General features: G+C 60.2%; 55 protein-coding genes, 2 tRNA genes and 1 riboswitch (1 of these 58 running past the window's edge). Of the genes, 44 read left to right on the forward strand and 13 right to left on the reverse strand.

Going from position 1 to position 56,150, the window contains the following annotated elements; genetic code table 11:
• Positions 1-618 precede the first annotated feature (618 nt).
• From GOB86_RS02045 to GOB86_RS02090, 11 genes are all read left to right on the forward strand, one after another.
• Entirely contained in the window at positions 619-2,889 is a 2,271-nt protein-coding gene (locus GOB86_RS02045; protein WP_165990737.1) for a TonB-dependent receptor, read from the forward strand.
• Between the two features lie 233 nt (positions 2,890-3,122).
• Positions 3,123-3,668 (forward strand): RcnB family protein, encoded by a 546-nt coding sequence (locus tag GOB86_RS02050; protein ID WP_242012420.1) that lies wholly within the window; start codon positions 3,123-3,125, stop codon positions 3,666-3,668.
• Positions 3,669-3,818: 150 nt separating this feature from the next.
• Positions 3,819-3,923, forward strand: a riboswitch (yybP-ykoY riboswitch).
• Positions 3,924-4,010: 87 nt separating this feature from the next.
• Positions 4,011-4,379 carry a manganese efflux pump MntP gene (locus tag GOB86_RS16690; protein ID WP_456304161.1) on the forward strand — a complete coding sequence of 123 codons (369 nt, stop codon included), beginning with the start codon at positions 4,011-4,013 and terminating at the stop codon, positions 4,377-4,379.
• The gene (locus GOB86_RS16695; protein WP_456304162.1) at positions 4,340-4,597 is read left to right on the forward strand and encodes a manganese efflux pump; all 258 of its coding nucleotides are present in this window, start codon (positions 4,340-4,342) and stop codon (positions 4,595-4,597) included. The genes GOB86_RS16690 and GOB86_RS16695 overlap by 40 nt, the downstream gene beginning before the upstream one ends.
• A 153-nt stretch (positions 4,598-4,750) precedes the next feature.
• Positions 4,751-5,968: a zinc metallochaperone GTPase ZigA gene (gene zigA / locus GOB86_RS02060; protein WP_165990738.1), complete on the forward strand. Its 1,218-nt coding sequence runs from the start codon at positions 4,751-4,753 to the stop codon at positions 5,966-5,968.
• Entirely contained in the window at positions 5,941-6,300 is a 360-nt protein-coding gene (locus tag GOB86_RS02065) for a DUF6525 family protein (protein ID WP_242012422.1), read from the forward strand. The genes zigA and GOB86_RS02065 overlap by 28 nt, the downstream gene beginning before the upstream one ends.
• Before the next feature lie 80 nt (positions 6,301-6,380).
• Positions 6,381-6,647, forward strand: coding sequence for a hypothetical protein (locus tag GOB86_RS02070; RefSeq protein ID WP_242012424.1), 267 nt, complete (start codon positions 6,381-6,383; stop codon positions 6,645-6,647).
• Between the two features lie 182 nt (positions 6,648-6,829).
• Positions 6,830-7,315: a xanthine phosphoribosyltransferase gene (gene gpt / locus GOB86_RS02075; RefSeq protein ID WP_165990739.1), complete on the forward strand. Its 486-nt coding sequence runs from the start codon at positions 6,830-6,832 to the stop codon at positions 7,313-7,315.
• A gap of 58 nt (positions 7,316-7,373) precedes the next feature.
• Positions 7,374-7,450 (forward strand) — tRNA-Pro (locus tag GOB86_RS02080).
• A gap of 22 nt (positions 7,451-7,472) precedes the next feature.
• Positions 7,473-7,778, forward strand: coding sequence for an ETC complex I subunit (locus GOB86_RS02085; RefSeq protein ID WP_165990740.1), 306 nt, complete (start codon positions 7,473-7,475; stop codon positions 7,776-7,778).
• Positions 7,779-7,817: 39 nt separating this feature from the next.
• A tRNA-Arg gene (locus GOB86_RS02090) sits at positions 7,818-7,894 on the forward strand.
• Between the two features lie 189 nt (positions 7,895-8,083).
• Here the strand turns inward: GOB86_RS02090 and cysE are convergent.
• Both cysE and GOB86_RS02100 read right to left on the reverse strand, forming a co-directional pair.
• Positions 8,084-8,884, reverse strand: a complete 801-nt coding sequence (gene cysE / locus GOB86_RS02095) for a serine O-acetyltransferase (RefSeq protein ID WP_242012447.1) — start codon at positions 8,882-8,884, stop codon at positions 8,084-8,086.
• 70 nt (positions 8,885-8,954) lie between these two features.
• Positions 8,955-10,208, reverse strand: a complete 1,254-nt coding sequence (locus tag GOB86_RS02100) for a UbiH/UbiF/VisC/COQ6 family ubiquinone biosynthesis hydroxylase (RefSeq protein WP_165990742.1) — start codon at positions 10,206-10,208, stop codon at positions 8,955-8,957.
• Positions 10,209-10,421: 213 nt separating this feature from the next.
• On the opposite strand from GOB86_RS02100, the gene GOB86_RS02105 reads away from it, so the two are divergent.
• The 9 genes from GOB86_RS02105 to hflX all read left to right on the forward strand — a co-directional run bounded on the left by GOB86_RS02105 (position 10,422) and on the right by hflX (position 21,261).
• Positions 10,422-10,760, forward strand: coding sequence for a P-II family nitrogen regulator (locus tag GOB86_RS02105; protein WP_086638005.1), 339 nt, complete (start codon positions 10,422-10,424; stop codon positions 10,758-10,760).
• A 258-nt stretch (positions 10,761-11,018) separates the two neighbouring features.
• The gene (gene ispF / locus GOB86_RS02110) at positions 11,019-12,173 is read left to right on the forward strand and encodes a 2-C-methyl-D-erythritol 2,4-cyclodiphosphate synthase (protein WP_165990743.1); all 1,155 of its coding nucleotides are present in this window, start codon (positions 11,019-11,021) and stop codon (positions 12,171-12,173) included.
• An 89-nt stretch (positions 12,174-12,262) separates the two neighbouring features.
• Positions 12,263-13,333: a tRNA dihydrouridine synthase DusB gene (gene dusB / locus GOB86_RS02115; protein WP_253543683.1), complete on the forward strand. Its 1,071-nt coding sequence runs from the start codon at positions 12,263-12,265 to the stop codon at positions 13,331-13,333.
• On the forward strand, positions 13,330-14,436 hold the full coding sequence (locus GOB86_RS02120; protein ID WP_165990745.1) for an ATP-binding protein: 1,107 nt from the start codon (positions 13,330-13,332) through the stop codon (positions 14,434-14,436). The genes dusB and GOB86_RS02120 overlap by 4 nt, the downstream gene beginning before the upstream one ends.
• Before the next feature lie 61 nt (positions 14,437-14,497).
• Positions 14,498-15,940 (forward strand): nitrogen regulation protein NR(I), encoded by a 1,443-nt coding sequence (ntrC, locus tag GOB86_RS02125; protein ID WP_165990746.1) that lies wholly within the window; start codon positions 14,498-14,500, stop codon positions 15,938-15,940.
• An 8-nt stretch (positions 15,941-15,948) separates the two neighbouring features.
• Positions 15,949-18,216, forward strand: a complete 2,268-nt coding sequence (locus GOB86_RS02130) for a sensor histidine kinase NtrY-like (RefSeq protein WP_165990747.1) — start codon at positions 15,949-15,951, stop codon at positions 18,214-18,216.
• A complete protein-coding gene (ntrX, locus tag GOB86_RS02135; RefSeq protein ID WP_165990748.1) occupies positions 18,206-19,597 on the forward strand; it encodes a nitrogen assimilation response regulator NtrX in 1,392 nt (463 codons plus the stop codon). Before GOB86_RS02130 ends, ntrX begins: the two co-directional genes overlap by 11 nt.
• Before the next feature lie 79 nt (positions 19,598-19,676).
• A complete protein-coding gene (gene hfq, locus GOB86_RS02140) occupies positions 19,677-19,961 on the forward strand; it encodes an RNA chaperone Hfq (protein ID WP_059024200.1) in 285 nt (94 codons plus the stop codon).
• Positions 19,942-21,261: a GTPase HflX gene (gene hflX / locus GOB86_RS02145; RefSeq protein ID WP_165990749.1), complete on the forward strand. Its 1,320-nt coding sequence runs from the start codon at positions 19,942-19,944 to the stop codon at positions 21,259-21,261. The genes hfq and hflX overlap by 20 nt, the downstream gene beginning before the upstream one ends.
• Here hflX and GOB86_RS16325 read toward each other — a convergent pair.
• The 4 genes from GOB86_RS16325 to GOB86_RS02160 form a co-directional block, all read right to left on the reverse strand.
• Complete coding sequence (locus tag GOB86_RS16325) at positions 21,258-21,383, reverse strand: hypothetical protein (protein ID WP_277875430.1); 126 nt, start codon at positions 21,381-21,383, stop codon at positions 21,258-21,260. The two genes, hflX and GOB86_RS16325, sit on opposite strands and share 4 nt — an antisense overlap.
• Positions 21,384-21,390: 7 nt before the next feature.
• Positions 21,391-22,023, reverse strand: coding sequence for an NUDIX hydrolase (locus GOB86_RS02150; RefSeq protein WP_165990750.1), 633 nt, complete (start codon positions 22,021-22,023; stop codon positions 21,391-21,393).
• An 84-nt stretch (positions 22,024-22,107) separates the two neighbouring features.
• Positions 22,108-24,723, reverse strand: a complete 2,616-nt coding sequence (clpB, locus tag GOB86_RS02155) for an ATP-dependent chaperone ClpB (protein ID WP_165990751.1) — start codon at positions 24,721-24,723, stop codon at positions 22,108-22,110.
• Between the two features lie 243 nt (positions 24,724-24,966).
• Positions 24,967-25,575 carry a superoxide dismutase gene (locus tag GOB86_RS02160; protein ID WP_165990752.1) on the reverse strand — a complete coding sequence of 203 codons (609 nt, stop codon included), beginning with the start codon at positions 25,573-25,575 and terminating at the stop codon, positions 24,967-24,969.
• Positions 25,576-25,817: 242 nt separating this feature from the next.
• On the opposite strand from GOB86_RS02160, the gene GOB86_RS02165 reads away from it, so the two are divergent.
• The gene (locus GOB86_RS02165) at positions 25,818-26,588 is read left to right on the forward strand and encodes a squalene/phytoene synthase family protein (RefSeq protein WP_165990753.1); all 771 of its coding nucleotides are present in this window, start codon (positions 25,818-25,820) and stop codon (positions 26,586-26,588) included.
• Positions 26,589-26,611: 23 nt separating this feature from the next.
• On the opposite strand, the gene GOB86_RS02170 is transcribed toward GOB86_RS02165, so the two are convergent.
• Complete coding sequence (locus GOB86_RS02170) at positions 26,612-27,487, reverse strand: NAD(P)-binding domain-containing protein (protein WP_165990754.1); 876 nt, start codon at positions 27,485-27,487, stop codon at positions 26,612-26,614.
• A gap of 128 nt (positions 27,488-27,615) precedes the next feature.
• Here GOB86_RS02170 and GOB86_RS02175 point away from each other — a divergent pair, with 128 nt between their 5' ends.
• Entirely contained in the window at positions 27,616-28,245 is a 630-nt protein-coding gene (locus tag GOB86_RS02175) for a ferric reductase-like transmembrane domain-containing protein (RefSeq protein ID WP_165990859.1), read from the forward strand.
• 71 nt (positions 28,246-28,316) lie between these two features.
• Here the strand turns inward: GOB86_RS02175 and GOB86_RS02180 are convergent, their stop codons facing one another.
• Positions 28,317-29,756 (reverse strand): SulP family inorganic anion transporter, encoded by a 1,440-nt coding sequence (locus GOB86_RS02180; protein WP_194301041.1) that lies wholly within the window; start codon positions 29,754-29,756, stop codon positions 28,317-28,319.
• A 182-nt stretch (positions 29,757-29,938) separates the two neighbouring features.
• Between GOB86_RS02180 and lpxB the strand changes: the two genes are divergently transcribed.
• Positions 29,939-31,117, forward strand: coding sequence for a lipid-A-disaccharide synthase (gene lpxB / locus GOB86_RS02185; RefSeq protein WP_165990756.1), 1,179 nt, complete (start codon positions 29,939-29,941; stop codon positions 31,115-31,117).
• Between the two features lie 9 nt (positions 31,118-31,126).
• On the opposite strand, the gene hisI is transcribed toward lpxB, so the two are convergent.
• The 3 genes from hisI to GOB86_RS02200 form a co-directional block, all read right to left on the reverse strand.
• Complete coding sequence (gene hisI / locus GOB86_RS02190; RefSeq protein WP_165990757.1) at positions 31,127-31,558, reverse strand: phosphoribosyl-AMP cyclohydrolase; 432 nt, start codon at positions 31,556-31,558, stop codon at positions 31,127-31,129.
• Complete coding sequence (gene ygfZ / locus GOB86_RS02195) at positions 31,555-32,430, reverse strand: CAF17-like 4Fe-4S cluster assembly/insertion protein YgfZ (protein ID WP_165990860.1); 876 nt, start codon at positions 32,428-32,430, stop codon at positions 31,555-31,557. Before ygfZ ends, hisI begins: the two co-directional genes overlap by 4 nt.
• Positions 32,431-32,517: 87 nt before the next feature.
• Positions 32,518-33,432, reverse strand: a complete 915-nt coding sequence (locus GOB86_RS02200; RefSeq protein ID WP_165990758.1) for a glycosyltransferase family 9 protein — start codon at positions 33,430-33,432, stop codon at positions 32,518-32,520.
• A gap of 166 nt (positions 33,433-33,598) precedes the next feature.
• Between GOB86_RS02200 and GOB86_RS02205 the strand changes: the two genes are divergently transcribed.
• The 6 genes from GOB86_RS02205 to GOB86_RS02230 all read left to right on the forward strand — a co-directional run bounded on the left by GOB86_RS02205 (position 33,599) and on the right by GOB86_RS02230 (position 40,302).
• On the forward strand, positions 33,599-33,988 hold the full coding sequence (locus tag GOB86_RS02205; RefSeq protein WP_165990861.1) for a hypothetical protein: 390 nt from the start codon (positions 33,599-33,601) through the stop codon (positions 33,986-33,988).
• Between the two features lie 157 nt (positions 33,989-34,145).
• The gene (locus GOB86_RS02210) at positions 34,146-34,841 is read left to right on the forward strand and encodes a tetratricopeptide repeat protein (protein WP_165990759.1); all 696 of its coding nucleotides are present in this window, start codon (positions 34,146-34,148) and stop codon (positions 34,839-34,841) included.
• A gap of 4 nt (positions 34,842-34,845) precedes the next feature.
• Positions 34,846-36,243, forward strand: a complete 1,398-nt coding sequence (locus GOB86_RS02215) for an outer membrane protein assembly factor BamB family protein (RefSeq protein ID WP_165990760.1) — start codon at positions 34,846-34,848, stop codon at positions 36,241-36,243.
• Between the two features lie 13 nt (positions 36,244-36,256).
• Entirely contained in the window at positions 36,257-37,669 is a 1,413-nt protein-coding gene (gene der / locus GOB86_RS02220; protein WP_165990862.1) for a ribosome biogenesis GTPase Der, read from the forward strand.
• A gap of 112 nt (positions 37,670-37,781) precedes the next feature.
• Positions 37,782-39,173 carry an MFS transporter gene (locus GOB86_RS02225; protein WP_165990761.1) on the forward strand — a complete coding sequence of 464 codons (1,392 nt, stop codon included), beginning with the start codon at positions 37,782-37,784 and terminating at the stop codon, positions 39,171-39,173.
• 37 nt (positions 39,174-39,210) lie between these two features.
• Positions 39,211-40,302, forward strand: a complete 1,092-nt coding sequence (locus GOB86_RS02230; RefSeq protein WP_165990762.1) for a glycosyltransferase — start codon at positions 39,211-39,213, stop codon at positions 40,300-40,302.
• Here GOB86_RS02230 and GOB86_RS02235 read toward each other — a convergent pair whose 3' ends face one another.
• On the reverse strand, positions 40,303-41,733 hold the full coding sequence (locus tag GOB86_RS02235; protein WP_165990763.1) for a glutamate--cysteine ligase: 1,431 nt from the start codon (positions 41,731-41,733) through the stop codon (positions 40,303-40,305). It lies immediately after the preceding gene.
• A gap of 60 nt (positions 41,734-41,793) precedes the next feature.
• Positions 41,794-42,567, reverse strand: a complete 774-nt coding sequence (locus tag GOB86_RS02240) for a 16S rRNA (uracil(1498)-N(3))-methyltransferase (RefSeq protein WP_408737281.1) — start codon at positions 42,565-42,567, stop codon at positions 41,794-41,796.
• Here GOB86_RS02240 and GOB86_RS16330 point away from each other — a divergent pair.
• From GOB86_RS16330 to leuD, 15 genes are all read left to right on the forward strand, one after another.
• Entirely contained in the window at positions 42,557-42,682 is a 126-nt protein-coding gene (locus tag GOB86_RS16330) for a hypothetical protein (RefSeq protein ID WP_277875431.1), read from the forward strand. The two genes, GOB86_RS02240 and GOB86_RS16330, sit on opposite strands and share 11 nt — an antisense overlap.
• Positions 42,683-42,734: 52 nt before the next feature.
• Positions 42,735-43,655, forward strand: coding sequence for a 4-hydroxybenzoate octaprenyltransferase (gene ubiA, locus GOB86_RS02245; RefSeq protein WP_253543668.1), 921 nt, complete (start codon positions 42,735-42,737; stop codon positions 43,653-43,655).
• A gap of 59 nt (positions 43,656-43,714) precedes the next feature.
• Entirely contained in the window at positions 43,715-44,380 is a 666-nt protein-coding gene (locus GOB86_RS02250) for a LolA family protein (RefSeq protein WP_165990765.1), read from the forward strand.
• Positions 44,381-44,496: 116 nt separating this feature from the next.
• The gene (locus GOB86_RS02255; RefSeq protein ID WP_165990766.1) at positions 44,497-45,849 is read left to right on the forward strand and encodes a replication-associated recombination protein A; all 1,353 of its coding nucleotides are present in this window, start codon (positions 44,497-44,499) and stop codon (positions 45,847-45,849) included.
• A 10-nt stretch (positions 45,850-45,859) separates the two neighbouring features.
• On the forward strand, positions 45,860-46,843 hold the full coding sequence (locus GOB86_RS02260; protein WP_165990767.1) for an RluA family pseudouridine synthase: 984 nt from the start codon (positions 45,860-45,862) through the stop codon (positions 46,841-46,843).
• A gap of 35 nt (positions 46,844-46,878) precedes the next feature.
• The gene (locus GOB86_RS02265; RefSeq protein ID WP_165990864.1) at positions 46,879-49,029 is read left to right on the forward strand and encodes an AsmA family protein; all 2,151 of its coding nucleotides are present in this window, start codon (positions 46,879-46,881) and stop codon (positions 49,027-49,029) included.
• Between the two features lie 17 nt (positions 49,030-49,046).
• Positions 49,047-49,778, forward strand: coding sequence for an ATP12 family protein (locus GOB86_RS02270; protein ID WP_165990768.1), 732 nt, complete (start codon positions 49,047-49,049; stop codon positions 49,776-49,778).
• A 123-nt stretch (positions 49,779-49,901) separates the two neighbouring features.
• The gene (locus GOB86_RS02275; RefSeq protein ID WP_165990769.1) at positions 49,902-50,438 is read left to right on the forward strand and encodes a Spy/CpxP family protein refolding chaperone; all 537 of its coding nucleotides are present in this window, start codon (positions 49,902-49,904) and stop codon (positions 50,436-50,438) included.
• Positions 50,439-50,554: 116 nt separating this feature from the next.
• A complete protein-coding gene (gene ffh / locus GOB86_RS02280; RefSeq protein ID WP_165990770.1) occupies positions 50,555-51,955 on the forward strand; it encodes a signal recognition particle protein in 1,401 nt (466 codons plus the stop codon).
• 58 nt (positions 51,956-52,013) lie between these two features.
• Entirely contained in the window at positions 52,014-52,364 is a 351-nt protein-coding gene (rpsP, locus tag GOB86_RS02285; RefSeq protein WP_165990771.1) for a 30S ribosomal protein S16, read from the forward strand.
• Between the two features lie 17 nt (positions 52,365-52,381).
• Entirely contained in the window at positions 52,382-52,921 is a 540-nt protein-coding gene (gene rimM, locus GOB86_RS02290; protein ID WP_165990772.1) for a ribosome maturation factor RimM, read from the forward strand.
• Positions 52,918-53,667 (forward strand): tRNA (guanosine(37)-N1)-methyltransferase TrmD, encoded by a 750-nt coding sequence (trmD, locus tag GOB86_RS02295; RefSeq protein ID WP_165990773.1) that lies wholly within the window; start codon positions 52,918-52,920, stop codon positions 53,665-53,667. Before rimM ends, trmD begins: the two co-directional genes overlap by 4 nt.
• 13 nt (positions 53,668-53,680) lie before the next feature.
• Complete coding sequence (rplS, locus tag GOB86_RS02300) at positions 53,681-54,067, forward strand: 50S ribosomal protein L19 (RefSeq protein WP_086645479.1); 387 nt, start codon at positions 53,681-53,683, stop codon at positions 54,065-54,067.
• Between the two features lie 147 nt (positions 54,068-54,214).
• Positions 54,215-55,618: a 3-isopropylmalate dehydratase large subunit gene (leuC, locus tag GOB86_RS02305; protein WP_165990774.1), complete on the forward strand. Its 1,404-nt coding sequence runs from the start codon at positions 54,215-54,217 to the stop codon at positions 55,616-55,618.
• Positions 55,618-56,150: the 5' portion of a 3-isopropylmalate dehydratase small subunit gene (gene leuD / locus GOB86_RS02310; RefSeq protein ID WP_165990775.1), read on the forward strand. 91 nt of this gene lie beyond the right edge of the window; the window shows 533 of its 624 coding nt (coding positions 1-533); its start codon is at positions 55,618-55,620; its stop codon lies off the right edge, out of view. The genes leuC and leuD overlap by 1 nt, the downstream gene beginning before the upstream one ends.

Here is a 56,150-nt window from a genome sequence, read left to right on the forward strand (position 1 = left end):
GCGCCGCATCTGTCTGTCTCCCCAAAAAAACGGGAAAACAGTCAGCACACGCAGACACAAAGTACAACCCTCACGTGCCACTCTCAGGGCTTAACTGACGACACGCCGTAGCGAGTTTGCAGGAATGTCATGTGAATAGAGGGTATGATTTAAGTAATTATTAAAGAACAGATAAAACGTATGCGTATATATGCGCGCGTATATGCTCCACTATGCCCATGGTTGGGCAATGGCACCACCTGTTATGCCTGCCGCCTTATGAGGGGGGGGGGGCAGGCTTGAGAGGGCTTGAGGGGGCTGGCGTTCGGGCAACTCGCGGGTCTCTTCCCATCATTTCTGAGGGTGTCATGGTCCTGGTCGTTAACTGGCGCTGAGTAAAGCCCGGACCAGACTTGATATGGCCCCACAATACATCGTGATTATGGGGTGAGGCGTAGAATAAAAATATCATTAAATAATAGAAGGTTTTTTCTTATTAAACGGCAGTTTTTTTGCGCTTCTCATGTCTGGTGCGGGTTTTGGGGAAGTGCGTGTCTGTAATGCGGATACGTATGCTATTGCAAATTAATCTCATTTGCGGAATAAGGTGCCCGAAATATCGTTGTATAGGTTTTGATAATGAATCTTCGTGCATTTTGCCTGAGCACTACCCTGACATCCGTCCTGTTGGTGAGCGTGGATGGTCCGGTGGTAGCTGCTGCTGCTGCGACTAATGTGTCTGAGCCGGTCAAGGGGAAAGTCAAACCTTCTGCCGCCTCCAATATGCAGCCAGCGAGTGCCGGGGAGAAAGGCGCGAAGGCAAAGGCAGAAAAGACTCATGATCCCGCATCGGGGCAGCGTGAAGACATTGTTGTCGTTGCGGCTCGCCAAAACCGTATGTACGTCAGCAGTGGGGGTGATCTGGGTGCGTTGGGGAAGAAGAAAGGCCTTGATGTGCCTTTTAATATCCGTAGCTATAACTCCAGTCTGATCCTGAATCAGCAGTCACAGACGCTGGGTGATGTGCTCCTGAATGACCCTACGGTGCGTACCGCCATGGGTTACGGGAATTACGCACAGTTATTCCAGATCCGTGGTTTTACGTTGTACGGGGATGACGTGGCCATTGACGGCCTGTACGGTGTTACTCCGCGCCAGCTTGTTTCTCCCCAGCTTTATGATTCCGTGCAGGTGCTTAATGGTGCCAGTGCGTTCCTTAATGGTGCGGCACCCGGCGGGTCGGCTGTTGGCGGGAATGTCAACCTTATTCCCAAACACGCAGCGGAAACAGATATCACCCGTATCACGGGTGATTACACCAGTAGCGGGCAGGGCGGTGGCGCGTTTGATATTAGCCGCCGGTTTGGCAAAGACCGTGCTTTTGGCTTTCGTTTCAATGCTGCCGGTATGGATGGTGAAACCGCGATCAAGGGTGAGCGGCGTGATGACGTGGCGCTTGGAGGAGCCTTTGACTGGCATGATGATGCGACGCGCATCAATATGAACATGAATTACCAGAAACAGCAGGTTTATGGCGGGCGCAGCGCAATCATCGTTTCCAGTCTGGCAGATGGGATGCCGACGCCCAAAGCAACCGCTCCTTCGGCAAACTGGGGCCAGCGCTGGGCCTATACTGACCTGAGCTATTTGTTTGGCACGCTGAACATTGAACATGATCTTGGTAGCCACATTACTGCATACGGCAAATTTGGTGCCCAGAGCGGTAACGAAATGGGCAATTACGCTACGACCACGCTCACAAACTCCGCGACCGGCGCCGGGACCGTGGGCGCTATGGCCGATGCATATAATGTCATGAACGAAGCCACTCAGGCTGGTATTCGTGCGCATTTTGATACCGGGCCGATCAAACATGAGATCAACGCCGGTGGGTCCGCAATATGGGAAGAAGCAAACGCCGCCTATTCCATGAGCCTGAGCCCGCAGGCAGGCAATATTTACCACCCCGTGCAGTTCTCGCCGTCGGAAACTTATAGTGGCGGCAGCCTGAGTAATCCGGGACGGGTGGCATGGAACAAGCTGTACAGCCTGTTCCTCTCAGATACGATGACCTTCTGGCACGACCGCATCGCACTGACGGGAGGTTTCCGTTATCAGGATATCCTGTCGAACTCCTATGATTATAACACTTCAAGTCTGAATTCGCATTACGATGCTGCGGCGTTTTCGCCGGTCATTGGCCTTGTCATTCATCCGATCAAACATGCGTCGCTGTATTTCAACCGTATTCAGGGGCTGTCGGCGGGGCAGACGGTGGGTGCCACCTACGTTAATGCCGGGCAGGTGTTCGCCCCCTACCAGAGCACACAGTACGAGGTGGGGGCTAAGTATGATGTTGGCCGTTTTGCAGCCGGTGTTGCATTTTTCCAGACCTCCATGCCGCAGGGTATGACCGAAGCCGACGGGACGACCGGACAGGAAATTTATACGCAGGACGGCAAGCAGCGGAACCGGGGCATGGAGTTGACCTTTAATGGTGAGATCCTGCGCGGTCTGCGTTTTAACGGCGGTTTAACACTGATTGACGCCAAACAGATGCGTACAACAGGTGGCGCATATGACGGAAAAACCGTGATCGGTGTGCCGAATTACACCATCAACGGGAACCTTGAATATGATGTGCCTTTTGTAAAGGGCTTGACGTTGGTTGGCCGTGTGATCAGCACCGGTAAGCAGCAGTTCAACAACATGAACACGACGCACCTGCCCGCATGGTCACGCTTTGATGTGGGCGCACGCTATACCTTCCTTGTGGCGAAAAAGGCGCTAACTGCCCGTTTTGAAGTCGATAACATTGGCAATCAGCGGTACTGGGCGTCAGTTTACCAGAGCGATTTGGTCATGGGAGATCCGGAAACTTTCAAATTCTCCGTTAGCGCCGATCTTTGAGCCTGCGCATAATCTTGCCTGAATCCAGTTGCGTGGGAGGAGTGCTGCCGTCTGGGAGATAGTCAGGAGCGGCGCAACGCGCAGGCCAGCATAAGTTACATCTGGTCAGCTCCGGGCTGATGGCCGGAACTTAAAAAACCACCAGAATGCTGGTGGTTTTTTTGTAGCCTCATGGCAAGGGGCGCGGAGGGCATGCTGGTGGAACCTCAGGCTGGTGTGTGGAGTTTAATGCCATGCTCAGGTGCCATAATGGTGCCGCAAAGGTAACCAAAATTCAGGCGCCAGAACCGCGCGTGGTTCTGGCGCAAAAGGAATACATTCAGGTGAACACAAAGCTCCTTCTTGCCGTTATGATGAACGGTTTTTTACTGGTGGGGTCTGCAGCCAATGCGCAGGGCATGGGGCCGGGTGGTCCTGGCGGTGGTCCCGGTGGCGGGCAAGGGGGGCAGGGGCCGCGTGGCAACGCGGGCATGCACAAGTCGCCTCCGCCCGCGCAGGGTGGGCCGGGCCGTAATGGTGGTCGCAATGGCCCCGGTGGACCGGGCTTTGACGCTGATCATTATGACATGAACCGCCACTGGCAGCGTGGCGAACGATATGACGGCCCATCAAACAGCCGCTGGTATGTTGATGACTGGCGCAGTCACCGTGGGCTGTATGCCCCCCCGCAGGGCTACCGCTGGATGCAGTATGGCAACCAGTTCCTGCTGACCAGTATTGCTAGCGGAGTGATTGCTGGTGTGGTCAGTGGCGTTATCTCCTCCGGCATGGCGCGCTGAACTTTGGCCCGTTCTGGAGGCAGCTCAAGCCTCCAGAACGCTGGGGCTTCCGTGTTATCCACAGATTCTGAGGATGCTTGCGTGGGTAAGCCTGTGGATGAAAAGCGGATAAACAAAGGGTTGCAATCTTGTTCCGTGCTTGGTAGGCATCGCTCCGTCCTTGGGGAGTAGTTACCCTCAGTTTTGAGGGGCCTTCATCAACACACTTGGCCTTTGGGCCATGGTGGAGGCAGCGTTTTTTGCATAAAAAACGCCAGGCAAGACCAACGGCAGTGGATACCCCAAATGCGGCCGGGGGACTTCCATCTGCTGTTTGTGTTTCTTGCGGCCCTTGGAATTCTCATGACCGGTTTTTTCACGCTGGGTATTCTGGGTCTCAGCCTGTCGGTGGACGCGTTTGCCGCGGCTGTTGGCAAAGGTGCAACCGAGCAACATGCCCGTCTGAATGATGCCGTGCGCATTGGCGCTGTCTTTGGTTTTTTTGAAGCCATAACCCCCGTTATCGGCTGGGTTCTGGGGTTGGCTCTCAGCACATGGATTGCAGCGGTAGACCACTGGATTGCTTTTGGTCTGCTGCTGGCCATTGGCGGCAACATGATCCGCCTTGCCCTAAAAAATGATGACCAGCCCCCCCCGAGCAGGCTGCGGTGGAACCCCGTCAGGGGCGTGGCGTGCTGGGTCTGGTCACAACAGCATTGGCTACCAGCATAGATGCAACGGCTGTTGGGGTTAGCCTTGGTGTTATGCGTGTGAACATTCTGGCTGCCTGTCTGGTTATTGGCGGTATTACCACTGTTGTGGCCACGCTGGGGGTCATTATCGGGCGGCATGCCAGTGTGTGGATTGGTCGTTACGCGGAAATTCTGGGCGGTGTCGCGTTGATCGGCATTGGCTGCTTCATTCTTTACACACATCTGAGCGCACCATAACTGTTGGTGTCGGGGTGGAGCATGCTCCACCCTTTTGCATGGAATATCGACCAGAATGGGCGGCCTAGCCGCTTTAGTTTTAAGCTAGAATTGTTATGTTATACCATAACGTATATAGCGGAGGGAGTGTTGTCGCAACAGTAAGGCTCTCCCATGCCCAGCAGATTACCCGTTACCGTTCTGTCCGGTTTTCTTGGTGCCGGAAAAACAACGCTGCTCAACCATATTCTCAATAACCGCACAGGCCGCAAGGTGGCGGTCATTGTGAATGATATGAGCGACGTGAACATAGACGCGGATCTTGTGCGCGATGGAAGTGACCTGTCCCGCACGGACGAAAAACTGGTGGAAATGAGCAATGGCTGCATCTGCTGCACCTTGCGTGATGATCTGTTGCAGGAGGTGCGCAGGCTGGCCCAGACCGGGAAGTTTGATTACCTTCTTATAGAATCAACAGGTATTGCAGAACCGCTCCCTATTGCCGCAACTTTTGAGTTCAGGGATGAGGACGGCGCCAGCCTTGCGGACATCGCGCGGCTGGATACCATGGTGACCGTGGTGGACGCGGTCAATCTGCTCCACGATTACAGCTCAACCGATTTTCTCAAGGATCGGGGGGAAATCGCGGGGGATGAGGACGACCGCGCACTGGTCTCCCTACTGGTGGAACAGATCGAATTTGCAGATGTTGTGGTGCTGAATAAGGTTTCCAGCGCCACGGCGGAGCAGCGTACGGCGGCCCGCCAGATTATTATGAGCCTGAACCCCGATGCAGATATTGTGGAAACAGACAACGCCGTGGTGCCCCGTGGCAGGGTGCTCAACACCCACCGCTTCGATTATGAAAAAGCACATAAAAACCCCTTATGGTACAAAGAGCTTTATGGGTTTGCAGATCATGTTCCCGAAACAGAGGAATATGGCATCCGTAGTTTTGTTTTTCGGGCGAGGAGACCTTTTGTTCCTGAAAAATTCAAGGATTTTATAGATCACGCATGGTCCGGCGTTGTGCGCAGTAAAGGGTATTTCTGGCTGGCTACCCGGCCTATGTGGGTGGGGGAACTCGGGCAGGCGGGCGCTCTGGTGCGCACGGAAGCCGCCGGGCATTGGTGGGTTACAATACCCCCTGAACATTGGCCGGAAGATACGCAATGGCAGGACACACTGGTCTCCAGATGGGATCGTGTCTATGGGGATCGCAGGCAGGAAATGGTGTTCATTGGCACTGCTGATATGGACGAGGCTGCCATTCGCGCAGCCCTGAACGCATGCCTTGTGCCGGATACTGAGAAAACCCTTTTTGATGCAAGTGAGTTTGCCAATCTTCCAGACCCGTTCCCCGCATGGCAGATGGAGCCCGCGGCACAATGACCGGGGCTGGCACCCGCACCAACGAGCGCACACTCCGCCATGAAGTCTGGCGCAGATATGATGGAAATGACTGGCAGGCGTTTGATGCCCTGCCCCCCAGTATACGGCAGCGCGTTAGCCAGCATAGTTACGATGCATGGTCGGTTAATGTGCTTATGCTCTGGCGGCATTACAAACGGAGCTATGGCCCGACCGTGCGGGCGGAAAAAGCGCTGATCCGGTATCTGGACTATTGTGAGCGGTTGGAGCGCGATGTGTTCGCCACACGTTATGGGGAGCAGTATGGTATGCCGCTCCCCCATATGGCAGCGGGTGTTAGCGTGCAAAGGTAAAGGCGCTTGTGCTCAGGCGAGTGCACTATTGCCTTTGTATCGCACTGCGATTAGGATAGAACAAAAATAGAACGTATTGCATGTGTGAGGTTGTTATGGCGGTAGCGGAGCGGATCGTGTTTCAGCCATTTGTGCGGCAGGGAGCCACGTTACGGGCAGGTGCGCCTATTGTATGCCCCAATGTGGAGGATGCGCGCAGGCGGGTGGAAAAAATTCGTGCTGGTATCCTGCACGTTGCCGGTGCCGTTGTTGTGCGCATGGAAGTGGATGAAGACATAGGCGATTATGGTGAGCCGGAATATCTGGAGCGGATTGGCGAGACCCCCGGCGGGGATGATGAGGACTAAAACCCATCTGCGTCGCCTGCATGTTGTTGCTCGTATGCCTGCAAACCACAGAGCTGTGACAAAGGGGTGATTGCGGGTACGCAACACTCTGTAGGAACTGGCGCATCTTCCTGCTAAAGAGGGCGCATAAAGGCAAGGGGGTAAGGCCCGGCCTGCTGCTTGATTATATAAGGATGGTGTTTATGGCTGTGCATTATGCCACGGTGACATGGGAGCAACTGCATCGGGATGCCCGGGCACTGGCTGCGGCCCTTGTGCCCAAAATGCCTTTTAAAGGTATTGTCGCCGTCACCCGTGGTGGGTTGATCCCCGCAGCTATTGCGGCAAGGGAGCTGGGTTGCCGGTTGATCGAGACCATTTCCGTCGTAACCTACGATGAAGAGGAAATGGGACAGCCCCAGATTATCAAGGCTCCCGAAGCGGCAGGTGATGGGGAAGGGTTCCTGATCATTGATGATCTGGTCGATTCCGGTGTTACGGCCCGGTTTGTGCGCGAATGTCTGCCCAAAGCCTATTTTGCCTGCCTGTATGCCAAGCCTGCGGGTAAGGCTTTGACGGACCTGTTTATTACGGAAGTCCCGCAGGATACGTGGGTTCTTTTTCCGTGGGATACGGCTCCGTTGTTTGTGCCGCCACTCGTCAGCAACAAAAAAGAGTGTGCGGAGTAATTTTTTTAGCGCGGCAGGGTTGCCAGTTTATAATTAGGCGCCTAGTTTCCCGCTTGTTCGGGGCGTGGCGCAGCCTGGTAGCGCGCGTGTTTTGGGTACACGAGGCCCCCGGTTCGAGTCCGGGCGCCCCGACCATAAATAAAGCGGGAGGCACACCATGCCAGCGCGTATTTATCAGCAGTCCAAGCCAGCCGGTCAGTCCGGTCTGGTCGGCACCCGCCAGTGGGTGTTTGAGTACGGGCAAGGTGCCCCACGTAGGCAGGACGCTCTTATGGGGTGGACTGGTAGCGTGGATACCCGGTCCCAGCTCCGCCTTCTGTTCGACACATGCGAAGCAGCCGAGGCCTATGCACAGCGTGAGCAGATTGCTTACGAGGTGGAACAGCCCATTCAGCGGCATCGTCGTCCCAAGGTTTATGCCGATAATTTTGGCTATAAACGGATCCAGAACTGGACGCATTGATTTTTAGCCTCTTTCCCTCTATGCGGAAGGGGCTATTTCGCGCCCTTAGCTCAGTTGGATAGAGCAACAGCCTTCTAAGCTGTGGGTCATTGGTTCGAATCCAATAGGGCGCGCCAGTTTTTTCAAAATTGTCTGTTATTGTCAGGGTGGGGTCATGCTCCGCCCTTTTTTGCGTGGCATAGGGGGGGGCTCTGTGGCCTGCAAACTTTCGCCCCCTGTGGTCTGGGCTGAAAAAAACCAGATAGTTTGCATGTCATGGTGGACCGTGTGGGGCCGCGCCGCCGCCCCACACGCATCATTGTGCGTCAGATAATGTAATCAATAGGCGGGAGTGTCTGGTCCATGTTCAGGGCGGGCATGCCTTTGTGGCGCACGCCGACCTTGCGGGCGGGGTTGCCGACCACGGTGGTAAAGGGGGGAACGGGTTCGAGCACAATGGAACCTGCGCCAATTTTGGCCCCTTCGCCAATTTCAATATTACCAAGCACTTTGGCTCCGGCACCAATCAGCACACCCCGGCGTACCTTGGGGTGGCGGTCTCCGCAATGTTTGCCCGTGCCCCCCAGAGTGACATTCTGCAAAATGGAAACATCGTCCTCAATAATGGATGTTTCGCCCACCACAATGCCGGTGCCGTGGTCAAACAGAATGCGGCGGCCAAGGCGTGCGGCGGGGTGAATGTCCACCCCAAACAGTTCCGATGCCCGGCTTTGCATGTGCAGGGCCAAGTGCCGCCGTTCGGACAGCCATAGCCAGCGTGCCACCCGATAGGTCTGCACGGCATGGTAGCCCTTGAAGAACAGGAACGGGGTTACAAAATCCGGGCAGGCCGGGTCCCGCTCCCGAATGGCCAGCAGGTCGGCTGCTGCTGCGCATACAATGTCCGGCTCTGCATCAAAGCTCTCCTTTACCAGTTCGGACAGCGCGTCTGCGGCAACGGAGCGGTCGCCCAGTTTGCGGCCAATCAGGGCGGCAAGGGCGGAGGCAAAGCTGGAATGGCTGCGTACGCCAGTGGCCAGTAACCCGCGTACCAGCGGGTCATGGCAACTGCATGCTTCCTGCGTCATTTTTTGCCACAGCACTGTGAGCTGTGGCGCGCACATCATGCTGCTCTCTCCAAAATGGCTGGAACTGACTGAGGCAACAAGACCGTCCTGCATCCCGGCTACTCCGCAATTACAAACCCATGGCGTGCTTTACAAAGGCTTTCCGCAGGGCGGGAAAGCGGTGCACGCCTGCAATGCCCAGATCACGCGCCAGACGAAGGATGGGGTTGTCGTTACTGAACAACCGGTCCAGCGCATCTGTTGCGGCCAGCATGAGCATATTGGCCGGACGACACAAGGCCTGATAGCGCGCAACAACGGCAGGAGCACCGGGGTCCTTGCCCTGTGCGTGTATGTCCAGCAGTAGCGGGCTGAGGTGGATGATGTCCCGGTATCCAAGGTTCAGTCCCTGACCGGCAATGGGGTGAATGCCGTGTGCGGCATCCCCCACCAGTATAAGTCGTGTATCCGTGTAACGCGCGGCGTACTGGGCGGAGAGCGGGTAAGTCCAGCGCCGCCCCACGGGGGTTACGCGGCCAAGGCGGGTATTGCCCATGCGGCGTTCGACCTGCCGGGCAAAGGCATCGTCCGGCAGGGCGGCAAAGCGTTCGGCAACACCATCCTTGTCGCTCCATACAATGGCGGACATGTAGGGGTGTTCGTCCGTGCCGGTCATGGGGAGTTGGGCAAACGGGCCAGCGGGCAGGAAGTGCTCCAGCGCGCTGTTGTCGTGTGGGAATTCATGCGCAATGGCGCACACAATGGCTGTCTGCCCGTAAGGCAGGCGGGTCAGCGGAATGCCGGCTTCGGAGCGCAGGCGGCTCCTGCGGCCATCGGCGGCCACAATCAGGCGGGCATTAAAGCTGCGGCCATCAAGCAGTTGCACATGTGCGTTCTGGGCTGTGCGGGTAATTTTTGCTTCCGCCGGGGCCAGAACGGTCACGCCCGGCGTGGTGGTCAGGCATTTGTTGAGTGCGACACGCAGCGCGCGGGCTTCCACCATCCAGCCAAAAGGCTGGGAGGCATCCTCACGCGTGAATTCAAGGAAGAGGGAGGACGCAGGTTCGCCCGGGCGGCCATCGGTGACCAGAATTTCCTCAATCGGGCAGGAGGCGGCGGGCAGCAGGTCCCAGACCCCGGCACTTTCCAGAAACTCCTTGGGGCCCGCGGCAATGGCGTAAGCCCGCCCGTCCAGATCCGGGTGTTCCATGGGGGGCAGGGCCGCTTTGTCCACCACGGCCACCCGCATGCCGCCCCGCGCCAGACGGCACGCAAGGGCCGCGCCAACAGGCCCCGCGCCGATAATGCACACATCCACATCCGCCACGGGCGGGTGCGAGGTGCTGGCGTGTTCTGCCTTGGCGTCGGGGGAGATTGGGCTCATGCGGTTTTTTCCTTAAAATTCACACATCTGGCAGGCGGCAAACCCAAAAAGCCCGCACAGGCTGTTGCAGATCATGCCCCTATATGCGCCCTCCTTTGCGACAAAACCAGTCATCGTGCCTTGAGGTGCATCAAAGCTCTTGGCAATTGGTGTTTAACTGTGCCAACATCGTAACGTCATGGAAATGTTTTGCAGCAGGGAGTTGCAGGCAGTATGAAGCTGATTACCGCCATTATAAAGCCCTTTAAACTCGATGATGTCCGCGAAGCGCTTGCGCCGCTGGGTGTTCAGGGGATTACTGTCTCGGAAGTCAAGGGGTTTGGTCGCCAGAAAGGGCAGACGGAAATTTACCGTGGAGCTGAATACCGGATCAGCTTTTTGCCCAAGATCAAGGTGGAAGTCGCTGTAAGCGATGCCCTACTTGATCAGGTTCTGGAAGCGATTCTGGATGCGGCCCATACGGGCAAGATCGGGGATGGCAAAATTTTTGTCAGTGACCTCGCTCGTGTCATCCGTATTCGCACGCGTGAGACGGGGGACGCCGCTCTTTAAAACAGCACCATATGCCAGCCTGTGGCAGGAGCGAGGTCTGCACAAACCTTCAGGCCCGAGAGCGACCCTAACACCTGCTGGCAATGCCCCTGCGTGGGGTGAAGTCGCTATAAAATTGCGATTAATACAGGCCTATTGGCGCTCCATGCCAGTATGCGAAGTGCTGCCTGCTGTAAGGTAGGCACGCATCTGGCGGGATGTCTCGCTTTCCCATTTTCAGGCTTGACGGGGCAGGGGTGTGGCCCCATTGCTTCGGGCATGCGAGTAGCTGCCATTCTACTGGCTGCCGGTACAGGTAGCCGTTATGCCGCCACCACGGGGTGCGCCACGCCCAAGCAGTATGTGCTGCTTGCTGGCCAGCCCGTTATCCGCCATGCCGCGCAGGCTCTGCTGCCGCATGTCACCACCATTCAGCCTGTAGGCGACCCGGCCTCTCTGGCCGAAGCGCTGGACGGTCTGGCCGTTCTGCCGCCCGTGCAGGGTGGGCAAACCCGGCAGGCCAGCGTACGTGCCGGACTGGAGGCGCTGGACGCCCTGCCGCCGGAGCAAAAGCCTGATCTGGTGCTGGTGCATGATGGCGCACGGCCCTACGTGACCGGGCAGCTTGTGGCCAATGTTGTGGCCGCTCTGGCCGAACACCCCGGTGCCATACCCGCCGTGCCTGTGGCCGATACGCTCAAGCGTGAAAAAGACGGCGTGATTGACGGCACCGTTCCGCGTGACCATCTGTTCCGCGCGCAAACGCCTCAGGGCTTCCGTTTTGGTCTGTTCCTGGACCTGCACCGCGCAGCAGCCTCGCTCAACGCGACCGATGATGCCAGACTGCTCGAAGATGCCGGGTTCAGCGTGGCTCTGGTGCCCGGTGATGAAGACAATATCAAACTGACATATGAGGCTGATCTGGTGCGTCTTGAAAGGCTGATTGGACCCACATTGCTGCCGCGTGTGGGCCTTGGGTACGATGTGCATGCGTTTGAGGAAGGGCGGCCGCTGATCATGTGCGGGATTACCATTCCCCACACGCACGGCCTTGCCGGGCACTCCGATGCGGATGTGGGCATTCATGCCCTGTGCGACGCCATTTATGGCGCACTGGCCGAAGGTGATATTGGCAGGCACTTCCCCCCCAGTCAGAACGAATGGAAGGATGCCGATAGTGCGCGCTTCCTCATCCATGCTGGTCAGCGTATTCGTGAACGCGGTGGCATGCTCATTAACGCTGACCTGACCCTGATCTGCGAACGGCCCAAGATCGGCCCTCATGCACAGGCCATGCGCGAACGTCTGGCAGCCCTGCTGGAAGTGGATGTGGACCGTATTTCGGTCAAGGCTACAACCTCCGAACGTCTGGGCTTTACCGGGCGGGAAGAAGGGATTGCCTGTGCTGCTACGGTGAGCGTGCTGGTGCCGTAAGGTTTTGCGGCGCAACCCCTACGAAAAACATTGCACAGGGGCGCGTGGACCGGTATTTCTGCCTAATTCGTAGGCAAATGGAAATGACTGTGCAAACGCAACCTCTGCTGCGTCCGATTGATCTGGGCGGTGTTGTTCTTGATACGCCGGTAATTCTGGCCCCCATGTCTGGCGTGACCGACCTGCCGTTCAGGCGGTTGGTGCGCAAGCTTGGGGCCGGACTTGTTGTTTCCGAAATGATTGCCTCGTGGGCAATGGTGCGTGAGAACGACACAACCCTGCGCATGGCCGAAGTGGCCGATGCCGGTGGCCCCAATGCCGTGCAACTGGCCGGGTGCGACCCCCAGGCCATGGCCGAGGCTGCCCGCATTGCAGTGGACCGTGGGGCCGACCTGATCGACATTAATTTTGGCTGTCCGGTTAAAAAGGTGGCCGTAGGGCAGATGGCCGGTTCCGCCCTGATGCGGGACGAGGCCGCAGCCCAGCGTATGCTGCAAACGGTGGTCAAGGCCGTGTCCGTGCCGGTTACCCTCAAAATGCGCATGGGTTGGGACCACGAACACCTTAACGCCCCCGTGCTGGCCCGTATTGCGCAGGATGCGGGTATTCGCATGATTACGGTGCATGGGCGCACCCGCCAGCAGTTCTATAACGGCACGGCGGACTGGGCTTTTGTCCGCAACGTCAAAAATGCCGTGGACCTGCCCGTTATTGTGAATGGAGACATCCTGACCACAGCCGATGCGCGCAACGCGCTCGCCCAGTCGGGGGCTGATGGGGTTATGATCGGGCGTGGCTGCTACGGCCGGCCGTGGTTTTTGGCCCAGGTTGCCCACGCCCTGCGCACGGGGGAGGATATGCCCGCCCCCGCTCTGGCGCAGGAAAAAGCTATTGTGCTGGAGCATTACAACATGATGCTGGAGCATTTTGGCCCACGCCCCGGTCTGCGGCTGGCCCGCAAGCATGTGTCCTGGTATTCCGCCGGACTGCCTGCCTCAGCCGCGTTCCGTGCGACGTTCAACAAGGTGGAAACACCCGAAGAAGCCGTGGCCCAGATTGCAGAATTTTATGACCAGCAGATTGCCGCCGGTGCACAGCGCGAACCCCGTGCCTCCCGGCAGGAAACAGCCCGCCAGCAAGAACAGGCCCACGCGGCGTGAGCACACAAGCGCCAGACAGGGTAGAGCCTGACGCGGCGCTTCTGCTGGACAGTCTGCCCGTTCCGGTGCTGGAGGTCGGGGCGGGGGACGTGGTTCTTGCGCTCAACATGGCAGCGGAAGAGTTTTTTGGCATGTCCCGCCACCAGATCAAGGCTGGCGGCATGGCCGAAATTGCCCCCCCGGACCACCCGATTTACCTCCTGCTTGCCCATTTGCGCCAGCGGGGCGGAAGCGTGACCGAGCATGACCTGCTCTTCAGTTCGCCCCGCTTCCACCATGAGGGAGTGAGTGTGCAGGGGGCAGAGGTGCTGGATCATCCGGGGCATCTGCTGCTCACATTCCACCTGCCTTCTACCGCGCGTGTGCTGGACCAGCAGCAGGTTTACCGCTCGGCGGCGCGCAGTGTGTCTGGCATGGCGGCCATGCTGGCGCATGAGGTGCGTAACCCGCTCTCTGGCATAAAGGGGGCCGCCCAGTTGCTCGAACAGGCCGTGGGTGATGCGGACCGCGACCTTGCCACCCTGATCTGTGATGAGGTGGACCGCATAGATGCGCTGGTCGAGCGTATGGGCATGTTTGGTGAGGCGCAGATGGACTACCGCGCCCTGAACATCCATCGTCTACTGGAACACGTCAAGCTTCTGGCGAGCAACGGCTTTGCCAAGGGGCTGCGTATTATAGAGCAGTATGACCCCTCCCTCCCCCATGTGTGGGGGGACAGGGACCGGCTGGTTCAGGTGCTGCTCAATCTGGTCAAGAACGCGGCTGAAGCTCTGCGTGAGGCCGGGAGGGACGGGGATATTACCCTGATCACCAGCTACCGGCCGGGTATTCGCATAACCGCTCCGGGCACCACCCAGTGGCGGCATCTGCCGTTGGTGGTGACCATAAGGGACACGGGACCGGGAATATCGGAAACGGTCAGGCCGCACCTGTTTGAACCGTTTGTTTCCACCAAGGTGAATGGCAGCGGGCTAGGGCTGGCGCTGGTGGGGAAGGTGATGGATGACCACGGCGGGGTCATGGAAGTTGAAAGCCGCCCCGGCCGGACGGAAATCAGCCTTTTCCTTCCACTTGCGGAAGAAAGGGCTGGCCTCCCTTGACCTGAGGCTCCCCTGCGCCTGATAAGCCTTTCCCTGTTGTTTTTCCTCTGGTTTTAAACGCATGACACCACTGCCCACCATTCTTGTTGCTGATGATGACCGGTCCATTCGCACTGTGCTGGGGCAGGCACTTGGTCGCGCGGGGTATCAGGTTCAGGTCACTCCTTACGCCTCCACTTTGTGGCAATGGGTGCAGGAGGGGGAGGGCGATCTGGTCATTACCGATGTGGCCATGCCCGATGGTAACGGGCTGGAGCTTGTAACCCGCATCCGCCAGATCAGGCCCGACCTGCGCGTTATTGTCATGAGTGCGCAGTCCACGCTCACAACCGCCGTAAAGGCCACGCAGCGCGGGGCGTTTGAATATCTGGCCAAGCCGTTTGATCTTAAGGAACTGCTCGCGGTTGTGGCGCGCGCGCTGACAACCCCGGTGCAGGAGGCCGAAAAACCCGCCCCGGCACCAACGCCCGAGGAGCGCCTGCCGCTGATCGGGCAATCCATGGTCATGCAGGGGATTTACCGCAGCATTGCACGGCTAACGACTTCGGACCTGACCGTCATGATCACGGGGGAGAGCGGCACCGGCAAGGAGCTGGTGGCCCGCGCCCTGCATGAATATGGCCGCCGCCGCAGCGGTCCGTTTGTTGCCGTCAACATGGCCGCCATCCCGCGGGAGCAGATCGAGAGTGAGCTGTTCGGTTATGAACGTGGCGGCAATCTGGGGCGGATGCCCGGACGGTTTGAGCAGGCCTCCGGCGGCACGCTCTTTCTGGACGAGATCGGGGACATGCCGCAGGAGGCCCAGACCCGTCTGTTACGTGTGTTGCAGGAAGGGGAGTTTACAACGGTAGGTGGTTCCACCCCGTTGCATGCCGATGTGCGGATTGTGGCAGCCACCCACCGGGACCTGCGGCAGGCCATACAGGCAGGCATATTCCGCGAGGATCTGTATTACCGCCTGAACGTGGTGCCCCTGCGCCTGCCTCCCCTGCGTGAGCGGCGTGAGGACATCCCCCTTCTGGCCCGCCATTTTCTGGCCCAGTGCCGCGAGGCGGGCGGTGGTTACCGTATGCTTGATGAGGAAGCCATGACCCGCCTGCAGGCATGGCGCTGGCCGGGGAATGTGCGTGAACTCGAAAACCTGATCCGCCGCATTGTGGCCTTGTACTCGCAGGAGACCATTACGGCGGAACTGGTGGATGCGGAACTCGCGGACCCTCTGGCCAGTGACTTTGCGCCGGACAGGCAGCAGGTGGCCGAGCCTCTGGTCGATTCAGTCTCGCGCCATATTGCCCGGTATCTGGAGGCAGGGCGCGAAGGCATGCCGTTGCATGATCTGCATGCCCGTATTATTGCCGAAGTGGAACGTCCGCTCATCCAGATGACGTTGACGGAAACACGGGGCAACCAGATCAAGGCCGCCGCCATGTTGGGGCTGAACAGAAATACCTTGCGTAAAAAAATACGCGACCTTGAGATTCCCGTCGTGCGTGGCGTAGTCTAGCCGTAGGTATGACAAAAGCACCTCAGCCCTCTTCCTCGCACCTGTTTTCGCGTTCGCGCCTGCAATGGCTGTTGCGCGCGCTTGAGCGCAGGAGTGTGGCTGTAACACTGGTGGCGCTGGCGCTGTGCCTGGTGTTTGCAACGTTTGTCGTGCTTTCGGGCGGTATGTCCTTCGGGCATTACGCGGTGGTTGAGCCGCTGGTGCTGTTTGTAAACGGGCTGGTGCTGCTGCTGTTACTGCTGGCCATGGGGGTGCGTGGCTGGCCCATTCTGGTCGAATACCGCAAAGGTCTGGCGGGCACACGCCTGCATGTGCGCCTTGTTACGCTGTTCGGTATTGTTGCTGTGGCCCCCACGGTGGTGGTGGGCGTGTTTGCCACCCTGTTTTTCCATTACGGGATTCAGATCTGGTTCTCGGACCGGGTGAACACCGCACTGAACGAGGCCTTGCAGGCCTCGCGCGGGTATTTGCAGGAGCATAACGCCAATATCCGCACCGATGCGTTCTCAATGTCCAATTACATCATGAGCGCGCAGAACGAACTGGCCGCCAGCGGCATGGAACTGTTGCAGGACCATGATGCCCTGTCCCAGATGCTGGATAGTCAGGCGACCATGCGCGGGCTGACCGAGGCCCTTGTCTACGACCCCATTACCAACCGCGTTGTGGCGGCGGGTGGGCTTATGAGCCGCACAGGCTATTTGCAGGACCTGCCCCCGCCAGCGGCAACGCTAATGGCGCGCTCGAACGACGTGGCTATTCTGGATTCCCCCGATGAGCGCACGGTGCGCGCGGTTGTGGAACTGTCGCAGACGCCCACGCTCATGCTGGTGATTACCCGTCTGGTTGACCCGTCCATTCTGGAGCACATGCACCGGACGGAAAATGTGGTGGCGGATTACAAACACCTCAATAGTAACAAGGCCAAAATCCAGCTCACATTTGTTATGATCTTTGTGCTGGTGGCCCTGTTGGTGCTGGCTGTGGCGGCCCTGATCGGCTTTGCGCTGGCTAACCAGATTGCCCGCCCGCTTGGCCTGCTGAGCATGGCCGCGCGCAGGGTGAGTGAGGGCGATCTGCGCGTGCATGTGCCCGAAACCAATCGGGATGATGAGGTCGCCAGCCTGTCACGCGCCTTTAACCGCATGACGGAGGAACTGGACAGCCAGCGTTCGGAACTGATGGTGGCCTACGGGCAGATCAATGAGCGCAGGCGCTTTACCGAGGCCGTTCTGTCTGGCGTGTCCGCCGGGGTGATCGGGCTGGATGTGGAACAGCGGATTGAACTGCCAAACCGTGCGGCCAGCGTGCTGCTCCAGACCAATCTGGCCGATGCCATTGGCGAGTCACTGGCCACGCGCGTGCCCGAATTTGCCGGGTTGCTGGAGGAAATTACCCTCTCGCCCGAGACCGTGTTTACGCGGGAAATCCAGATCGGCCTTGGCACCAGCCAGCGCACCCTGCTGGTGCGTGTGGGGGCGGAGCTACGCGGGACCGTGACCGAAGGGTACGTGATGACATTTGATGACATTACCGCCCTGCAACAGGCCCAGCGCAAGGCGGCATGGGCGGACGTGGCCCGGCGCATTGCGCATGAGATCAAGAATCCGCTTACACCCATCCAGCTTGCGGCAGAGCGGCTCAAACGCCGTTTTCTGAAGGAGATCACCTCTGACCCCGATACATTTGCCCAGTGCGCGGATACAATTGTCCGTCAGGTCGGCGATATCGGGCGCATGGTGGACGAATTTTCGGCTTTTGCGCGTATGCCGCAGCCAATTATGAAGGATGAGAACCTTTCCCGTATTGCGCAGGAGGTGCTCATCCTGCAACGTAACGCACATCATGAGATTTTGTATCACCTTGATCTGCCAGATCATGGGCCGCGGGGCCGGTGTGACCGGCGGCTTATCAGTCAGGCCTTGATCAACCTGCTGCAAAACGCGGCGGATGCCATTGCCATGGCTCCCAGACAGGCAGACGCCCCCGAACAGGAGGCTCAGCCCAAAGGGGAGGTGTGGGTGCGTATTGCGCGGGAGGGGGAAAACATTGCTATTGTCGTGGCCGACAATGGGGTGGGCCTTCCCAAGGATGACAGGAACCGTCTGACCGAACCTTACGTAACGCACAAAGCCAAGGGAACGGGGCTGGGATTGGCTATTGTGAAAAAAATCATGGAAGATCATGGTGGAACGGTCCGTCTGGAAGACAGAGCAGGAGAGAGGGGAACTGTGGCTACTCTGGTTTTGCCGGTGAAAGACGACCATGGCGCATGAAATCCTGATCGTTGATGACGAACCCGACATTCGGATGCTGATAGAAGGCATTCTGTGTGATGAGGGGTATGAGGCCCGCGTGGCCTCCAGTTCCGAGGCAGCTCTGGCGGCCTTCCGGGTCCGCAGGCCGTCTCTGGTTATTCTGGACGTCTGGTTGCAGGGCTCGGATATGGACGGGCTGGAAATTCTGCAAACCATGAAGGCGGAGGAATCTTCCGTGCCCGTGGTCATGATTTCGGGCCACGGTACGATCGAAACCGCAGTGGCGGCGCTCCAGCACGGTGCCTACGACTTTATAGAAAAACCTTTTCAGGCCGACCGGCTGCTGGTCATTGTCCGGCGTGCACTGGAAGCGTCACGCCTTGCGCGTGAAAATGAGGAACTGCGCCTGCGGGCCGGGCAGGATGCGGAACTGTACGGTAACAGCGCGCAGATTGTGGCCATTCGCAACCAGATTGAAAAAGTGGCCCCTACCGGCTCGCGCGTGCTCATTAGTGGCGGGCCGGGTTCGGGCAAGGAGGTGGCGGCCCGTATGATCCATGCCCGCTCCCGCCGGACGGATGGACCATTTGTTGCCCTCAACTGCGCTACGCTCGCTCCCGGCCGGTTTGAGGAGGAACTGTTCGGGCTTGAAGGCGGGGTGGATGGTATTGGCCGCCGCACCGGTGTGCTGGAGCGTGCCCATGGTGGCACCCTGCTGCTGGACGAAGTGGCGGACATGCCGCTGGAAACGCAGGGCAAGATCGTACGCGCCCTACAGGACCAGACGTTCGAACGGCTTGGCGGTGGCTCCCGCGTTAAGGTGGATGTGCGTGTGCTGGCAACCACCAACCGGGACCTTCAGGCCGAAATTGTGGGTGGTCGCTTCCGCGAGGACCTGTATTACCGTCTGGCGGTCGTTCCCCTGCGCATGCCCGCTCTCAAGGAACGGCGGGATGATATTCCGGGGCTGGCAACGCTCTTCCTGCACCGTGCGGCGGAAATGGCAGGCCTGCCCTCGCGCGATCTCTCGCCCGATGCCGTGGCTGTTTTGCAGGCCTATGACTGGCCGGGCAATGTGCGCGAACTGCGGAACCTGATGGAACGGGTGCTGATCATGCAGCCCGGCAGCAGTCAGGACCTGATCCGCGCGGACATGCTGCCCTCCACCATTGGGGAGAACGCACCGGGGCTGTTAAAGTTCGATGCCTCAACCGATGTGATGAGCCTGCCGCTGCGCGAGGCGCGTGACCTGTTCGAGACCCAGTACCTTCAGGCACAATTATTACGATTTGGAGGGAACATAAGTCGCACAGCGCTGTTTGTGGGCATGGAGCGCAGCGCTTTGCATCGCAAACTCAAGCAGCTTGGTGTAACATCGGACGAACGGAACACTGGCTGATCAGTGAGTTGTTGCGAGTCAGGGCAAGCGTTGGGTCTGGCTCCCAAGAAAAAAAGAAAATGGAATAGGGTCTCACACAGTGGAAAAAGAGAGTGCACATAATGTGCAGGATGCATTTTTAGGCCAGATTCGCCGTTCCCGGGCGGCCGTGACCGTATTTTTGGTCAATGGTGTCAAACTTCAGGGTTTTATTACGTGGTTTGATGATCAGGTGGTGCTCCTGCGGCGTGATGAGCAGACCCAGCTTATTTACAAACATGCCATCAGCACTGTTATGCCCAGCATTCCCGTAGATATTGCAGACTCCACCGGAGCGGGCGCAAAGGCGGACAAGGAACCATCTCTTGGCGACGAGTTTTACTGAGAAAAAACAAACGGTTGCAACGCGTGCCGCCGTTATTCTGCCGTGGGAGCGCTCAGCCCACGGGCAGGACGTAAGGGCTGCGGAAGCCCGACTGGAAGAAGCCGTTGGCCTGACCGCCTCCATTGGTCTGGTTATTGTTCGTAAAGCCGTTCTTCTGCTGCGTATGCGCCGCTCGGCCACATTGCTGGGCAAAGGGCAGATCGATTCCCTCCGCATTGCCATCAAGGCCGATAATATTGACGTGCTGGTGGTGGACACCAAGCTAACCCCCGCCCAGCAGCGGAATCTGGAAACCGAGTTCGGTTGCAAGGTTATTGACCGTACCGGGCTTATTCTGGATATTTTTGGTGCCCGCGCCGCCACGCGGGAAGGGTCGTTGCAGGTCGAACTGGCCCATCTGGAATACCAGCGTTCCCGCCTTGTCAGGCTCTGGACCCATCTGGAACGCCAGCGTGGTGGTTTTGGCTTTCTGGGTGGTCCGGGTGAAACCCAGATCGAAGCCGACCGCCGCATGATTGGCGAGCGTATTGTAAGGCTTAAAAAGGATCTGGAGCAGGTGCGCCGCACCCGTGGGCTGCACAGGCAGGCACGCAAGCGTGTGCCATTCCCCGTTGTGGCTCTTGTTGGCTACACCAATGCGGGCAAATCTACCTTGTTCAACGCCTTAACGGGCGCCACCGTGTATGCGCAGGACCAGTTGTTCGCAACGCTGGACCCGACCATGCGCGCAATCGAGCTGCCATCCGGTCGGCAGGTCATTCTGTCCGATACGGTGGGTTTTATCTCCGACCTGCCTACCGAGCTGATCGCGGCTTTTCGCGCAACGTTGGAAGAGGTGGCCGAGGCCGATATTATTCTGCATGTGCGCGATATTGCCCACCCCGACAGCGCAACTCAGAAAAAGGACGTGCTCGGCGTGCTGCAAAGCATGGCCAAGGACAACATGCTGGAGCAGGACTGGCCTTCCCGCGTGATTGAGGTGCTGAACAAGGTGGACCTGCTGGGCGAGCAGGCAGCGGCCCTGCAGGGGGACGAAAACGTTGCCATTTCCGCCATTACGGGCGATGGGCTGGACCGGCTTCTGGCCCGTATTGACCAGCGCATTACATCGGGCATGGAAATGGTGCGCTACGCCATGCCACTGGCCGATGGCGCTGCACTGGCCTGGCTGTACCAGCACGGCGAGGTTATTGACCGCCATGACCGGGAGGAAGAGGCGGACATAACCGTGCGCCTGCTAGCCGAGGACCGGGCACGCTTTGAGCGGCAGTTCAAACACATTACCCCCCAGATGGCTTAGGTCAGACTGGGGTAGGTGGTCAGTTCAAAAACAGCCTGTGCTTTGTGCATCAGGCTGACCTGCGGCGAGCAGGGCGGAGCCGGATAACCCGGTAGCCCGCGCACGCATGACCCGCGTTGCATTTTTCACTCAGTCAAATTCCGTCATCAGACTCAGATCGGCATGGTGGGCAAACAACCGGTCGATCTGATGGCGCGAGATACGTCCGGTCGAAAGGTCATGCGGGATCTCATTGCGTGCAAAAAAGCGGATTTCGCTGGTTTCAATACTGGTGGCAGGTGTGCCCCCGGTCAGTTCTCCCAGAAAAAACAGCTTGGTAATGGAAAAAGCCTCGGGTGGTTCATGCCCCTGTCTGGCCCGGTCCAGCACCATGGCCAGACGGGAGATCCGTACCGTGTAGCCGGTTTCTTCCTGCACTTCCTTGGCAGCAGATTCGGAGGCGGTCAGGTTCACATCCGCCCAGCCGCCGGGCACGGTCCAACGGTTCTGGTCCAGTACTTCGCGCACCATAAGGAGGCGGTTTTGCGCGTCAAACACACCTGTCCGGACTTCCAGTTTGGGGGTGGCGTAGCCTGCCTGCCGGGCAAACATGTTTTCAATCTGCTGTATGGATGCGCCGCTGCCATGGGCCATGACTCTGGCAGCCAGAGCGCGCAGCATTTCGTAGCGTTCGCGGTCAAACGGGTCTTTGGCAAAGGTCAGCCCGGTTTGGGCAATGGCCTGAACCTCTCTGGCCCATACAAGCCATTCAGGCTCGGACATGGTTTTATCCTTCATAAAAATAAAAAACGGGAAGGCGCGTGCCCTCCCGTTTTTTGTATGTCGCTACGGGCCGGGTGGCCCGGTTTAGTATGCTGGTTCGGGTTCTGCCGCGGCTTTGCCGTTGATCAGCAGACCATCACCATTGGCGGAGATGTTAACGGTCTCCCCGTCATGGATCGCACCTTCGAGCAACTGCCCGGCCAGTGGGTTTTGCAGGCTGCGCTGGATAACCCTTTTAAGCGGGCGTGCGCCATAGACCGGGTCGTACCCTTCGTTCGCCAGCCATGTTTCAGCCAGAGTATCAAGGTGCAGGTTGATCTTGCGGTCCTCAAGCAACTGTTGCAGGCGGCTGATCTGGATATCCACAATCTTGGCCATATCCACCCGCTGAAGACGCGAGAAGAGGATAACCTCATCCAGCCTGTTCAGGAACTCGGGGCGGAAGTGCTCGCGCACCACCTTCATGACCTGTGCCTGCACCATGGCCGGGGTGTCGCCATCGGGCTGGTTGGCCAGATATTCCGAGCCAAGGTTGCTGGTCAGGATGATCAAGGTGTTGCGGAAGTCCACCGTACGACCCTGACCATCGGTCAGGCGGCCATCATCAAGCACCTGCAACAGGATGTTGAATACATCCTCATGCGCCTTTTCCACCTCGTCAAACAGAATGACCTGATAGGGGCGGCGGCGCACGGCCTCGGTCAGCACACCGCCTTCCTCGTAGCCCACATAACCCGGAGGAGCACCTATCAGACGGGCAACGGCATGTTTTTCCATGAACTCGCTCATGTCGATGCGCAGAAGGGCTTTGTCATCATCAAACAAAAAGCGGGCCAGAGCCTTGGTCAGTTCCGTTTTGCCAACACCCGTCGGGCCGAGGAACAGGAACGAGCCAATCGGGCGGTTGGGGTCCTGCAGGCCCGCACGGGCACGGCGCACGGCGTTGGCCACGGCGCGCAGGGCGGGTTCCTGCCCCACAACGGATTTGCGCAGTTCGTCTTCCATACGCAGGAGCTTGGCGCGTTCGCCCTCCAGCATCCGGTCCACAGGCACGCCCGTCCAGCGGGACACGACCGAGGCAATGCCCTGATCTGTCACGGCTTCGGAGACAAGGTTGGCGCTTTTGGCCTCTTCCTCTTCCGTCTGCTGTGCGCTGGCAATCTGGCTTTGCAGGTTGGGAATAACGCCATACATCAGTTCGGATGCGCGTTGCAGGTCGCCCTTGCGCTGGGCCACTTCTACATCGGACCGGGCCTGATCAAGCTGTTCCTGCAACTTCTGCACCGCGTTCACACGGTCTTTTTCCGCATGCCATGCAGCACTGAGCGTGTTGGATTTTTCCTCCAGATCAGCCAGTTCGACCTCAACGGATTCCAGCCGGTCCTTGCTTGCTGTGTCGTCTTCCTTACGCAGAGCCTCGCGCTCGATCTTGAGCTGAATAATACGGCGGTCCAGTTCGTCCAGTTCTTCGGGCTTGCTGTCGATCTGCATGCGCAGGCGGCTTGCGGCCTCGTCTATCAGGTCGATTGCCTTGTCAGGCAAAAAGCGATCGGTGATGTAGCGGTTGGACAGAGTGGCCGCTGCAACCAGTGCGCTGTCGGTAATACGGACGCCGTGGTGGAGTTCGTATTTTTCCTTGATCCCACGCAGGATGGAAATGGTGTCCGGCACCGAGGGTTCGCCCACGTAAACGGGTTGGAAGCGCCGCGCGAGGGCTGCGTCTTTTTCAATATACTTGCGGTATTCGTCCAGCGTGGTTGCACCAATGCAGTGCAGAGTGCCACGGGCCAGTTCGGGCTTGATCAGGTTGGAGGCATCCATGGCGCCATCGGTCCGGCCTGCGCCAACCAGAGTGTGCATTTCATCAATAAACAGGATGACCTGCCCTTCGGCGGACTCAATTTCCTTGAGCACGGCTTTCAGGCGTTCTTCAAACTCACCGCGATATTTGGCACCAGCGACCAGTGCCCCCATGTCGAGCGAGAGCAGCTTTTTGTTCTTCAGCGCTTCGGGCACATCGCCATTAACAATGCGCTGGGCCAGACCTTCCACAATGGCGGTCTTACCCACGCCGGGCTCGCCAATAAGCACCGGGTTGTTTTTGCTACGGCGGGCCAGCACCTGAATGGCGCGGCGGATTTCCTCATCCCGGCCAATAACCGGGTCCAGCTTGCCTTGCTGGGCGACTTCGGTCACGTCGCGCGAATATTTTTTGAGCGCGTCAAAATTGGCTTCAGCGTTTTCGCTGGTCACGGTGCGTCCCTTGCGGATGGTGGCTATGGCTTTTTCCAGCGCATCAGGTGTGGCGCCGTTGTTTTTGAGCGCCTGCCCGGCCGGGCTGTCTGTTGCGGCAAGGGCGACCAGAAGGCGGTCCTGCGCCACAAAGCTGTCGCCCATTTTTTGGGCAATCTGTTCAGCCGAATCCAGTGCGCGCACCAGATCGGGGGTTGCCGCAGGCTGGCCTGCCCCACCACCCTGTACTTTGGGTAGTTTGGCCAAAGCCTGTTCGTTGGCTGCCCGCGCTCCTTCAGGGCTGCCGCCAGCGGCACGGATCAGGGCCGATGCGGCACCTTCCTCATCGTCCAGCATGGCTTTGAGCAGATGCTCAGGCGTAAGCTGCTGGTTAAAATCACGCAGTGCAATGGTTTGTGCTGCCTGCAGAAAACCGCGCGAGCGTTCGGTAAATTTTGCAATATCCATAATATCCCTCTTGTCCCTTTAATCTTAGGCGACTGAAGGCCTTGCCCCGTCCCGCTTTGCGGCAACGAAGGGCATGGTCTGCCGTGTTGACAGTTCTAAGATTGGAAGGCCGAACAGGACAATCAAGGGGGGCTGTGTGCATAAGCTGCACACCGTATGGAATGGCCGATATGAAAAAAGGCGGAGCCCTAAAGGGACCCCGCCTTTTTTGCACCTGACCGGATAAGGGCCGGGGGCTTACACTCAGGCCGCGTTCAGCTGGGCTTCGGCAAATTCGTAGTTTGCCAGCTTGTCCAGGAAGTTGGTGATGTAGTCGGGGCGGCGGTTGCGGAAGTCCAGATAGTAGGAGTGTTCCCAAACGTCCGCTGTCAGCAGGGCCGTGCCCTGGCCTTCGGCCAGCGGGTTGGTGCCGTTGGGGGTTTTGGTAATGGCCAGCTTGCCATCCTTGCCCAGCACCAGCCATGCCCAGCCAGACCCGAACTGGGAAATGGCAGCCTTGCGGAATTCGTCCTTGAAGGTGTCGATGCTGCCAAAGTCGGCGGCAATTTTAGCCCCCAGCTTTTCGGGCATGGCACCACCGGAGGTGGACAGGCTGTTCCAGAAGAAGGAGTGGTTCCAATGCTGGCCGGCATTGTTGAACAGGCCGGTCAGATCAGCTTTGCCGTGGGCAGCAAGAATGATCTCTTCCAAGGACTTGCCAGCAAGGTCGGGCTTGCCTTCAAGCAGTGTGTTCAGGGTGTTCACATAGGCCTGATGGTGCTTGCCGTGGTGGAACTCAAGTGTTTCCTGGCACATGCCACGGGCGGCAAGGGCGTTGGGGGCGTAAGGGAGGGTTGGCAGTTCAAAAGCCATGACATAACTCCGTCGTATAAAGCAGGGCGTGTCAAAAACGCGCCTGTCCAGAGCTATGGGCGTACCAAATGGCACAGAGCTAGCAGGTGGGGCCGCTGTCTCTTTTCCCTTGCTCACGGAAACTTGCCCTGCTGGTGGGGGTGGGGTGGCGCGGCAGTCCGTAAGGAAAGCTATATGTGCATTACGCATGAAACAGCACGAATTTGCAACATGCCACCAGACTTGAGAAGCAGGATACAGCCATGAACACCCCTCCATTACACAGCGATATGCAGGCTCTGACAGGGCTTGCCGCAGGGGATGCGGACAGGCTGCTCTGTACGCGTTTTTTGCCCATGTCCGCACAGCCGGGGGGGCTGGTGCTGCTGGCCTTCCATAATGAGCTGATTCGCGCGCTGGCCCCGGCCCGCTCGGCGGCTGTTGCAGGTCCTATGGCCGGGCTGATCCGCCTGCAATGGTGGCGCGAGGTGCTGGAAAAAACCCGCCCGCCCGAACACAATATTGCCCCTTTTCTGCTGGGTATGATGGAGCGCCAGCAGGCCCGGCAGGCCACGCTGCTCCGCCTTGTTCACTCTTGCGAGATGGAACTGAGCGGCCCGCGTGATCAACCCGCGTGGGAGGCGATGATGCGCAATGGTCCCGGTGCCCTGCAACGCGCGGTGGGCGAACTGCTTGGGCTGGAGGATGAGGGGCTTTTGCTGCGGCTGGAGGCCGGTGGCATGGCCTATGGGGCAGGGGCCATGTTGCGGCACTGGCCCGCACTCCAGCAATCGGGGCGGTTTATTTGCCCCCAAGGCACAGATGCCCTCAGGCTACAGGGTCAGGCATGGCTGGATGCGCTGGACTGGCCCGAGTTGCCCCCACCCTGCCGCCTTGCCGCCCCGCTTGCGGTGCTGGCCCGGCGGGACCTTGCGCGCGGCACCACGCAGGCGGCCCGCCCCCGTGGGCTGGGGGACAGGGCGGCCCTGATGTGGCAGGGCGTTAAGGCCCTGCGTGCGTTCGAGCGGGGTTAGGCGGTTTTGCGCGTGCAAAAACCTTACGGGTCGTTGGCAACAATGTTCTCCAGAACCCCGATCAGGGCCGAGTAGTCCGCATCCGCCGCCGCGCGGCGGGTCAGGGAGAGTTCCTGCGTGACTGCGGCCATGGTGGGCGCGGGCACGGCCAGACGGGCGCATGCGTCCAGCAGCAGACGCATGTCCTTTTGCATCAGCCGGGTGGGGAACTGGGGTGAAAAATCCCCTTCCTTGGCCATTTTGATCTTGCGTTTGTGGTGGGGGGAGATCACGGCCATGTTATCCAGCGCATCAAACAGCATGGAGCGGTCAAGCCCTGCGGCCAGACCATAGGCAATGCCCTCGGCTACTGCGGCTAGCCCCGCCCCCATAATGCCGTTGATCACCAGTTTGAGCCGCGCGCCACTGCCTGCGGGACCGGCATGAATGGTCAGGCGTCCAATGGCGTCAAACACAGGTTTGGCGCGGGCCAGTTCCTCATCACTCCCACCTGCCAGCACGACCAGACTGGCGCTGTCCGCCTCCGGCGTGCTGCCAGAAACCGGACAGTCCACAACACTGACCTTGAGCTTTTGCCCCGCATCCAGCAGTTCCTGCGCGGCTTCGGGGGAGATGGAACTTGTGTTCAGCAGCAACCCGCCTTCCGGCATGCCAGCAAGTGCCCCCTGTGGGCCATACATGCTGGCGGCCAGTGCTTCGTCATCAGGTACGCATACGAGCACGATATCGGCTGTTTTGGCCACGTCCGACGGGGTGGGCAGGAAGGCGGTGTTTTCATCCCCTCCCTTGCCCGAGGGCGTGTAGGCTACAGCCGCAAACCCGGCTTTTTTCAGGTTAATGGCCATGCGGCTGGCCATGGCGCCAAACCCGATAAAGCCGATTGTCTTTGCTGTGCTCATGATATCAGAGACTCCTGCCTGTTTTTGCGTATTATGGACATAACGCACAAAGTCCTCCCAAGGTTAAGGCGCATGGCATGGCCGTGCTGCATGGCAAGGTTGGGCATCAGTCAGGAAAAGGGCAGACAATGGCTCCACCAGTTGCCGGTCGCGCACGGCGCAAAAACCTGTCGCCACTGGCGCGGCAGGTCCTGCTTTACAGTCTGTTCCTGCTGCCTGCCGTGTTTGATCTGGTGGAAGGGTGGATGGGCTGGCTGGGACCAAAACCCTACCGGGAATGCCTGCATGACTTCGGGCGTTATGCGTTCCGGTTTTTGCTGATCTCCCTTCTGGTCACGCCATTGCGGCGGTTTGGAGGGATCAATCTTATTCTCTACCGCCGTCCGCTGGGTCTGCTGGCTTTTACCTACGCGGCCCTGCACATTACCCTCTACCTGACATGGGCGCGCGAGTTGGACCCGATCCGGATATGGGGAGATTTTATTACACGCCCGTTTCTGGTTTTCGGTCTGCTGGCTTTTGTTATTCTGTGCGTTCTGGCTGCCACGTCCACGCGCAAGTCCATCATGCGGCTTGGCAAGCGGTGGGCACCGCTGCACAAAACAGTTTACGTGGCCATGGTGCTGGCCTGCGTACATTACAGTCTTGCCTTCAAGGTCTGGCATGTTGAGCCATTTATCTACGCGGCCATAGCGGCTGTGGTGCTGGCTACGCGGCTTGTGCCCAAAACACAAAAAAACCGCCCGACACCGGGTTAGGGTGCGGGCGGCTGGTATTTGTTCCAGCAACGCGGATAGGAGGCTGGTCAGACGCGCGGCGGGTGCTGCGGTCAGGCCAGCAGGTTGGGGTGCCCCAGCGTTGCCAGCAGCTTGGCAGCACGCGCATCGGCATGGACAATGCGTACCGTTTTGCCGCGCCCCTCCAGCCGTGTTGCGGTTTTTTCCAGCGTGTCGGCGGCACTGATGTCCCATAGATGGGCATCGGCCAGATCGATCACCACATTTGTGGCGGTTCCCTGAAAATCCACGGCATCGGTCAGCACGCTGGTCGAGGCAAAAAAGAGTTGGCCATGCACACCATAGGTGCGGGTCATGCCATCGGGGCTGTCCTGTATGCTCACCTGCACCAGCTTCATGACCTGAAACGAGAAGAACAGCCCGTTCAGCAGTACGCCACAGGCAACACCGGCCGCCAGATCATGCGTGAACACAACCACCACAACGGTTGCCAGCATGACCGTGGAGGACAATTTGGGATGGCCCACCAACTCGCGCAGGGATGACCACGAAAAAGTGCTGATGGATACCATGATCATAATGGCCACAAGGGCGGCAACAGGCACCTGCGCGACAAACCGGTGCATGGCCACCAGCAGCAGAAGCAGAAAAGCCCCCGCCGTAAAGGTGGACAGGCGGCCCCGCCCGCCATAACGCAGGTTGCCTACGGTCTGGCCGATCATTCCGCAACCGGCCATGCCCCCGAACAGGCCCACAAAAATGTTGGAAATGCCAAGCCCTGTACATTCCATACGTTTGCTGGAGTGGGTGTCGGTCAGTTCATCCACCACCGTTGCGGTCATGAGCGATTCCAACAAGCCGACCATGGCCATGGCAAAGGCGTAGGGCAGCACGATCTGGAATGTGGCCCATGTCATGGGGACATGCGGCATAGTCAGATGGGGCAGACCGGTGGGAAGGGCACCAAGGTCGGCCACAACATGAATGGGCATGGGAACAACAAGGCTGATCCCGGTCAGCACCAGAATGCAGATAAGGGGGGAGGGAATGGCCGTGCTCAGCCGTGGTAGCAGGTACACAATGGCCAGCCCAAGGGCGATCAGGGCGTAGGTGTGCCATGTTACATGCAACATCTGCGGGATCTGGGCGGAAAAGATAAGAATGGCCAGCGCGTTGACAAAGCCTGTGGCCACCTCGCGCGAGACAAAGCGCATCATGCTTTGCAGCCGCAACAGCCCGAACAAGACCTGAAAAGCCCCCGCCAGCAGGGTGGCCAGCAGCAGGTATTGCAAACCATGCCCATGCACCAGATCCGCTGCAACCAGTGCAACAGACCCCGCCGCACCCGAGATCATGCCCGGCCTGCCCCCCGTTATGGCAATGGCGATGCTGATCACAAACGAGGCAAAAAGCCCCACCTCCGGCGCGACCCCCGCCACGTACGAAAAAGCGATAACTTCGGGAATAAGGGCAAAGGTGCCGACCATGCCGGCCAGAACGTTACGGACGGGCTGTTCCGTCCATTCACGCATATACTGCTGAACACTCACGAGGCAGAAAATATCCTGTATGCTAAGGGTTGGTGGTTCGGTGCCCACAGGCATAAACCGGACTTTTTATGTGCGGAAAGGTTTTTCTTTCCCTATCACGGCTTGCGCATCCTCTGTCTGACCGGAATGGTGGCAGGCTCGGTTTGCGTTCTAGGTGCATGAATATGGTCGGTCTTTCCTCTTCCACACCTCTTGTATGGATACTGGCCGGAGAAGCGAGTGGAGATGTGCTGGGCGCACGGCTGATTCACGCATTGCGTGCGCGCAACCCCCATATCCGCTTTGCCGGGGTGGGGGGTGCGCGTATGGCGGCGGAGGGGTTTGTCAGCCTTTTTCCCATGCGGGATCTGGCGGTCATGGGGCTGGTGGAAATTTTACCGCGCGTGCGCCAGCTTTCGCGCAGGCTCGATCAGGCGGTGGAGGATATTACCACCCAAAAGCCAGATCTGGTCATTACCATAGACAGCCCCGGTTTTGCCCTGCGCCTGTTGCGGCGGATTGCGGGGCTGGGTATTTTGCGCATGCATTACGTGGCCCCGCAGGTATGGGCATGGCGGCAGAAAAGGGTGCGCAAATTCCCCGGACTATGGGACGAACTGCTGTGCCTGCTGCCGTTTGAGGAAGAGTTTTTTGGCAGGCATGGGTTAAAAACCCGCTTTGTGGGCCACCCGGTCCTGCAATCTGGCGCGCAGGAGGGTAATGCCGCGCGGTTCAGGGCGCGGCACGGGCTGGCGGATAACGCGCGGGTGCTCGTGCTTATGCCCGGCAGCCGCCGCTCGGAAGTGCCACGCCTGCTGCCGGTGTTTGGGCAGATGCTGGCCCTGCTCCGTACTACTCTGCCCGATGTGGTGCCGGTAGTGCCCGTCTCCCCCGTGGTGGCGGCCACCGTGGAGCAGGCGGTGCGCAACTGGCCCGTCCACCCGATTGTGGTGACCGATGTGCAGGACAAGCACGATGCATTTGCCGCCGCCGGAGCAGCGCTGACCAAATCTGGCACATCCACGCTGGAACTGGCCCTTGCGGGTGTGCCCATGGCCGTGACCTACCGGGTTAACCCCCTGACCGCGTTTATGGTGCGCAGGCTGATCCGTGTGCCCCATGTGGCCATGGTCAACCTGCTGGCCGGGCGGGAGGTTGTGCCAGAATTGTTGCAGGAAAACTGCGCCCCGGACGTGCTGGCGCGTGAAGTGCGCAAGCTGTTTGAAGACCCGGCGGCGGCACAGGCCCAGAAGGCCGCCTTTGCCGCAATCCTGCACGGGCTGGAAGGACCGGGGGGTGCTTTGCCAGCGGATGCCGCAGCATCCGCCGTGCTGGACCTGCTGGCAGCAAAGGGGCGGGTATAACTTCCCCCTTCAGGCGTGGGTGTGGCCGTGCGTGTGGTAAAGTTCGGCGGGGTCAATTTCGGGCTTGGTCAGTTCCACCAGCCCGGTGGGGGTGAAGGCGCGGTAAAAGCAGCTTCTGCGGCCCGTGTGGCAGGCAACGCCAATCTGGTTGACCAGAAGCAGAACGGCGTCTGCATCACAGTCCAGCCGGGCTTCGTGCAGATGCTGGACCTGACCGGAGGTTTCCCCCTTGCGCCACAGCTTTTTGCGGCTGCGTGAATAGTAACAGACCTGCCCGGTGAGCAGTGTCTCACGCAGGGCTTCGGCGGTCATCCATGCAATCATCAGCACTTCGCCCGTGTCATGCTGCTGGGCGATGGCGGCAATCAGGCCGGATGCATCGTATTTGACCGTGTTCAGCATGGCATCAAGCATTGTGGCGTCGGGGGCGGTGTAGGTCATGGGGTGTCCGGTGTGGTGGCGGAGGGTTCTGGGGGTGTGCCAAGGGCAGGTAGCAGCCACGCGGGGGGGCGGGCAACCACGTTATGGTCAAGGCAGGTCAGGGGTTTGTCGGCCATGTCGACCTTAAGCAGTGCCAGCCCGACATGATCGCGCGAGGAACGCAGGGTGCCGACCTCCTGCCCGTTGTGCAGGATTGGCGTGCCGGGTGCGGGCAGGGGGGCTGTGGCGGCAACGGGTACCATGCGGCGTTTGAGCAGGGTGCGGTAATGCATGCGGGCCGTGATCTCCTGCCCCATGTAGCACCCTTTTTTCCATGCAATGCCGCCCAGCAGGTCCATGTTGGCCTCTGCCGCCAGTGTGCGGCCGGGTTCGCAGTCCTGCACGCCATCGGGCAGGCCAAGGGCCAGACGGTGCAGGTCGTAGTCCAGTTGTGTGGCGGTCTGTTCCGTGCTGGCGGGCGGGTCTATCAGCCGCCAGCCCGCATTGGGCAGTCTGGGGTCTGCAACACTGATTGCGTTTTCCAGCAGGGCGGCGTCGGGTCTGTTGCCCCATGCGGCATAAACGGGGAGCGCGGTCAGTTCCATCTGCACATCCGAGCGGAGGCGGAAGCGCATTAACTGGGTGCGCAGGGCCTCGGCCTGTTCGCTGGCGCAGTCCAGCAGCAGGCAGGTATCGTCCGGGTCTGGAATGGCAAAAAAATCAGCCTGCCAGCGGCCTTGTGGGGTCAGGCACGCAGCCCATGCCGCCTGAGCGGGTTGCAGGGCCGCAATATCCGCTGTGACCAGCCCCTGCAAAAACCGCACACGGTCCACGCCGGAGAGTTTGATAACGCAGCGGCCCTCAAGCCGGGTGATATGGGATGAGGCTGGCAATGGCATGGTATGTTCTTCCCTACTGCAAGGACAGGCCTGTGGGACAACCCTAGACCGGGCGATGCTCTGGTGCCAGAGGCAGCACGTTCACGTCTGGGTCTGGCGCAGGAGTGCTAGAGCAGCACTGGCCACCCGCTCAACACTTAACCCGGCAATGGGGGCATGCCCCTCCGGCCCCGGCGCTTCCACCCAATGCGTTACAGCGCCCGTTGGTGCGTATTCCGATGCGCGTGAGGGGCCAAACAGCCCCAGCGTGGGTGTGCCCGCCGCTGCCGCCAGATGCATTAGTCCAGAATCGTTGCCGATATAGAGTGCACAACGGCCCAGCATGGCGGCGGTTTCGGTCAGGGCAAAGCGTCCCCCCGCATTTATGGCGTTGGGCAGGGCGTTCAATACGGGGCGGGCCAGTTCCGCCTCCTGCGTGCCGGGGCCATAAAAAATGGCGGGGCGGGCATGGGGGTAGGTGGCCGCAAGCTGCTGCCACAGGGGCAGGTAATTGGCCGTGGGCCAGATTTTGCCAACCCAGTTGGCGGTGGGGCCAAGGGCAATAATCGGAGCAGTAGGGGAGGAGGGGGGGATCATGTCCGCCGCTGCCTGCCTGTCCGCCTCGTTCAGCCAGACCGTGGGGTGTGGTGCAGGGGAGAGGCCGAGCAGGCTACCCAGATGGCCAACCCGTCTGCCGGGTCTGCGCCCACCCCGCATAACCAGCCGCCGCCCCGAGCGCAGGGCAAAACTTATGACCGAACCACGCAGGTCTACGGTCATGTCCCATTTTGTGGGGGCGCAGGCCTTCCACAGGTCCAGCCAGTGCATGTCGTAGCGGCGTTTGCGCATGACCAGCACCCGCTCGAGTCCGGGCATGTGGCTGAACAGTCCTGCGGCTACAGGCCCGCAGGCAACGGTTATGCGCGCATTGGGCCATTGCCGGATGAGCGTGTTGAGAATGCCGGTGGAAATTACCGCATCCCCAAGGCGGGTTGCCGTAATAAAAAGAATGCGCATGCGATCAGGCTATACTGTCTCTTCGTGTCTTTTCCAAGTTGAGCGGATATGGACATTTACACAGCGTATGCCAGAAGATGGACCGTTGCTGTGCAATGGGGTCTGCTCGGGTGGAGCAGGCCAGCCAGCTTTGGTCCGCTGTCTGGACAATAAGGGTATTTTGGCAATGTTGCAGAAAGGTTTTTTGCTGGCGTCCATCGGGGGGCTGGTTGCTATGGTTGCGTGTGCTCCCGCCCATGCGGCGGAGCGGGTCTGGGTGCCGTCCGCCTGTGGCGCGGAACCGGATGCGCCAGTGGTTGATGTATCCACCGTGGAAAAATACAATGCCAGCGTGGATAAGGTGAGCGCTTACGAAAAAGCAGCCCGCACCTACAATGCCTGTGTTTCCAAGACCGCAGTGAAGGAAGAAACCGCGATCAGCAACGATGCGCGGGACAAAATTGCCTATATCCACGATGGCAGCACCACCGTGCAGCAGCGCATAGGGGCGAACTTTACCCAACTGACAACCGCACTCAAAGCTGGGGGTGCGAAGCTGCAAAAAGCTGCCCATTAAGGCATTTTTGCATAATTTGATGTGCGCCTGTTGGCCCCGAACACGGTATAACGGGCGTACAACAGACACGCTGCGCCTTGTGTCATGCGTCCGGCTGGGGCAGATATGCCATAATACGGATAGGCATGCATTGGCAGGAACAGGAACGGGCCGGATCGTGGCAGAGGATATTTACCGGGAAGTTGACGAAGAGCTGAAGGCTGAACGCATGCGTATGCTCGCCCGGCGTTATGCTGGTGTGGCGGTCGCTGTCGTTGTGGTCGTTGTTGCGGGGGCGGGCCTGTGGTCATGGCAGCTTGCGCGGCACAAGGCTCTGGATCAGGTAGCAACAGGCGCGTATCTGGCCGCCTTGCGCCAGACCGATCACCTGCCCGATCAGGTGGGCAGCAGCCCAGTTGCCCTTGCAGGCAAAGCGCAGAGCGGTCTGGACGCGCTGCAAAAGCTGGCGACATCGGGCGATCAGGGTGTGGCCACGCTGGCCCGGATGCAGGAAGCCGCAGTGCAGGCCGCCCGTGGCGATGCCGCAGCCGCACTGGCCGCATGGGGTGCCGTGCAGGACAACCCGGATGCGGACCCCGCCCTGCGCAGCATTGCAACCCTGTTGTGGTGCCAGCACCAGCTTGATACGGGGGATATTCCTACCCTGCGTTCACGTCTTTCCCTGCTGACCGGGCAGGGCAAGGCATGGAACGGTCTTGCCGTGGAGGCACTGGCTGTTCTGGATGTGCGTGAGGGGCATAAGGACGATGCCCGCAAAAAACTGTCGGCCCTTGTAGACTCGGCCGAAACACCCGCAGGTGTACGCAACCGGGCGCAGGATATGATGCAGGCCCTTGATCCGTCAGCAGGATAAAACCATGAGCAGCAAGACATATATTGGCGCCGCCGCCCGGTCTGGCCTGACCCGCAGGAGCCTGCTGGCAGGTGCGGCTCTGGCTCCCACACTGGCCGCTTGTGCTGATGACGACGACGATAAAAAACCCCTTCTGGCCGGGCACCGTACGGATGTGCTGTCTTCTGGCGCGGGGCTGATGGTGGATAAGGAAGACCACACCGCCATTGCACTGCCCGCTCCGATCTCGGTTTCCGAATGGCCGATTAATGGCCGTGTGCCCGCGCATACGGGCAGCAACTATGCGTGGGGTGGGCTGCACCGGCGCTGGCAGCACAATATCGGGGCTGGTATTTCCCAGCCGGACCTTATGGCATGGGCGGCCCTTGGCTCGCTCGGACGGGGCATGCTGTCCTGCGTGCCGGTTGTCCATAACGGGCGGCTGTTTGTTATGGATGCGCAGGGCGTTATCCGTGCCTTTACATGGCCTGCCATGCGGCATGTGTGGACCTTTAACCCACGGCCCAAGCAGTCCCGTTCCAGCAATACCGGCGGCGGGATCGGGGTTGATGGGGATGTGCTGTATATTGTGGACGGCATTTCGCAGGCTGTTGCCGTTTATGCCGCCACGGGCAAGGTCAAATGGCGGACAGATGTTGGCACCCCCGGCCGCTCCGCCCCGACCATTGCCGAAGGGCGGGTCTATTTTGGTACCATTGATGAGCGGTTCTTCGCACTGGATGCGGCAACAGGCCACCAGATATGGACGTACGCCGCAACCGCGGCCGAGACCACGGTGTTTGGTCAGGCGGCCCCCGCCTACGCCAATGGCGTTGTGGTGGCCGGTTTTGGCGGGGGCGACCTGATTGCCTTCCGTGCGGAAAGTGGTGAGGTGGTGTGGAGCGAAATGCTCGGCAATGTTGGCTCGCAGGCCAGCACGCTCAACCTCAACTGTGTGCGCGGCCTGCCGGTTATTGTGGGCAGCGTTGTCTATGCGATCAGCATGGCGCAGGTGCTTGCCGCGGTGGATATCCGCACAGGCCGCCGTGTGTGGGAACGCTCCGTTGCCAGCCAGAACAGTATTCTGTGCGTGGGGGACTGGCTGTACGTTGTTTCCCTCGACCAGCAGATCGCCTGTATCGACCGCCTTTCAGGCCATGTCCGCTGGATCACCCAGCTCCGCCGCTTCCGCAAGATCAAGGAAAGCAAGGACATTATCACATGGTTTGGCCCCATTATGGCGGGCGGCCAGCTTGTGTGCCTGAGTACCCTGCCAGAAAACGGCATGATCCGTATTAACCCGCTGACTGGCGCAATTATCTCTATTGATGCAATGGAGACCACGTCCTTCGTGCCTCCTATTGTTGTGGACAACCAGATGCTTATCGTAACAAATGACGGAAACCTGATCTCCTATGGTTGAACGTCGCAAGTCCATGCGCCCCCTCCCGCCGATACCGACGGGGGACCTTCCGGTTGTTGTTATTGCCGGTCGCCCCAATGTGGGCAAATCCACCTTGTTCAACCGTCTGGTTGGGCGCAGGCAGGCGCTGGTGGCGGATACGCCCGGTGTCACCCGTGACCGCAAGGAAGGTGTGGCCCTTGTACGTGGCCGCCACATCCGTCTGATTGATACGGCCGGGCTGGAAGAGGCCGCACCAGACAGCCTGTTTGGCCGTATGCGCGCTTCGTCCGAGAGTGCTGTGCAGGATGCGGACCTTATTCTGTTCTGCATAGATGCGCGCGCGGGCATTACCCCCGCTGATGAGCATTTTGCCCAATGGATCCGCCGCCAGAACCGGCCCGTGCTGCTGATCGCCAACAAAGCGGAAGGGCGGCAGGGTACGGCGGCAGCGCTGGAAGCGTACAGGCTGGGTCTGGGTGACCCGCTCGGCCTGTCCGCCGAACATGGCGAGGGCGTGACCGACCTGATGTGGGAAATTGCCGAACGCCTGCCCGCCGACAAGGTGGAAGAGGAAGAGGACGAATGGGCCCCCGAACCCGAACTCTCGGAAGAGGAAGACATTCGCCCCAAAGGCCCGCTCAAAATTGCCATTGTCGGGCGGCCAAACGCGGGTAAGTCCACCCTGCTGAACACCCTGCTGGGTGAAGAACGCATGATTACCGGCCCCGAGCCAGGGCTTACGCGTGATTCCATTGCCGTAACCCTGCATGATGGGGACGATACATTCGAAATTGTTGATACGGCCGGTCTGCGCAAAAAGGCCCGTATTGATGAGGCGTTGGAGAAAATGTCCGTCTCCGCCTCCATTGAAGCCCTGAAAATGGCGGAAGTGGCAGTGCTGGTGCTGGATGCAACGCTTGGTGTGCATGAGCAGGATCTACAGATCGCCCGTCTGATCGAGCGCGAAGGGCGGGCCTGTGTGCTTGCCCTGAACAAGTGGGATGCAGTGGAAGACCGCACACTCACGCGCAAGGCCATTATGGACCGGCTGAGCATCTCCCTTGCTCAGATGCGCGGCGTGCCGGTTGTGACCTTTTCCGCCCTGACCGGTTCGGCGGTGCAAAAGCTGCTCCCCGCCGTGCGCGAGGCATGGACCGTGTGGAACGCCCGCGTACCCACAGGGGCCCTGAACCGCTGGTTTGAGGAAATGCTTGAACGTCACCAGCCGCCATTGGTGGATGGTCGGCGGCTCAAGCTGCGTTACATGACGCAGGTTAAGTCCCGCCCACCGACCTTTGTTGTTTTTGGCACCAGAGCCGAGCAGATGCCCGATGACTACAAGCGGTATCTGGTTAATGGCCTGCGTGAAGCGTTTGACCTGCCGGGCGTGCCCATTCGGCTACAGATGCGCGGCACCAAAAACCCATATGCGAATAATCCCTGACCCTAACAGGTCAGGACTTGCGCAAAGGGGTGTCTGCTGCGGCTTTGTCATTGGGCTGACAGCTCTGCCACAGGCAGCAGCATGGCGCCCCCACAAGGAGCCAGAACCCAGCATGACGCCCCCCCAGCAGACCACGCCCCGCCAGCCAGCCCCCTCCGATGGTCTGCATGGCTCGGCCAGAAACTGGGCTATGCTGGCGGTCTCCCTGTCCGTTTTTCTGGCATTGCTGGATTACGCCATTGCCAATGTGGCTCTGCCGGACATAGCGCGGGACCTTCGGGCCTCTTCCTCCTCCTCCATCTGGATCGTCAACGCGTATCAGATGGCCAGTCTGGTCTCTTTGCTACCACTGGCTGCTCTTGGTAGCCGCGTGGGGTTTGCGCGGCTGTGCCGGGCGGGTATTTTGCTGTTTATGGTGGCCTCGCTCCTGTGCGCCATGGCAACCAGCCTGCCCGTGCTTGCGGGTGCGCGGGTGTTGCAGGGCATAGGGGGCGCTTGCATCATGAGCGTGAACATCGCTCTGGTGCGCTTTATTTACCCCTCGGCGGAAATCGGGCGTGGTATGGCGCTCAACGGGCTGGTTGTGGCACTTGGCGTGGCTCTGGGGCCAACGGCTGCTGCGGGTATTCTTACCTTTGCCTCATGGCCATGGCTGTTCTGGATCAACCTGCCTTTGGGGGCGGCAGCCCTTGGTATGGCGTTTTATGCCCTGCCCAACACCCCGCGCGCACCCCATATGCCCGACGTAACCGGCAGTCTGCTGTGCGTTGTGGCTTTTGGGGCCTGCATTATGGGGGGCGATGGACTGGCGCATGCCCAGAACTGGGCCGCCTCTTTGGCCCTGCTGGCCTGTGGGCTTATGGCAGGCATGTGGCTGGTGCGGCGCGAGGCCCATATTCCCCAGCCCATTCTGCCGGTTGACCTGTTGCGACGGCCAGACTTTGCCGTGGCGTTTACCACCGGATTTTGCGGCTTTATTGCCTCCAATTTTTACATCGTTTCCATGCCCTTTACCTTGCATGACGCGCTGGGTCTGAGTTCTGCCCAGACGGGGCTGCTCATTACGCCGTGGCCTATTGGCATCATCCTCTCGGCTCCGGTTATCCGCCGGGTGGCGGACCGTATTTCCGCTGGGGTCCTATCCTCCATTGGGCTGGGGCTTACGGCATCCGGCTTTTTTCTGCTCTGGCAACTGCCTGCGCACCCCGCACTGTGGGATATCGCATGGCGTACGGCGCTGGCCGGGTGGGGCTTTGGGTGTTTTCAGCCCCCCAACAACAGGGCGATGATGGTCGCAGCCCCGCTGCACAGGGCTGGTGGAGCCAGCGGCATGGTGCAGGTGGCCCGCCAAGCTGGTCAGACCGTTGGTGCTATGGGCGTTGCTGCTTTTTTTACCCTCTGGGCCGATGCGGCCAACCGTGAATGTCTGCTGGTAGCGGGCTGCGTGGCCCTGTTTGCAGCATTGCTCAGTGCGAGCCGCCTGCTGGTTGGGCGGTCTGCATAATGCGCCATGGTGGTGGCACAGGCGGGGAGAGCGTGAGATGAAGGCATGCCTTGTATACCGGGACCGGCTTTTGCCCGCATCCGAGCAGGCCTTCATGCGCAGGCAGTACATGGCCTTCAGCCAGCTTAGGCCCTACTGGGTCGGTTGCCACCGCGATAACCCTCCGGCGGATATGGCCACCACCTTACGCATTATTGGCGAAGGTTCCATGTTGGGGCCATTGCGGCGGCTGGCGTTTAAACAAATGGGGTGGAGGGCAGGTCATGCGGTGGCCGATCTGGCTCCTGTTGTGGTGCATGCGCAGTTTGGCCGGGGTGGCGCGTTGGCGCTGCCTATTGCCCGGCAGTTGGGCCTGCCGCTGGTGGTAACCTTCCATGGGGGGGATGCGTTCAAGGACCGGCATTACCAAAAGCGTTTTCCCGCGCCTATTTTTCAGCGCCGGTGGCAGGCATTGCTGGACTACAGCGCCTTGTTTGTGTGTGTCTCCGATGGAGTGCGGGATAAACTGTTAGAGCGCGGCGCACCTGCCCACAAGCTGGAGGTGCTGAGTATTGGCACGGAGGATGTACCGCCTGCCCGTGGGCCATTTGACCGTCTGGTGTTTGCCGGACGGTTTGTGGAAAAAAAAGGGCTCCCCGTACTGCTTGACGCCCTGCGTATTCTGGCCGGGTGGGGCATAACGCCCCCGGTCGTGCTGGCGGGTGACGGACCAATGCGTGCGGCCATGGAGCAGCAGGCGCAGGGGGTGGAGCATGTCTGTTTTGCAGGTTGGCTGAGTGCGGGGCAGTTGCGCCAGCAGCTTGAACACGCAGTGGCACTGGTTGTGCCCAGTGTGCGTGCAGCGGGCGGGGACCGGGAGGGCCTGCCCAGTGTGGCGGCCGAGGCTATGATGTGCGGCGTGCCGGTTGTGGCCTCAAGCGAGTCCGGGCTGGACGCAGCCATGCTGGGTGGAGCGGGCATGGTTGTGCCTGCGGGGGATGCGCAGGCGCTGGCTCAGGCTCTTGCTCATATTTTGCAGTCGGGTGTGCGGGGCGGCATGGGGCAGGCGGCGCGCGCGGTGGCGCGGGAGCAGCTTAGGGCGCAGGTCCAGTCCGCCAGACTGGAGCAGCGCCTTTTGTCCGTGCTGTAATCAGATTTCGCTTTCAAGGAAAATGCGTGAGGCATCGCCCATCCACGGGCCGTAATAGCGTTCCAGCCAATGTTCGGCCTGTGTGGGTGCCCCCGCGGCAAGGGCTGTGAGCGGGGCCAGATAGACCCATTCGCTCGTCTGGCTCTGTTCATCCACCATATCGCGGTTTTGCAGACCATCCATGGAAATCGAGAGCATGTGTGCTGCCAGGTCGCGCACCGTGCCTTCGCCCCATGGTGTGTCCAGCCCCATCATGGGCACAAGTTCGCGCAGTTTTACGTAGTCTTCCCATGGGCGCGCACGCACCAGTTCCCATGCGGCTTCCAGTGCTGAGTCATCATACAGCAGGCCGGTCCACAGAGCGGGCAGGGCCATCATCATCTCAGGCGATCCGGCGTCGGCTCCGCGCATTTCAAGGAACTGTTTGAGCCGCACATCGGGGAAGGCGGTTGTCAGGTGGTCCTCAAAATCTCCCATGGTGGGCGTTACGTCTTCCAGCCCGTCCTGGCGTTCCCCCTTCATCCATGCGCGGAAGGAGCGGCCAGCCACATTGCGCATCTTGCCGTCCCGCATGATGAAGTACATGGGCACGTCCAGCGCCCACTCCACGTAGCGTTCAAAGCCAAAGTCTTTTTCAAACACGCAGGGCGGCATGCCCGAGCGGGCATTGTCCGTATCGGTCCAGACCCGTGCGCGGTTGGAAAGGAAGTTATTGGGCTTGCCCTCCACAAACGGAGAGTTGGCAAACAGCGCCGTGGCCACGGGTTGCAGGGCCATGGAGACCTGCATCTTGCGCACCATGTCCTGCTCGGAGCCAAAGTCCAGATTGACCTGCACGGTGCAGGTGCGCTGCATCATGTCCAGCCCCATGGTGCCGACCTTGGGCATGTAGTCGCGCATAATGCCGTAGCGTGTTTTGGGCATCCATGGCTGGTCGGCACGGGTCGCGGTGGGGTGGAAGCCCAAAGGTGCAAAGCCCAGCCCCAGCTTGCGCGCCAGCGGGCGCACGGCATCAAAATGGTTGCTCAGTTCCTCGGCCGTGTCGTGCAGGGTGCGCAAGGGGGCACCCGAGAGTTCGAACTGCCCGGCGGGTTCGAGCGATATGGCCGCACCTGCGGCCTCCCCCTGACCTTTAAGCCCGATAATGCGTCCGTCATCAAGCACGGAGGTCCAGTCATCCGGTTCGGATTTGTGGAGGTTGCGTAGCAGGGTTTCTATACCGTTGGGGGTATAGGGTGGGGTTGCGTACGCTGCGCCACCGGCCTGCGGGGCGGCATCGCCCACCACGGCCTCGGGCCGCATAAAGCCGAATTTTTCGTGCTCGGTGCCTATGCGCCACGCATCACGCGGCTTGCAGCCCTGCGCAAGCAGTTCGGCAAGCTGCGAAATGGAACGGATGGGCGTTGTATCTGAGGCACCGGGGTTGGACATGAGGTTTTCTGTATCCCAAAAACAGCCTTGCGGTCGCGGAGCAAGACAGGAGCAATTGCCTTATTGTGATGAAACCGGGGCAGAGCGCAAGCCATTGCCCAGCAGCGCAAGCCCCGCCACCACGGCCGTATCGGCCCGCAACACCAGTGAACCAAGGGAAATTGGGGCAACAAAAGGGCGGTGGAGCAGGGTCTGGCATTCGCCATCACTCAACCCGCCCTCCGGCCCGATCAGGAGTCCGTCCCCCTTGCGCACCTGTGGCAATGCGGCGGGGGGTGCGCCATCACGCGCGTCTAAGCGCTCGATGGCGGCAAACAGGGTTGTGTGCTGCGGCCAGTTCCCCAGTAACGCGGGCAGGGTCTGCGCGGGGGCTATGGTGGGAATGTCCAGCCGCTCGCACTGCTCGGAGGCTTCCACGGCTATGGCGTGCAGGCGCTCGGGGTTGGTGCGGTGCGTGTTGGTGCGTTCGGTTATAAGCGGCAAAAATTCGGTCACGCCCAGTTCGGTGCCCATGCGCAGGACCAGATCGGTGGCGTCGCGCTTGAGCAGGGCAAAAGCCAGCCGGAGCGGGGGGCATGCCTGTGGCGGGCGGGTCTGGCGCTCAAGTGCCAAAGTGCCCCGGTCCTTGCGCAGATCGGCAATACTGGCCAGCCACTCCCCTGTGCCAGCTTGGAACACACGCACCTGATCTCCCGCTTTTTTGCGCAGGACGGTGCCAAGGTAGCGGGCCTGCTCGGGGGGGATGGGGCAGGGGACACCTGCGTGCGCGGCAGGGAGCAAGGTGGGGTCCACATACAGGCGGGGGAGGCGGGAGAGGCCATTCATGGCGGTCATTTTTCGTGCGTCTGCTCAAGTAACGGAAGAACAGGCCCGGTTTACGCACGAAATACCCTGTTTTGCAAAGCAGGAGCGGGCGGGTGGTTATGGTCCGCCGCAGTTTGTGGCATAGGGAGGGGCGCAAAGACTGCCCGTTATTTTTGACTAAAGGCCTTATCAGAATCGTGTCTGCTCCCCCCATCAGCCATACCGACATCCGGGTTACGGGATGGATTGCCCGCCTCCCTCCCTCCTTGCAGGCTTATGCGTTGCTGGCCCGTCTGGACCGGCCCGTGGGCACATGGCTTTTGTGGCTGCCCGGTGTGTGGGGTATTCTGCTGCCGCAGGGCGTGGCCCCCTTGGAGCGGGTCAGGCTGATTGTACTGTTTGGTATTGGCAGTCTGGTCATGCGTGCGGCGGGGTGCGTTGTAAACGACATGTGGGACCGCGACATTGACCGGCAGGTCGTGCGCACGGCGGGGCGGCCACTGGCCTGTGGTGCGTTGAGCATGCGGCAGGCCACGGGTTTTCTGGCTCTGTTGCTGGCCATGGGGCTTGGCGTGCTGGTGCAGCTTAATGTGCTCTCGTGGGTGCTGGGGGTCTCCTCTTTGGTGCTGGTGGGCCTTTACCCGCTGGCCAAGCGGTTTACGTGGTGGCCGCAGCTTGTCATGGGGTTTACGTTCGGGTTTGGGGCTCCCATGGGGTATGCGGCGGCAGCCGGGCAACTGACATGGGCGCAGGCCGTCCTTTATGCCGCCACGATTGTCTGGCAGCTTGGGTTTGATACGATCTACGGTTTTCAGGACATGGAGGATGATGCCCGCATAGGCGTTAAATCCACCTCGCGGCTTATGGCGGGTCGCGCACGCGGTTTTATTGGCGTGTGTTACGCCCTTACGGTTGTGCTGCTGGCGGGTGCTGGCGTGCTTGCAGGGGCGGGGGTGCTGTTCTGGCCCGCGCTGCTGTTGCCCGCTGTGCTGTTCTGGCGGCAGACTGTGGCGGTTGATCCGGCCCGGCCAGCCTTGTGCCTTGCGCAGTTCCGCACCAACCGCGAGATCGGACTGACCATTGCGCTGGCTCTGGCACTCGGGCTGCTGGCGGTTTGAGAGTATTACGTTGTTTGCTGGCGGTTCTGGCTGGCGGTCTAGAGTGAGAAGCCCCGTTCATGAAAAGAGTTTTACGTGCTGTTGCGCCGTTATGTGCTGGTCTGCTCCTGTTTGCGGGGGCGGCACACGCGCAGGATGTTGCCGGTGAGGCGGAAGCATCAGCCTCGAGCGCGGTTGTCCCCGCCCGCCTGAGTGCGGCTGATCAGGCATGGGTTGCCAAAATAGAGCAGGCACTCAACCGTTCGCTCACGTTTGAAGCCCGCATCCAGCAGATTGATGCGGAGGGCAAGCGCACAACCGGCAAGGTGTGGATGAAGCGCCCCGGCCAGATGCGTCTGGCCTATGACCCGCCATCTCCGCTGTTGCTGGTGGCCAATCAGGGCAAGGTGGTGTTCCGTGACAGCCAGTTGGACCAGACCACGGTTATTCCCATGGACCGCACACCACTTGGGCTTTTGCTGGCCCCGCATGTCAGCCTGTCCGACGGGGTAACGGTCACCGCGTTCCGCCACGAGTCCGGTCTGGTTGCCGTGCGGCTTGTGCGTAATGCCTCCCCCGGAGATGGAAGCCTGACACTGGTTTTTTACGAAACCCCATTGGCCCTGCGCTCATGGAGTGTGCTGGACGCACAGGGGCGGGAGACACGGGTCACCCTGTTTGACGTGCATCCGGGGGCGGATATTCCGGCCAGCATGTTCGACCTGCCTGCCCAGCCTGAAGAATAGCGGAACCGTTTTGGGCCTACTGGAAAAACCCGCAACGCATGGCGATATTAAAGCCAGACAGGACCGATGTTTGAGACCGAGGGTATGAACGCCATGACCATACGGCACGCAGCGCCATGACGGAGGATGACCTGTTTGGCGCAACCCCACCATCCGCCGCAGGGGCAGCGGACGGCGCAGCGCGCGCGGGGGGGCGGTCTGCCCCAACCCAGCCACTGGCTGACCGTCTGCGCCCGGCCTGTCTGGCCGATGTGGTGGGGCAGGGGCATTTGTTGGGGCCAGAGGGCACACTAACCCTTATGCTCGAACGGGGCACCCTGCCCAGCCTGATCCTGTGGGGTGGGCCGGGGGTGGGCAAAACCACCATCGCCCGTCTGCTTGCACAGGCTGCGGGTCTGCGGTTCATGCAGATTTCGGCTGTGTTCTCGGGGGTGGCTGACCTTAAAAAAGCGTTTGATGCTGCCCGTAAGCTGGCTGCTGGCGGCGTGGGCACGCTGTTGTTCGTGGATGAAATTCATAGGTTCAACCGCGCCCAGCAGGATGGTTTTTTGCCTGTGGTGGAGGATGGCACCGTTGTGCTGGTAGGGGCCACGACCGAAAACCCCTCTTTTGCCCTGAACTCGGCCCTGCTCTCACGCTGTCAGGTCATGGTGCTCAACCGGCTCGATGACCCTGCCCTTGAGGCCCTTCTGGTCCGCGCGGAGGAGGAGACAGGCCACCCTCTACCCCTAACGGAGGACGGCCGCGCCACCCTGCGCGCCATGGCGGATGGAGATGGGCGTTACCTGCTGAACATGGTGGAACAGGTGCTGAGCCTGAAAAACACCAAACCACTGGATGCACAGGCTCTGGCCCGGCTGCTGGCCAAAAGGGCCACTCTGTACGACCGGGACCGCGAGGAGCACTACAACCTTATTTCCGCACTCCACAAATCGCTCCGTGGCTCGGACCCCGATGCAGCGTTGTACTGGTTTGCGCGGATGCTGGAAGGGGGCGAGGACCCGCGTTATCTGGCCCGCCGCCTGACCCGCTTTGCCACCGAGGATGTGGGCATGGCCGACCCCAACGCGCTGCCGCTGGCCATAGCTGCGTGGGAGACATACGAACGGCTTGGCTCGCCCGAGGGGGAACTGGCTCTGGCCCAGCTTGTGGTGCATCTGGCCACGGCTCCCAAGTCCAACGCCGCATACAAGGCGTATGGGGCGGCCCGCCGCGCGGCCAAGGCCACAGGCAGCCTTATTCCCCCCGCCCATATTCTGAACGCGCCTACGCGGCTGATGCAGGATATTGGCTACGGCAAGGGGTACGAATACGACCACGATGCGGAGGAAGGCTTCTCGGGGCAGAATTATTTCCCCGATGGTATGCGCCGCCAGACCTTTTATAATCCAACGGCCAGAGGCTACGAACGGGAGGTTAAACACAGGCTGGAAACATGGTCCCGCTTGCGGGAACGGCGCCAGTCGTGAATATCAGCGCATGAGTGTTGTCAATCTTACCGTGAGCGAGGACGAGGCCGGCATCCGCCTCGACCGTTATTTCCGCCGCCATTACCCGCACCTGACCCAGGGCGCGCTGCAAAAACTGTGCCGTACGGGCCAGATTCGCGTTGAGGGCAAACGGGTGGAGGCTTCCACCCGGCTGGAGCCGGGGCAGAGTGTGCGCGTGCCGCCCATTCCCATGGCCGCCAAGCCCTCGCGCGATGTGCCGCGCCCGCTGGACGACAAGCTTGTGCGCGAAATCCAGCGCATGGTCGTCTATCAGGACAAGCACCTGATCGTGCTCAACAAACCCTCCGGCCTTGCCGTGCAGGGTGGTCCGGGCATCACCCGCCATGTGGACATGATGCTCGATGGCCTGCGTGAAAACCCCGAAGACCCACGCCCAAGGCTGGTCCACCGGATCGACCGCGATACGTCTGGTCTGCTGTTGCTGGCCAGAACCCCCGGTGTTGCAGCCAAGCTTGCGGCGGCCTTTAGGGGGCGGGACGTAAAAAAAACATACTGGGCCGTTGTTGTGGGCCGGCCAGACCCGCTCTCGGGCGAGATTGACCAGCCACTCGCCCGCCTTGGGGTTGGCCCCGGCGCCATTACGGTTGCCGCCGACCGCAAGGATGAGGACGCCCAGTCCGCCCGCACGGTGTACGAGGTGCTGGATTCGGCGGCGCGCAAGTTCTCATGGCTTGGGCTTTCCCCACTGACGGGGCGCACACACCAGTTGCGCGTGCATTGCGAATCCCTTGGCACTCCCATTCTGGGAGACCCCAAATATGGCGGGGCCACAGCTCATCCTTCGGGCTTTACAGACCAGTTGCACCTGCACGCGCGGGAGTTGGACATGCCACACCCCGCAGGTGGTCGGCTGGTTGTGAGTGCTGAACTGCCCCCCCATATGCGTGAGACCTTTCGCGCTCTGGGCTTTACACCCGGAACAACGCCCCCTCCTGCGCGCAAGGGCGGTTGAGCGGTAACGGACCTCGCGCGGGAGAGAATGTGAAGATGCGGTTAAAGTGGAAAATTGGCCTGCTTGCGGGTGTTGTGGCTGTGGTCGCGGGTGGCGGGACAATTTTTTCCGCAACGCAGGACGCAACATGGCTTAAAACCCGGCTGAGCGATGCCGTGGAACAAAGCACGGGGCGGCACCTGAGCATTGGCACGCTGCATGTGTGGGTGCTGCCCTTCCCATGGGTGGAGGCGCAGGATGCGCGCCTCTCCGGTGTGGAGGACGGTGGCCCGGACGCGCTGGTGGTCAGGCAGGTGCGGGCGCGGCTTTCCATTATGCCACTGTTTTCCCACCGCATTGCTTTTCGTGATGTAAGCGTGATTGCTCCAAGAATAACCCTGCGCCGCCTGAGCGATGGTCGGGCTGACTGGCTGCTGACCCCGCCCGCCACGGAGCCGGAGGCCAATACCTCCACCACCGCTGCGCGCATGCACTGGAATGTGGGCGTGTCGGACCTGACGGTCCTGCAGGCCAATGTGGTGTGGGATGATGCACTAACCCATTACTCAGGCACGTTTGGTCTGACCAAGGCGGCCATACACGGGCTGGACGGCACCGCCCCCAATCTGGACATACAGGGCCAGAAAGGGGCGGCAGGCTTCAGCCTGACCGGGCAGACAGGTCCGTTCTGGCCCCTTGGCGCGCAACTGCCCCTGCAACTGCGCCTGAGCCTGAACAATGGTGGGCACTCCATAGGTCTTGCCCATGTGGATGGCGTGATCAACGCTCCACAGGCCGAACGTAAGTATGACCTGCATCTGGGCGGCTCGGTCGGGCAGTTGCAGGACCTGAACGTCTTTTTCCCCCATGCCAATCTGCCCGATGGGCAGAACCTCTCGGTTGATTTGAGCGTGGGTGGCAGTGGCGATGCCCCGCAGGTACAAAGCCTGCATGTGCGCACAGGCCGTGTGGATCTGGGCCGCTGGCTACCACAGGCCGCCCTGACCCGTGTTGTCGTGGATGCCCCCACGCCAGCAGACCCGATAAGCCTGCATGTGGACGGGCAGATGGGTGATCAGCCGGTAGGCATGAATGGCTCGGCAGCGACCCTGGGCCAGCTAGCCCTTATGCAGGAACAGGCCAAAGCCCCGGTTGATCTGGCACTTACGCAGGGCAATTCCTCCGTGCAGGTCAAGGGAGCACTCAGTGCCGCCCATTCCGCGCTGGATGTGCAGGGCAGGCTGGACCATCTGAGCTTTGGCACACAATGGCCAGATGCGACCGGGCTTACCGTAGCGGGCCACGTTGAGAGCGATAAAACGCAACTCCTGTATAAAAACCATACCGTGGCGGATGTGTTGCATGGCCTTACACTTGCGGCGGACGTGCAGGTGCAGGCCATGAGCTGGCAGGGTGTGGCCTGGTCGCAGGTGCAAACACACGTTGCTCTGGCCAATGCCCGTCTGGCACTGGACCCCATCCATGCCGTAGGCAATGGCCAGCAGCAGGTGGCGCGGTTTGTGTATGACCTCTCCGGCGCGCAGCCACAGGTTGAGGCATCGGCCCGCTCCGTGTTCCTGCCCTTGGCTGTTGTGCAGGCATGGATGCACGTAGCGCCAGATATGCAGGGTACGGTCCAGCTTGTGGGTGCGCTCTCCGCGCAGGGGGATACTGCTCAGGCCCGGAGCGCGTCCCTTGCAGGGCACCTTGGTGCGTCTGTGGTGGATGGCAGCGTGGGTGGTGCACTCATTCGCCGTCTGCTTGGGCCGCAGGTGCCGGTCAAGGGGCAGATGCCCATCCGCTGCTTTGGCGTGCATACACAGTTTGCCGATGGCGTGGCCCATATTGATCAGGTCGGTCTGGAGAGCGATTTTCTGCACCTGCGCGGGCAGGGAACAGTGGCGCTGGCCACGCATGAGCTCAACATGCAGCTTGCTCCGCAGGTGCTGCTGGGTGGGGCTTCTGCCTCGTCCTCCCTGCACGTAACAGGTCCATGGAACAGTCCGCAGGTGAGCATGGCAGCCGCGGATGACGGGCGCGTTGGCATCACCATTGGCGGTGGAGGGGATGAGGGCTCGTCCTGCGCAGCACTCCTTGCCACTGCGCGTGAGGGAGCCGATGGCCCAAGCCCGACCACAGTGGCCAAAAAAGCCAGCAAGGAGCAAAAAATCATGAACATGCTGCACGGTCTGGGGCTGTTCCGGTGAGCGGAAGCGTAACTAACATGCCCCAGCGCACCCCACCGGGGCGCAAGCGCTTTTGGAAGCAGGTTGAGCTTGTCCCGCACGAAGGTGGGTTTGCCGTGCAACTGGACGGGCGCAGCGTGCGCCTGCCGGGCAAGACCGCCCTATGCGCGCCCTCCCGCGCGCTGGCCGAGGCGCTGGTGGCGGAATGGCAGGCCGCCGGGCAGAGTGCTGATGGGTATTTTACCCCCGATGACCTGCCCTTGACCGGTATTGCCGGGTCCATGCTTGAGCGTATTCCACAAGCGCGGAATGGTGTGGTGGAGAGCCTTCTGGCCTACGCCAACAGCGATCTGGTCTGTTACCGCGATGGCGCTGGCGGCAGGCTGGCGCGCCAGCAGGCAACCCTGTGGGACCCGTGGCTGGCATGGCTTGGCAAAACCTACGGGGTAAGCTTCCAGACCACGCTCGGGGTTATGCCCATCTGCCAGTCTGCTCAGGACCTGTCTGCCCTGCGGAGTGTTATGGAGGGCATGACAAACGCGCAACTGGCCGTGCTGGGGGTTGCGGTGCCTGCACTGGGGAGTCTGGTGCTGGGGCTGGCGCTGCTTGGTGGTGCTGCGGTGGAGGAACTGGTTGCCTGCGCCACAGTAGATGAGCGCGAGCAGATGGCGGTCTGGGGACAGGATACCGAGGTCACGGATCGCATTGCCCGTATGCAGATGGAACTGGAAACAGCCGCCCGGTTTGAGGCGTTAATGCATCAAACCTGAGTGTCCGCCCCTCCAATGCCCTGCGCGCAGGGGTGGTGGGGGTGTTTGCGCACTTGGAGTTTTGCTGTTTTTCTGGTCACATCAAACAGCGGTATCGTTTTTTTGCAGGAGAGTAATCAGGTCATGAAGATCAGCAATGGTATATTGGCTGCGGCAGTGGTCGCGGGGCTTTCTCTCTCTGGTCTGTCCGCTCAGGCGGCGGGTCCGGGTGGCCCGGGTGGTCCCGGTGGCTGGGGTGGCGGCATGGGTGTTGGCTCCACCTTTGGTGGCCCGGCAGGCAATGCGCTGGACGGGCTGGACCTGACCCGCAAGCAGCGCAACCAGATTGCGACGATCCTTAAGGAAGCGCATGATCAGGATCAGGCGCAGGACACGCAGGAAGAGTTTGAAAATCTGCATGCCCAGATCGAGGACCTGCTGAGTGCGCCCGGCCCGCTTGATCAGGACAAAATTGCGCAGGTGCAGCAGAAAATGGCCACACTGCGTGCAGAGCGTGAAGCAAGGCACCTCCAGACCGCCAGCCGTATCCATGACGTGCTGACCACCGACCAGCTTGCCCAGATGCGCCAGCGGCAGAAGCGCATTCATGAACTGCTGAACGAGCTGAGCGCGTTGCAGCATCCCGCCCAGCAGACTTCCTCGGATAGCCAGAAGAAGTAAAAACCAGAAGTTCCTTGACTCAGGGCCCGGTCTTACCGTAAGCCCTGCTACAAATCAGGACCGCCACTCCGCGAGTGTTCGCGCAGTGACGCGTCTCGTTATGGGGTGTGTTGCACTTGTTCGAAGCTCTTTCAGGCAAGCTTTCCGGGGTTTTTGATGGTCTCGCCAAACGTGGCGCGCTGTCCGAAGCCGATGTGATGGAGGCGATGCGCGAAGTCCGTCTGGCCATGCTGGATGCGGACGTCGCGCTGCCCGTTGTTAAGGACTTTGTTAACAAGGTTAAGGAGCGCGCGGTTGGTCAGGAGGTGCTGGAAAGCATTTCTCCCGGTCAGGCTGTCGCCAAAATTGTTAACGATGCGCTGATCGATGCACTCGGCGGTGCAGGCGTTGCCCCCCTTAACCTGAACGCCATACCCCCTGTGCCGGTCCTTATGGTCGGGCTTCAGGGGTCTGGTAAAACCACCACATCGGGCAAGCTGGCCCTGCGCCTTGCTACGCGTGAGCGTAAAAAGGTGCTGCTGGCCTCGCTCGATACGCAGCGCCCCGCCGCCCAGTTGCAGTTGGCTCAACTGGCCGTGCAGGCGGGTGTGACCTCCCTGCCCATTATCGCAGGGCAGACGCCGGTGGAAATCGCCCGTCGCGCCCTCGATGTCGGTCGCAGGGAAGGGTATGACGTTGTCATCCTCGATACAGCGGGTCGTCTGTCTATTGACGAAGCGCTGATGGAGGAAGTCCGCCAGATCAGGGACGTCACACACCCGGCGGAAACGCTGCTGGTCGTGGACGCCATGACCGGGCAGGACGCGGTCAACACCGCCAAGGCGTTTAACGAGGCCGTGGGCGTGACCGGTGTGGTCATGACCCGTATGGATGGTGATGCGCGCGGTGGCGCGGCCCTGTCCATGAAGGCCATTACCGGCGCGCCCATCAAGCTGACCGGTTCGGGCGAAAAGCTGGACGCGCTGGATGAGTTCCATCCCGAGCGTGTGGCAGGCCGTATTCTGGGTCTGGGCGATATTGCCGGTCTTGTGGAAAAAGCAGCCGATACGCTTGACCACGAGGAAGGCGAGCGTCTGGCCCAACGTATGATGGCTGGCAAGTTCGATCTGGATGACTACGCATCCCAGATCCGCCAGATCAACAAGCTTGGTTCCATTTCCGGTATTCTGGGAATGTTGCCGGGTATGGGTAAGGTCAAGGAAGCGCTGGGGGACAAGGACCTTGATACGTCCGTCCTTAAGAAGCATCTGGCCATTATCGGTTCCATGACCCGTGGCGAACGCCGTGCGCCGGGGATTATCAAGGCCTCGCGCAAAAAACGTATTGCCGCAGGGTCGGGAACAACAGTTCAGGACATCAATAAACTGCTCAAGCAGTTCGACATGATGTCCACCATGATGAAGCGTTTTAACAAACTGGGCGTGAAAGGTCTCATGCGCCAGGGAATGTCTGCGCTCATGCCTAAGGGAATGGGTGGAGGTCCGCCGGGTGGCCCCGGTGGTTCTCCCTTCCGCTAATGCGGCCTGTTTCTGCCTAAGTTTTCCGGGTTTTGTTTTTCGGTCTGGAGTATTCCGAATGAGTGTTAAAATTCGTCTTGCCCGCGCTGGTGCCAAGAAGCGTCCTTACTACCACATTGTTGTGGCAGACAGCCGCAGCCCGCGCGATGGCCGTTTTATTGAAAAAGTGGGTGCCTATAACCCCATGCTGCCGTCCGACCATGCTGAACGCGTGCGTCTGGTCAGCGAACGTATCACGCACTGGCTCTCCCAGGGTGCGCAGCCGACCGATCGTGTTGCCCGCTTCCTTGGTAACGCTGGTCTGATCGCCAAGCCGAGCTTCAACGAGCAGCCCAAGCAGTCTGCTCCGAAGAAGAAGGCGCAGGAACGTGCAGCCGCTGCCGCCAAAGCAGCAGAAGCCGCAGCTTGAGCTAAGCCGAGCCAGCCATGCAGCCTGACCTGATCCTGATTGGTGTTGTGGGTAAACCGCATGGAGTGCGCGGCCTTGTGCGCGTGCATTCCTACGCGGCGGATGCTGCAACATTGGAGGATTACGCGGTTCTGCAGGATGCGCAGGGGCGTAAATGGTCCTTGCGTTGGTGCGGTGCGGATGGCGTTGCCGAGATTAAAGACGCAAATGGCAAGCCTTTGGCGGACCGGACTGCGGCACAGGCGTTGGTGAACACCCGCCTGTACGTGCCGCGCTCCAGCCTGCCGGAGCCAGAGGAAGAAGAATTCTACCATGCCGATCTGATCGGTATGGAGGCGTTCGAAAAAGGTCTTTCTCTGGGGCGTGTCATCATGGTGCACGATTACGGTGCTGGCGCCAGCCTTGAGCTGGGCGATGGCTCACTGGTTCCCTTTACAAAGGCCTGCGTGCCGGAAGTAAAGCTGGACGAGCGGACCATAACCATTGTTCGCCCCGAGGAAGTCTCGGGGGAAGAAGGGCGTGGCGTTGGCAAACGGCAGACGGGGGTGCCAGCATGAGCTGGAAAGCCACCGTTGTTACACTCTTTCCGGATATGTTTCCCGGGCCTTTGGGGCAGTCCCTTGCGGGGCGCGCGCTGGAGAACGGAGTGTGGGAATGCCGTACCGAAGACCTGCGAGAGCACGGTCTGGGCCGCCATCGTGCTGTGGATGATACGCCGTTTGGCGGGGGCGCTGGCATGGTTATCCGCCCGGACGTGGCAGATGCGGCACTTGCCGCAACAGCAGCGGAGGCCAACATACCGTGTGTGTATCTTACACCACGGGGGCGTCCGCTTACACAGGCTGATGTGCGGCGTTATGCCGCGGGGCCGGGTGTTATGCTGCTATGTGGTCGGTTTGAAGGGGTGGACGAACGCTTTTTGCAGGCACGGGGTGTCGAGCAGGTTTCCATCGGGGATTATGTCCTTTCAGGTGGAGAGACTGCGGCTCTGGTTCTGCTGGATGCGTGTGTTCGTCTGCTCCCCGGTGTAATGGGGAGTGAGTTGAGCGGCGTGGAGGAAAGTTTTTCCGACGGGCTGCTTGAATATCCACATTATACCCGTCCGGCCGTGTGGGAGGGGCATGAGGTGCCCGAAGTTCTGCTTTCGGGTAACCATGCCGCCATAGCACAGTGGCGGCAGGCAAAGGCTGAAGAGACAACGCGGGAAAGAAGGCCGGATCTGTGGTCTGCCTGGCTGGCTCGCAAAAATGGAAACAGGGCTGCAGCTGTGGGCGGGGCCGCACAGGCAGACCTAGGGGTTTGAGAAGGATACCGACATGAACATTATCCAGCAGTACGAAGCTGCAGAAATTGAACGTCTGACAGCAGCACGCGCAGTGCCCGTATTTGATGCCGGTGACACCGTGCGTGTTTCCGTGCAGGTCAAGGAAGGCGAACGCGTTCGTCTTCAGGCATTCGAAGGTGTTGTGATTGCCCGCTCCAACAAGGGCCTGAACAGCAACTTTACCGTGCGTAAGATCTCCAACGGTGAAGGCGTGGAACGTGTGTTCCCGCTGTACGCCCCGACCGTGGCCGAAATCAAGGTCGTGCGTCGTGGTAAAGTGCGTCGCGCAAAGCTGTATTACCTGCGTGGTCGTAGCGGTAAGTCTGCCCGTATTGCAGAACGCCCGCGTGAAGTTGTTGCTCCGGCAGCAGCAGGCTAAAAGCCACAGGGCTTTTGGGCACGACGCCAGATATGGCTTGTGTGAACCCGACTGGCCCCCGGCCAGTCGGGTCTTTGTGATAAAACAGGGTGTGGGCAGCGGATATTCCATGCTGTTCGCACGGATATAAAGTTAAGGAGGATGCGCATGGCTGCGCGTACGTTGTTCGACAAGATCTGGGACGATCATGTCGTGGAAACCCTTCCGGACGGCACCTCCATTCTTTATATCGACCGCCACCTCGTACATGAGGTGACCAGTCCGCAGGCATTTGAAGGCCTGCGTCTGGCAGGGCGCAAACTGCGCCACCCGGACAGGACCGTGGCCGTTGTGGACCATAACGTGCCCACATCCGACCGGAGCCAGCCGATTGAGGAAGCGGACAGCCGCAACCAGATCGAAACGCTGGAACGCAACGTCAAGGAATTTGGCGTTCCCTATTTTCCGCTTCTGTCGGCCAATCAGGGTATCGTGCATGTGGTCGGGCCAGAGCAGGGCATTTCCCTGCCGGGTATGACCATTGTGTGTGGTGACTCGCATACTTCCACGCATGGCGCGCTGGGGTCGCTGGCGTTTGGTATTGGCACGTCCGAGGTCGAGCATGTCATGGCCACGCAGACCATTCTGCAACGCCCGGCCAAAAACATGCGCGTGAACGTGGAAGGAACACCCGGTGCTGGTGTTTCCGCCAAGGACATCATGCTGGCCATTATCGGCCATATTGGCACTGCCGGTGGCACGGGCCATGTGATCGAGTTTGCCGGTTCGGCCATTCGTGGGTTGGACATGGCTGGCCGTATGACCATCTGCAACATGGCGATCGAGGCCGGTGCCCGCGCAGGGCTGGTGGCCCCGGACGAAACCACGTTCGAGTATGTTCGCAATCGCCCGTTTGCCCCCAAGGGCGAAGGGTTTGAGCAGGCCGTGGCATACTGGAAGAGCCTTGCCACAGATGGAGGCGCGCATTTTGACCGCGAAGTGACGCTGCGGGCTGAGGACATCGGCCCAACGCTGACATGGGGCACCAGCCCTGAAACAGTTCTAGCCATTACCGATACCGTGCCAGACCCCGCACAGCAGACGGACGAGGGCGTAAAGGCCCAGATGCAGCGCATGCTGGATTATATGGGCCTGACCGCCGGGCAGAAAATTGCCGGAACACCCGTGGATGTGGTGTTCATTGGTTCGTGCACCAACAGCCGGATTGAAGACCTGCGTATGGCGGCCCAGATTGCCGCGGGCCGCAAGGTCGCCCCCGGTGTGCGCGCCATGATCGTGCCCGGTTCGGGCAACGTCAAACGCCAGGCCGAGGAAGAAGGGCTGGACCGTATTTTTCTGGATGCCGGGTTTGAATGGCGCGAGGCCGGGTGCTCCATGTGCCTTGGCATGAACCCCGACCGGCTGACCCCCGGCCAGCGCTGCGCATCCACCTCCAACCGTAATTTTGAAGGGCGGCAGGGGCCGGGTGGGCGCACGCATCTGCTCTCCCCCGCCATGGCGGCCGCAGCGGCAGTCACGGGCTGCCTGACCGATGTGAGGGAACTGGCATAATGGAAAAGTTCGTCACGCTCTCCGCTATCGCTGCGGCCCTGCCAGAGGCCAACATTGATACGGACAAGATCATTCCTGCCCGGTTTTTGAAAACCACGCAGCGCACGGGTCTTGGCAAGCATGCGTTTGATGCCATGCGTTACCTGCCTGATGGTACGGAAAATCCGGATTTTGTGCTTAACCAGCAGCCTTGGCGCAAAGCCGAAATTCTGGTCACGTATGACAATCTGGGCTGTGGCTCCTCGCGTGAGCATGCGCCTTGGGCGTTGCTGGATTTTGGTATCCGCTGCGTGATCGCGCCATCTTTTGCCGATATTTTCTTTAACAACTGCTTCAAGAACGGCATCCTGCCCATCCGTCTCCCGCGTGAGATCTGTGATGAGCTGATGGGTGACGCCCAGATGGGTAGCAATGCCCGCCTGACGGTGGACCTGCCGCGCCAGGTTGTTATTCGCCCCAATGGGGAGGAAGTGCCGTTCGAGATTGATGCGTTCCGCAAGCATCTGCTGCTCGAAGGGCTGGATGATATCGG

This window comes from Acetobacter lambici (assembly GCF_011516885.1).
GTDB lineage: Bacteria > Pseudomonadota > Alphaproteobacteria > Acetobacterales > Acetobacteraceae > Acetobacter > Acetobacter lambici.

What these genes read in the sequence shown, in the direction of transcription:
- GOB86_RS02045 (WP_165990737.1), top strand. Translation starts at nt 619, where the DNA reads ATGAATCTTCGTGCATTTTGCCTGAGCACTACCCTGACATCCGTCCTG.
- GOB86_RS02050 (WP_242012420.1), top strand. Translation starts at nt 3,123, where the DNA reads ATGCTCAGGTGCCATAATGGTGCCGCAAAGGTAACCAAAATTCAGGCG.
- GOB86_RS16690 (WP_456304161.1), top strand. Translation starts at nt 4,011, where the DNA reads ATGACCGGTTTTTTCACGCTGGGTATTCTGGGTCTCAGCCTGTCGGTG.
- zigA (WP_165990738.1), top strand. Translation starts at nt 4,751, where the DNA reads ATGCCCAGCAGATTACCCGTTACCGTTCTGTCCGGTTTTCTTGGTGCC.
- GOB86_RS02065 (WP_242012422.1), top strand. Translation starts at nt 5,941, where the DNA reads ATGGCAGATGGAGCCCGCGGCACAATGACCGGGGCTGGCACCCGCACC.
- GOB86_RS02070 (WP_242012424.1), top strand. Translation starts at nt 6,381, where the DNA reads ATGTGTGAGGTTGTTATGGCGGTAGCGGAGCGGATCGTGTTTCAGCCA.
- gpt (WP_165990739.1), top strand. Translation starts at nt 6,830, where the DNA reads ATGGCTGTGCATTATGCCACGGTGACATGGGAGCAACTGCATCGGGAT.
- GOB86_RS02085 (WP_165990740.1), top strand. Translation starts at nt 7,473, where the DNA reads ATGCCAGCGCGTATTTATCAGCAGTCCAAGCCAGCCGGTCAGTCCGGT.
- cysE (WP_242012447.1), bottom strand. Translation starts at nt 8,884, where the DNA reads ATGATGTGCGCGCCACAGCTCACAGTGCTGTGGCAAAAAATGACGCAG.
- GOB86_RS02100 (WP_165990742.1), bottom strand. Translation starts at nt 10,208, where the DNA reads ATGAGCCCAATCTCCCCCGACGCCAAGGCAGAACACGCCAGCACCTCG.
- GOB86_RS02105 (WP_086638005.1), top strand. Translation starts at nt 10,422, where the DNA reads ATGAAGCTGATTACCGCCATTATAAAGCCCTTTAAACTCGATGATGTC.
- ispF (WP_165990743.1), top strand. Translation starts at nt 11,019, where the DNA reads ATGCGAGTAGCTGCCATTCTACTGGCTGCCGGTACAGGTAGCCGTTAT.
- ntrC (WP_165990746.1), top strand. Translation starts at nt 14,498, where the DNA reads ATGACACCACTGCCCACCATTCTTGTTGCTGATGATGACCGGTCCATT.
- GOB86_RS02130 (WP_165990747.1), top strand. Translation starts at nt 15,949, where the DNA reads ATGACAAAAGCACCTCAGCCCTCTTCCTCGCACCTGTTTTCGCGTTCG.
- ntrX (WP_165990748.1), top strand. Translation starts at nt 18,206, where the DNA reads ATGGCGCATGAAATCCTGATCGTTGATGACGAACCCGACATTCGGATG.
- GOB86_RS16325 (WP_277875430.1), bottom strand. Translation starts at nt 21,383, where the DNA reads ATGCAACGCGGGTCATGCGTGCGCGGGCTACCGGGTTATCCGGCTCCG.
- GOB86_RS02150 (WP_165990750.1), bottom strand. Translation starts at nt 22,023, where the DNA reads ATGTCCGAGCCTGAATGGCTTGTATGGGCCAGAGAGGTTCAGGCCATT.
- clpB (WP_165990751.1), bottom strand. Translation starts at nt 24,723, where the DNA reads ATGGATATTGCAAAATTTACCGAACGCTCGCGCGGTTTTCTGCAGGCA.
- GOB86_RS02160 (WP_165990752.1), bottom strand. Translation starts at nt 25,575, where the DNA reads ATGGCTTTTGAACTGCCAACCCTCCCTTACGCCCCCAACGCCCTTGCC.
- GOB86_RS02165 (WP_165990753.1), top strand. Translation starts at nt 25,818, where the DNA reads ATGAACACCCCTCCATTACACAGCGATATGCAGGCTCTGACAGGGCTT.
- GOB86_RS02170 (WP_165990754.1), bottom strand. Translation starts at nt 27,487, where the DNA reads ATGAGCACAGCAAAGACAATCGGCTTTATCGGGTTTGGCGCCATGGCC.
- GOB86_RS02175 (WP_165990859.1), top strand. Translation starts at nt 27,616, where the DNA reads ATGGCTCCACCAGTTGCCGGTCGCGCACGGCGCAAAAACCTGTCGCCA.
- GOB86_RS02180 (WP_194301041.1), bottom strand. Translation starts at nt 29,756, where the DNA reads ATGCGTGAATGGACGGAACAGCCCGTCCGTAACGTTCTGGCCGGCATG.
- lpxB (WP_165990756.1), top strand. Translation starts at nt 29,939, where the DNA reads ATGGTCGGTCTTTCCTCTTCCACACCTCTTGTATGGATACTGGCCGGA.
- hisI (WP_165990757.1), bottom strand. Translation starts at nt 31,558, where the DNA reads ATGACCTACACCGCCCCCGACGCCACAATGCTTGATGCCATGCTGAAC.
- GOB86_RS02200 (WP_165990758.1), bottom strand. Translation starts at nt 33,432, where the DNA reads ATGCGCATTCTTTTTATTACGGCAACCCGCCTTGGGGATGCGGTAATT.
- GOB86_RS02205 (WP_165990861.1), top strand. Translation starts at nt 33,599, where the DNA reads ATGTTGCAGAAAGGTTTTTTGCTGGCGTCCATCGGGGGGCTGGTTGCT.
- GOB86_RS02215 (WP_165990760.1), top strand. Translation starts at nt 34,846, where the DNA reads ATGAGCAGCAAGACATATATTGGCGCCGCCGCCCGGTCTGGCCTGACC.
- der (WP_165990862.1), top strand. Translation starts at nt 36,257, where the DNA reads ATGCGCCCCCTCCCGCCGATACCGACGGGGGACCTTCCGGTTGTTGTT.
- GOB86_RS02225 (WP_165990761.1), top strand. Translation starts at nt 37,782, where the DNA reads ATGACGCCCCCCCAGCAGACCACGCCCCGCCAGCCAGCCCCCTCCGAT.
- GOB86_RS02230 (WP_165990762.1), top strand. Translation starts at nt 39,211, where the DNA reads ATGAAGGCATGCCTTGTATACCGGGACCGGCTTTTGCCCGCATCCGAG.
- GOB86_RS02235 (WP_165990763.1), bottom strand. Translation starts at nt 41,733, where the DNA reads ATGTCCAACCCCGGTGCCTCAGATACAACGCCCATCCGTTCCATTTCG.
- GOB86_RS16330 (WP_277875431.1), top strand. Translation starts at nt 42,557, where the DNA reads ATGGCGGTCATTTTTCGTGCGTCTGCTCAAGTAACGGAAGAACAGGCC.
- GOB86_RS02240 (WP_408737281.1), bottom strand. Translation starts at nt 42,567, where the DNA reads ATGACCGCCATGAATGGCCTCTCCCGCCTCCCCCGCCTGTATGTGGAC.
- GOB86_RS02250 (WP_165990765.1), top strand. Translation starts at nt 43,715, where the DNA reads ATGAAAAGAGTTTTACGTGCTGTTGCGCCGTTATGTGCTGGTCTGCTC.
- GOB86_RS02255 (WP_165990766.1), top strand. Translation starts at nt 44,497, where the DNA reads ATGACGGAGGATGACCTGTTTGGCGCAACCCCACCATCCGCCGCAGGG.
- GOB86_RS02260 (WP_165990767.1), top strand. Translation starts at nt 45,860, where the DNA reads ATGAGTGTTGTCAATCTTACCGTGAGCGAGGACGAGGCCGGCATCCGC.
- GOB86_RS02265 (WP_165990864.1), top strand. Translation starts at nt 46,879, where the DNA reads ATGCGGTTAAAGTGGAAAATTGGCCTGCTTGCGGGTGTTGTGGCTGTG.
- GOB86_RS02270 (WP_165990768.1), top strand. Translation starts at nt 49,047, where the DNA reads ATGCCCCAGCGCACCCCACCGGGGCGCAAGCGCTTTTGGAAGCAGGTT.
- GOB86_RS02275 (WP_165990769.1), top strand. Translation starts at nt 49,902, where the DNA reads ATGAAGATCAGCAATGGTATATTGGCTGCGGCAGTGGTCGCGGGGCTT.
- rpsP (WP_165990771.1), top strand. Translation starts at nt 52,014, where the DNA reads ATGAGTGTTAAAATTCGTCTTGCCCGCGCTGGTGCCAAGAAGCGTCCT.
- rimM (WP_165990772.1), top strand. Translation starts at nt 52,382, where the DNA reads ATGCAGCCTGACCTGATCCTGATTGGTGTTGTGGGTAAACCGCATGGA.
- trmD (WP_165990773.1), top strand. Translation starts at nt 52,918, where the DNA reads ATGAGCTGGAAAGCCACCGTTGTTACACTCTTTCCGGATATGTTTCCC.
- rplS (WP_086645479.1), top strand. Translation starts at nt 53,681, where the DNA reads ATGAACATTATCCAGCAGTACGAAGCTGCAGAAATTGAACGTCTGACA.
- leuC (WP_165990774.1), top strand. Translation starts at nt 54,215, where the DNA reads ATGGCTGCGCGTACGTTGTTCGACAAGATCTGGGACGATCATGTCGTG.